Consider the following 56916-nt stretch of genomic DNA (forward strand, 5'->3'; position numbering starts at 1 on the left):
CGTTCTGTTTCTCCCATATTATCAAACAGAATTTTGCTGTCCGCTACAAAGAGCTGAAGCGGCTTGCCAATTTGCGGTGCAGCCAGTCCACAGCCCTGTGCGTTTTCCATCGTTTCCCACATATCGGCAATGAGCGTATCCAGTCCGGGAAAATCCTGCTCCACCTTATCTGCTGTCATTTTCAGCACATTATTCCCATATCCGTAAACCGGTAACTTCATCTCAAGCACATTTATTAAAAATCTTCATCGAGCGAAAAGCTGTTTTGTTCTTTTGTATTCTGTACCACACCCGATTTTTGGTATTCGCCTACACGACGTTCAAAAAAGTTGGTTTTTCCTTGCAGTGAAATCAGCTCCATAAAGTCAAACGGGTTGGTAGCATTCCAAATCTTTTTACAGCCTAATGCCACAAGCAACCGGTCAGCTACAAACTCAATGTACTGGCACATCAGTTCGGCATTCATCCCGATAAGCCTAACGGGTAAAGCATCTGTTACAAATTCTTTTTCAACGTCAACCGCATCGGCTATTATTTTTTGCACGGTTGCTTCGGGCAATTTGTTGACCAGGTGATTGACATACAGCAAACAGGCAAAATCGCAGTGCAGACCTTCGTCACGGCTGATGAGTTCATTGGAAAACGTCAGACCGGGCATCAGTCCCCGTTTTTTCAGCCAGAAAATGGAACAAAAGCTGCCTGAAAAGAAAATCCCTTCGACAGCCGCAAATGCAATCAGCCTTTCGGCGAAATTGTCGCTTTCAATCCAGCGTAAAGCCCAATCGGCTTTTTTGCCCACACAGGGGATGGTGTCAATAGCTCGTAACAGGTAATCCTTTTCTACAGCGTCTTTTACATAGGTATCAATCAGCAGGGAGTACATTTCCGAATGGATATTCTCAATCATAATCTGGAACCCGTAGAAGCAACGTGCTTCGGGATATTGCACTTCCTGTACAAAGTTTATGGCAAGGTTTTCATTTACGATACCGTCACTCGCCGCAAAAAATGCCAGTACGTGCGATATGAAATAGCGTTCGTCATTGTTCAGCTTGTTGTGCCAGTCGTTCATATCGGGCGACAAGTCCACTTCTTCGGCTGTCCAAAAACTCGCTTCTGCTTTTTTGTAGAATTGCCAGATGTCATCGTGCTGAATGGGAAAGATGACAAACCGGTCTTTGTTATCCTGTAAAATCGGCTCAATCATCTTTGCACTTTCTTTTTACAAATTCATATAATAACCGTACAGGTACAGCCGTAGCTCCGCTCTGCCTGTATCCTTTGGCTTCTTTGACGAATGCTGCTCCTGCAATGTCAAGGTGTAACCAGGGATAGTCCGTAAAGTGTTCCAAGAATATGGAAGAGGTGCTGACACCGCCTACCGGACCGCCCAGATTGCTCATATCGGCAACCGAAGATTTCAGCAAATCTTTGTATTCTTTCCAAAGGGGTAGTTGCAATAACCTTTCGTAAACCTGCTCGCCAATGCCTTTGAGCTCATCAATCTGTTCCTGAGCATTTCCCAACACGGCTATTCCTAACGAACCTGTAATGGCAGCCGAAGCTCCCGTTAAGGTTGCCATATCAATGACCAGTTCAGGCTCAAACCGTTTGGCGTATGTCAAGGCATCAGCCAATACCAAACGCCCTTCAGCATCGGTATTCTGTACCTCTATGGTAGTGCCGTCCATCATTGTGATGACATCATCAACGACCAAAGCATTAGCCGAAATCTTATTGTCCGTAGCGGGAACCAATCCGATTACATAATAGGGCAGTTTGTTTCCTGCAATAGCAGCAACCGTTCCCAATACTGCCGCACCTCCTGCCATATCGCATTTCATCGTGAGCATATTACCGCCTGTCTTCAGCGAGTAACCACCCGTATCGAACATCACGCCTTTGCCCACCAGCACCAGCGGCTTTTCATTGACCGCATTTTCGGGCTTGTAATGGAAAATATTGAAGGTTGGCGGTGTTTCCGAACCTTTGTTTACCGCAAGCAAACCACCCATTTTCAATTCCTCTATCTGTGCTTTGTGCAGGATTTCGGTTTCAAAACCAAACTGTTTTCCAGCTTCTGTTGCCACTTCGGAAAACCGCAGGGCATCCATATAATTGACAGGCTCGTTTACTAATGTTTTCGTCAGTGAAACGGCTTCTACAAGCCGTTTCAGCTCTTCAATCTTGTCTTTCGGAAAAGAGCGGTTACGGATATGCACATCAACGGGATGCTGTTTCTTTTTTGCTTTGTATTTATTAAAATCATAGCTACTCAACAGCATTCCCTCTAAAAACGCATAGCGTTCTGCTTCCGTAAGTTCATCCAGCCCCCGTAGTCGTGCAGTTTGGGTTTGCTGTTTCTGCAAGGCAGCATACAGCGATGCTCCTGCCAACCTTAATGCCTCGGTTTCCGTATTGGGCGTGATGACAATAAAGTTCTGTTTATCGCCCAATGTGGTAATCACTTCCGTTTGATTTTCAGAAAATGCCTTGTCAATGTTTTGTACCAATGATTTCTGAAAGGCATAGCGTTCTGCCTGCTCTTTGGTGGCAATGAGTATGATGTTTGCAGCACTATCTGCAACGTCTTCTTTTTTTGTATAGGGTATGAAATTTAAGTTCAAGTAATTATCCTGCATTTTGCTCTTTTAGTTTTGCTGTTACCGTTTGTTGTCCTGGTGTCCATCCGCAACCTGTCAATTCTTCTGTTTGCAGTGCATCCAGTACCCTAAGCACTTCGTTTACATTTCTGCCTACGTTCATCGGATACACGCTTACCCATTGTATTTTGCCATTGGGGTCGATGATGAAGGTGGCACGGTAGGCAACTTTTTCTTCACTGTCGAGTATGCCCATTTCTTCAGCTAAAGATTTTGAGGTATCAGCAAGCATCGGAATAGTCAGTTTTGCCAATTCCGGATGGTTTTGCCTCCATCCAAGATGCACGAACTCTGTATCGGTAGAAGCTCCGATAACCTGTGCGTTACGTTCTACAAATGCGGTATTGTTATTGTCAAATTCGATGATTTCGGTAGGACATACAAACGTGAAATCTTTCGGCCACCAGAACAGCACTGTCCATTTGCCTTGCTCTGAAAGATAACGGTTGTCGATGTCCGTAATTTCTATGCCGTTTTCTGTGGTTACAACAGCTTTCTTGAAAAATTCGGGCAGTTTATCCCCGATACTTAAAGGTCCTTTTTGTACCAGTTGCATTTGCTGCTGGCTCATTAGTTTTTTTACTGAATTGCACATAATCTCTAATCTATTTTTATTAAATTGTTTTCTACTAATTGTTCTTTCAGGGTTCTGAAAAGCTGTTCCTGCTTTTCCTTTCCTGTATTATTTTTCTCTGCAAAACGGACATAAGCCAATGTGGCTCTTTTCAGTTCCGATTGTATCTCGTCAGGATTGAGGGCTTTATTGGCTGAAAGATGCAGGAGGTAATACACCGTACGTTTGAGCATATTTTCCGCTTCTTCCAGATTGCCAAGCTCTTCGTAGGTGTTCGCCAGGTTATTGCAGGAAATGATATATACCTGTATGAACGGTATTTTCAGACGGATGCAATCCGGGATGTTATTGTTCAGTACTTCCGCTCTGTACAGTGCGTCTTTATATCCTGACAGTGCTTTTTCAAAATTGCCTTTATTGAAATGCTCGTTATTCGATACAGTTAATGACTGCCAATATTTTTCTATATGGTCCATACAGGTATCACTCATTTTATTTTAAATTGTTGTTCGCAAAATCCCAGTTGACGATTTCCCAAAAGCCTTCCACAAATTTTGGACGGGCATTGCGGTAGTCGATGTAGTAGGCGTGTTCCCATACGTCCAGCGTGAGGATTGGGGTTTTATTTTCAGTCAATGGAGTATGGGCATCTTTCATCGGCACGATTTCCAGTTTTTGGTTTTCGTCCTGTGCGAGCCACGCCCATCCGCATCCAAATAGCTTTACTGCCGTAGTAGAAAACAGTTCCTTGAAGTTTTCAAAACTGCCGAAATCACGATTGATAAGTTCGGCTATCCTGCCTTGTGGAGTTTTACCGCCATTTGGCGAAAGGCAATGCCAGAAAAAGCTGTGGTTCCAATGCTGTGCAGCATTATTGAACAGTCCGGCATTGTTTTCTGCAAATCCCTTTCGTATGATTTCCTCGACGGTAGCGTTTTCTAAGGGGGTGTCTTTTACCAACCCTGCAAGGTTGTTGACATACGTAGCGTGATGCTTACCGTAATGATAATCGAAGGTTTCCTCCGTGATTATCGGATTAAGGGCATTTCTGTCGTACGGAAGCTCCGGTAATACTTGTGTAATTCTCATCTCTTATTGTTCTTTAGTTTTAAAATTTTAATCGCTCTTTTTAATTGACTGACCTGCCCTAATTGCTCTGTGGCTTTCTTCATATTGTTCTGCATCAGGTTATTATCCCGAATATTTCTTTCGAGGTATTTCTTGTTTTCTTCCAATAATTCTATTACATACTCCATATCACTAATCTTGTTTTTGATTAAAATTAGATTAGCAAAAATAATAAGTTAGAATGTACTAACAAAATAATTAGATGAATTATTTTGAATTTACCAAATCGCCTGTAAAAGCTATATTGCTAAAATAAAAAGCCAGAGTCCTATTAGAACTCCGGCTTTTACGAACTAAATTCAAAAAAATAATTATGAGAAAATTATTAGTCTTTTATCAATTTGATGGAATTGATTGTATATCATTTCAAAAATAAAATGTAACCAAAAAGATTGATTTACTTCTTCAACTGACTCGGTAAAATTCCAAATTTTCGTTTGAAAGCTGCCGAAAAATGGCGTTGGTTTTTGTAACCGATTAATTGTGAAACTTCGCCCACATTCATATCTTCTTCAGTCAGCAATTGTTTTGCCTGGTTCATTTTGGCATCGCTCCAAAATCCGAAAACCGTGGTGCCGAACAGCTCTTTAAATCCTTTTTTCAGAATAAAGTCATTCGTACCAACAAGATGAGCCAAATCGATAAGTGTACACGCTGCATCCAGATGTTGCAGGATAAATTCTCTTACCGCATATATTTTATCTACATCCGATTTTTTGAGTGTAGAATGAGAAAAAGTATCATTTGAAAACTGTTCTAGCTGAAGCAACAAAAGTTCAATGACCTTGGCTTCCAGAAACATCCGTTTAAAAATTCCCTGACGTTGGCAATTCATAATTTCGTCAACTATCTGGTACATTTTATGACTAACAGGGTGATGGTTTTGTGTCAGTAATGCTGATTTCCCTTTCTCCATAGCATTACGGAACGCATCAAAAAGGTGGTGATTTTGTGGTAGGAATTTTTTAAAAAAATCAGGAGAAAGATTGATTTCACAAAGTTGAAACTCTTCGCTTTCCCATTGCATTTTACCGCATATTTCATTTGCATAGATAATGTTGTGTTGGTGAGAGACGAAACCTATTGATTTATCTAAGCCCCCTGTACTAACTGTACTTTTCCCTTTTAGGGCAAAATGCATCTCAATCGTTTCAAAATCACTTTCAAAATCAAGGCGTATGGTATTGCGTAAAAAAGTATTACCAAAGCCGATATGAACTCCTTCAAATAAAATTTCTTTATAAAAACCTTTACCAAAATAGTGTTCTATAAAGGTTGTGTTTTCAATAATATCTTTGTCCGTAGATATATTCCAGTCCGGATATTCCTTTTCTATGAGTGTAATGTTTTCCTCATTGTCATACAACCGTAAATTCATTTGTATTTATATTAATTAATCCGTACTACGGACATTTTAATCCCTCTTACATACCTGTTAGAATAATCTAACTTTTTATATTTGCACAAAGTTATAAATTATTTAGAACCATTCTTAATAGAAAGTAATATTTTACCAATGAATGAAAAAAAACGAAAAAAAACCGGAATAGCACGGCTGTTGGAAATTGCCGGAAGACGGAGAGGATTACTATTTGTATCGGGATTTCTGGCGGTGGTTCACGCTGTGTTGAGCTTGGTTCCTTACATCCTGATGTTTTATATCATCAGGGAACTGACGAAGGAAACGGTAGATTTTACGCTTACAAGAACATATATTGTATATGCAGTGATTGCAGCTATTATCAGTATGGCTTTGTTGTTTCTGTCTGGAATTTTATCGCATATTGCGGCTTTCAATATTCTGTACGAACTTCGGAAATTCATTGCAGAAAAAGTAGGGAAAATGCCGATGGGCTACCTGAACAACCATAATTCGGGAGCATTGAAAAAAATCCTATCGGACGATGTGGAACGGATTGAAAGTTTCATTGCCCACCAGATTCCCGATTTCGTGAAAGGAATTGCGTTGCCCATCATTACCATTGTTTATTTGTTTTCACAAGATTGGCGTTTGGCAGCCATTAGTTTTGTACCGTTGCTGGTATTGGCGATTATGCTTCCCAAAATGTATGGTGGACGGAACAAGCAACTCATCAAAGACTATCATCAATCCTTGGAAGATATGAATGCAGGCATTGTGGAATACGTTCGGGCAATGCCGGTGATGAAAATCTTCGGACAATCGGCAGAAACATTTGACAAATACGGTAACACGGTCAAATGTTTCAATAATTTCGTTGCTGAATGGGTCAAAAGCAGTACTCCTGGTTTTGCCGTATTTATGAGTTTTACAAGCAATGCAATGCTCCCCGTATTGGCTCTTGGTCTGTATCTGTACTTCCAAAATGGTGTTACGCTGGCTACATTGTTGCTCTTCTTGATTTTGGGAACGGGTTATATCAAACCCCTCTTTGTGCTGAGTAATATGGGAATGCAGCTTTCCATCATCAACCGTGGTGTGGAGCAAATTGATGAACTGTTAGGACAAAATGATTTAGAAGAAAATACAGTAATTCAAAAACCTGAAAACTATAACATCGAATTTCAGGATGTTTCTTTTGCTTATCAGGATAAAAATTGGGTGTTAAACAATATCAATTTTGAAATCAAAGAGAAGACCATAACTGCATTAGTCGGACCTTCGGGAGCAGGAAAAAGTACGGTCGGTCAGTTGTTATCAAGATTCTGGGATGTGAATAATGGCGGAATTTATATTGGAGGAAAGGACATCAGGGAATATCCTACGGAACAATTAATGCAGATGGTATCGTTTGTTTTTCAGGACAGTTTTATGTTTCAGCAGAGTATGTATGATAATATAAAGATGGGAATGAATAAAACCCGTGAAGAGGTAGAAAAAGCAGCTAAGGCGGCACAAATCCACGATTTGATTTTGAGTCTGCCCAATGGTTACGATACCTTATTCGGGCAATCGGGTGTACATCTGAGTGGTGGCGAACAGCAACGTTTTCAATTGGCAAGAGCCATTCTGAAAGATGCACCGATATTGATTCTGGACGAAGCCACAGCCTTTGCCGACCCCGAGAATGAATATAAGATACAACAAGCATTCAGAGAATTGATAAAAGATAAAACAGTATTAATCATTGCACATAGATTGAGTACGATTACCGATGCCGACCAGATTTTGTTATTTGATAAAGGAAAATTATCTGCAAAAGGAAAACACAATGAACTGTTGGTGCAAAGTGAATTGTATCAACGGATGTGGAATGCCCATATCAGAGCCAAAGAATTTGTAATTTAATTGAAGAATATAAAAATGAAAAATTTCAACCCCATACAAGCAGAACTCAACGTAAGTCGAAAAGAATACCTCACACCCCATTACATCCGTATCTATCTGACTGGTGAAAAAGTACCGTTGTTTGACAACACGACCGTTGGAGTGAACAACAAAATTCTGATTCCGCCAAAAGGGGTACACAAAATCTACTTCCCTGAATTTGACTACGAAAAGAGACAATGGCTGCCAATGCCCGAAGATGTTCGCCCCGTTGTACGTACTTATACCCATAGAGGAATTGATTTGAAAACCAATGAAATCTGGATAGATTTTGTAGCTCACGGGGACGAAGGTCCCGCCTCTGCGTGGGCCATTGGGGCTAAAGAAGGCGATGTATTAGGCGTATTGATGAAAGACGGCAAAACAGAGCTGTATGCCAAAGCTGAAAATTATTTGTTGGTAGCCGATCCCACGGGAATTCCTGTTGTGGCAGCCATATTGGAAGACCTGCCCGAAACGGCAAAAGGCACTTGCATCATCGAAGTACACGGAAAAGAAGACGAGCAGGATTTGCAAACAGTAGCAAACATTGATTTTATCTGGGTACATAATGAGCATCCTCAAAACGGAAGCCAATTGGCAGAAACGTTAAAACAACAAACTCTGCCCGAAGTTTCAAGGTCGGGATACATAGCTGCTGAATTTTCAACAGTAAAAGAAATACGTCAGTATCTACGGAAAGAAAAAGGTTGGAAACAGGAAGAACTGTATGCGTATTCGTATTGGAAAGCTGGCGTGTCCGAGGACAAATCAACTGATGATCGGCATAAGGAGAAAGAAGAACATTAATTCGTGTAAAAATGAAAATACTCAATTTGAACTTTAAGTTTGGAATGTTTTTGCTGCTTGTATTCAGTACAATTATTTTCTTCGGAAATAATGTTTTTGGACAGCAAGTCAGTAAATCGAATGAAATACTTCAAACATCTTTTCAGAATGAAAATCCGCTTTATTTGGTAAATATTGGGAGTGGAGATTTAGCGGTTCGCTATAAAAAGGGTAAAGGTACACCACTCGTTTTTGTACACGGTTCCTGGGATGACCACCATTCCTGGATGCCTGTAGCGGTACAATTGACCAGAGAATTAAATAATCCTATTATCATTTATGACAGAAGAGGGCATGGTGCTTCTTCTCCAGATACACAACAAGGAACAATTTCTCAGGATGTAAATGATGTTTTGTTACTCATAACAAAATTAGGATTTGAAAAAGCTCATTTTATTGGTCATTCTTATGGAGCTAATATTGTTGTGCAATTGGCTTCCCTTTATCCTGAAAAAGCGGAAAGCATTGTGTTGTATGAACCGCCAATATTTGGGTTATTGAAAGATAAACCCGAATACAAAACAGAGATGCAAGCGGTCAAAAAAGCAATGACAACAGCAAAAACTTTATTAGAAAACGGGAGCGTTGAAGAGGGAACCATTCATTTCGTAGAAAAGGTTGCATTTGGAGAAAACAGTTGGCAAGACATCTTTGATGAACGTGCAAGAAGTACAATGACAGCCGATTTCAGAACCTGGTTAGACCAATCAAACGACCCCGAAAGACTTAACATCCAACCTGAAAACCTGAATAATTTCAAAGGAAATATTACGGTCATTTCAGGAACGGCTTCTATTCCAGTTTATCCAGCTGTGGTGGAGGAATTAAAAAGAAAAGTGAGTAAAATACGCACAAAAACCATTCCTGATGCAGCTCACGGTGGGTTAGTTTCTCATCCTACCGAAACCAGTAATGTTATATTAGAACATATAAAAAAATCTGAAAAATGAACTATCAAACAAAAATAAAATGGGCATTTGCATCGGCAATAGTCGCCTCTATATGCTGGATTATCGGCGATATCTTTGTTGCCGGTTTTGAAGTTAATCCGACAGATTACCCCTTATTTTCAAAAGATTATGCCGATAAAGTAGATGTCGGTCTCGCTACTTTGATGTTGGAAGGATCGACTAATCGATTGATATTCGGAGCTTTGATTGCTTCTATGACTGCTATACTGTTCTTACCCGGCGTTTGGCTGGCTTATCAATTTATAAAGGATAAATCCAAATGGTACGCTTGTGGAACTTATTGTCTTTTGGTGCTGAGTGTATTGCTGATGCCACTGGGGCACGCTGTTTTTTTCTTTACAGGGGAAATTCACAAAGCCATCTATCATACCGATAAAATTGCTCATCCATATCTGTTGGAAACGGCATCCGGATTTATGAAAGTGCATTACATTACGTGGGGAACTGCGATTATCGTATTGCTGTTAAGCTGGCTTATTTTTTCAGTATTGGTATTCTCCGGAAAAACAATTTTACCCAAATGGGCTGGGCTAATCAGTCTGGTATTTATTACTATTTATCAGATACCTTTCAATCTTTTGCTGCCTCCTTCGGATATCAAAGGATATCTCGGTTCAGCTGGTTTCAATATAGCGTATCTGATTTTCTTTGTTTTGTTGCTAATATTATTCAGACAAAAATTAATCACTTTCAATTCTCAAATTTCAACTAAACAAGATGATTAAAAACTTAAAATACGTTACTTCATTCAACAAAAAAGAAACCTGGCAGGTAGCTTTTTGGGAAATCATACACAGCATTTTTGTGGCTGCTCCATCAGGAATTTTGTTGGTTATTATATGGGAATTGTTCTCAGAACATCCGAATATCCGGAAGATATGGACAGTCGTAGGCTTAATGGCAGTGATGCTCCTCATACAGTTTTTCATCGCTTCCAGATCAATGGTTAAATCCAATGTCTGGGTGTATGATTTATCTACCAAACTCCGAATTCATTTAGGCAATTGCATACAGAAATTCTCATTGGGATTTTTTAAGAAAAAAGATCCGGGCGAAATTGCCTCCATTGTATTACAGGATGTAGCCAATTTTGAAGGAATATTTGGGCATAGTGTAGGCAATCTGGCATCGGCAGCTTTTGGAACAGTAGTACTTTCAGTATTCCTGTTTATATACGATTGGAGGCTGGCTCTCTGTCTGCTGGCAGCCTTGCCCTTGATCTTTCCGTTTTTGCAATTAGCAAATTATTTCGTGAGCAAATTAGGTAAAAAACAAATTGCCGCACGCAACACAATGGGTGCAAAATTTCTCGAATACGTACAAGGCATCCGTCATTTGAAATCCTACGGACAAACGGGCGAAAGGCATAAAGGATTAGAAAATGCTTTTGAAGATTTACGCAAAAAAAGCATCAAAATGGAAGCTATTCCGGGACCGTTTGTCATCACGGCAGGTGTGGTTTTTGAAATTGGTTTTCTGGCGATGGTGGCTTTGGGGCTGTATTATTTGAGCGGAAATTCCATTACTGTTCCCGTATTGATTACATTTTTAATAATGGGTTACAATCTATATAATCCACTCAAAGTGGTAATGGTGGATTATTTGGTTTTACGTTATATGAATGAAAGTCTGAACCGTGTAATCAACGTTTTGGAAGAACCGACAATGGAAACCGACAAAAACGAAATTCCTACACGTTTTGATATTGCTTTTGAAAATGTGCGTTTTGGTTATCTGGATAAAACAACTGTTCAGGATTTGAACTTTATCGTGCCCGAGAAGTCAATGACCGCTTTGGTCGGGCATTCCGGTTCGGGTAAAACAACCATTGCCTCACTCGTAGCCCGTTTCTGGGATGTCAATTCCGGCAGTATAAAAATCGGAGGTGTGGATATCAGGAACATCAATCAGGATAAATTCTACGGATTAATCAGTGAAGTATTTCAGGAAGTGTATCTGTTTGACGACACCATTTACAACAACATCAAAATCGGTAAGCCCAATGCTACAAAGGAAGAAATCATTGAAGCAGCCGACAAAGCACAGGTATTGAGCTTTGCCTGGGAATTTCCTGAAGGAATGGACACGATGGTCGGCGAAGGGGGCAGCAAACTTTCGGGCGGACAAAAGCAACGTATCAGTATTGCACGGGCTTTACTGAAAGATGCACCTATTGTTCTATTAGACGAGGCTACTGCTTCACTCGATCCCGAAAACGAAATTTATATCCAAAAAGCTATTCAGGAATTGGTGAAATCTAAAACAGTATTGGTTATCGCTCACAAGCTGGCTACTATTCAAAAAGCCAATCAAATCATCGTTCTGAAAGAAGGAAGAATTGCCGAAAAGGGAGAACATTCAGCATTACTATCCCAAGGAGGTATCTATCAAAAAATGTGGGATATACAGCAAAAAACAGGGGGTTGGAAAGTGAAGAAAATTGATTCATAAATGTGACTTTGGTTACATTAAATCAATATTGTCATTCTTAAATTTACATAATAGTAATTGTTTAACTTTAATAAATAGTAAATATGGGAAAATTAGCAGATAAAGTAACCATTATTACCGGAGGTTCCGGAGCAATTGGTTCAACAACAGCAAAGTTGTTTTTAAATGAAGGAGCAAAAGTGGTATTGGTAGATATCAATGAGGAAGCATTAAGTAAAGTAGCTTCAGAATTAAATAGTCCGAATGTAAGCTTTGTTGCCGCCGATGTTACAAAATCAGATGACGTACAGAAATACGTAAAACATACTGTGGACACTTTTGGGAAAATAGACATATTCTTCAACAATGCGGGTATCGAAGGAGTTGTTAAACCAATCACAGAATATCCTGAAGAAGTTTTTGACAAACTTATTGCCGTTAATGTAAAAGGCGTATGGTTGGGTATTAAATATGTATTACCACAGATGAATGATGGCGGAAGTATCATTAATACTTCTTCGGTTGCTGGGCTGGTAGGTTCACCAAATGTATCAGCTTATGTAACCAGTAAGCACGCTGTCATCGGGATTACCCGTACCGTTGCAAATGAAGCTGCATCAAGAAATATACGTGTTAATTCTATTCATCCTTCACCTGTTGATAATCGCATGATGCGTTCTTTGGAAGAGGGTTATGCACCAGGGGAAGCTGAAGCAGCAAAAAAAGGTTTTGAAGCTACTATTCCTTTAAAGAGATATGCTACTAATGAAGACATTGCAAATGGAGTTTTGTTTCTCGCTTCTGATGACAGTAAATTTATTACCGGAATGAAATTGGTCATCGATGGCGGTATGACAATGGCTTAGTACTATAAAACTATAAATAAATCTTAGTAAAATGACGGTTAAAATTAACCGTCATTTTTTAGATTGAATTTACCAAATGCTGTAAGTTCGGGTCATTTTTAATCCGCTCCATTTCGCTATCCACAATATGTAGAATATCTGATTTTATCTGCCTGTAATTGGCTTCAATTTCCTGTTTCATATTGTCTTCTCCGTGTTCATCAACAAAGGATAAAATTTCGGGTATCTTCTGATAGGCTTTGGTTTCGGCAGTTACCTTTTCGTTATCTACCACGATTTCGGCGTGAAATGTCTTTTGCTCGATACGCTCGTCAAAGTTATCAGATACCGAACCAACAAACATACCCTGTGTAAGCGTACTGATTTTTGAGGCTGGGATAAGGCTGTCTAATTGGGTTGAAATGGAAGTAGATTTGTCATTTCGGTTAATGGTCATACTTTGGCGTTTCTGTAATACCTTTCCGAAACGCTCCGAAAGACTTTTTGCCGTTTCGCCAACCACCTGACCACTGAAAATATTACCTACTGTATTCTGTATTACTTTGGCTTCCTTATCTCCATAATCACGGATTAACTGCGAAAAGTCCTGAAAGCCCAGGCAAACCGCTACCTTATTACTTCTCGCTGTTGCTATAAGATTATCCAAGCCCCGAAAATAAATTGTTGGCAACTCGTCTATGATAACTGAACTCTTTAATTGCCCTTTCTTATTAATGAGTTTAACAATTCGGGAATTGTAAAGCCCCAAAGCTGCGGAGTAAATATTTTGACGGTCGGGATTATTACCGACACACAAAATTTTCGGCTCTTTAGGATTGTTGATGTCCAGCGAAAAATCATCACCTGTCATTACCCAATAAAGACTTGGAGAAATCATTCTTGACAAAGGAATTTTCGCTGATGCAATCTGCCCCTGTAACTGGTCTTGTGCTCCCCCTTGCCAGGCATCCATAAAGGGTGATAAATAATTTTCCAAATCGGGATAGGAAGTTAAAATCGTGAATACATCCGAATATTTTTTGTTCAGCAATTCAATGGCGTGTGGGAAAGTGCAATATTTACCATCCTCGTAGATTTTCAGATACCAAATAATGGCTGCCAATAATATAATTGGGCTTTCCACGAAAAAATCTCCTTGTTTCTGTATCCACGACCTATTAAGATTTAGCATTATCGTATAAGCCGCTTCGTAAGCATCGGAAATATCCGTCATAAAGTCGGGATTAAGCGGATTACAACGGTGGCTCTTGCGTGGGTCGTCAAAGTTAATCACGTAGAATTTCGGTTGAACTTTATATTTATCCCTGTTCTTCAGCAAGTGGTTGTAGGCAATAGTAGATAGGTCGTCAAACTTAAAATCGTAGATATACATCGAAAAACCTTTCTCAATCTGCTGTTTGATATAATTGTTTACAATGGCATAAGATTTACCGGAACCGGGAGTTCCCAACACAATCGTTGCCCTGAAAGGATTTACAATGTTTATCCAACCGTTGTTCCATTTGCCTTTGTAGTAGAATTTGGTGGGTAGGTTGACAGAATATTCATTTTCCATCAGGTTAGTTTCCTGTTGGAAGCTCTCGTTTTCGTTATTGAAAACATCGTCCATCAGGTTGGTACGCAGCAATCGGCTCATCCATACGCCTGCCATCAGCAAGGCGATATAGCCTAACGAGATAGTAAGGATATACAGGAAAGTGCCTGTTACCGGAGATAGCTTTAACAATGGTGTATTTAGGAAGAACAGCACAAAGCCAATGCCCAAAGCCACGTAAATTTTAGACCAGGTTATTTTTTCATTCTTTACGCCCTTAGTACCCAAACAGCTTAAAGCCAACAAAACCAAAGCAAATACTTTGGTATATAGAGTATGCGAAAACAAACCCGCTGTTCTATCGAAATTGCCTAAAATTTTGTTGATGACTTCCAATGTCCAGCCACGTTCTAAAAAGAAACCGTAGCAGAACCAATAAAGGTGCATCAGCACCAATAGAATACTGACTGCCCGCATAAAAGCCATTATCTTGGCAAGCCCTCTTAAATCGTCTTCTCCCTGCATTTTATAATTTTTTAAATGTTCGGGCGTGAATTTAGAGGCTCTGAAGAGTGGCTATAAGAATGTGGCAGTCATTGGCAGTGTGTGGCTGTGTTTGGCTGAATACTACTGCTGACCTCTTTTGCGTTTCCGCTTCTTCTTCATCTTATTTGCAAAGTCTTGTTCTTCGTAATCTTCTCCCTGTGTTTCGGGAATGAGTAAACCACCAAAGGCTTCTATTAAACCGTCGTCTTTCTTATTGGTATTATCAAATTCAAACATAGGGTGCGGTTGCTCGGCTGGCAAATCTTCCTTGTCTTGTGAACGGGATATTTTTTCTTTTGGCTCGTCAGGCTCTTTAATGTCGGGTTTGACGTTATTATTCCAATAATCATTAAAGGTATTGGCAGAAAGTTCCTTGCTTAAACGTGAACCATTCCAGATTGTTTTGGAATTGTGGTCTATGAACGTCATACCGTAGATACGTCCGGTGTCGTTTCTGCGAACTACCACATTAATACCTTGCTCTCCCAACTGCTTCTTAAAGCTCAATTCATTATCCGTAGATTGCAGGGCAATGGTTACGGTAGCTTTTAAAGTATTCCTGGTTGGGTGGTCTTTCAAAGACGTTTTGCATTTCGCAAAATGCAATTCCAATGCTGGTAGCCCTGCATTCTTTCCGAATAAGGAAGCCTTAAACGGATGTCCTGCTTTTTCGCCTTTTTCATTCAACGGAATATATAGCAAACCTTGCTGTGGTTTACCCTGCAATTCGCCCTCTATCTTTTCGGTGGTAATATTGAACAGGGAAAGCAAAGCATTGTATTCGCCCAAAGTCTGATATTGATAATAGTTCGGCAGGTGTCGTACTACTGAAGCAATCTGACTTTTCACATCTCCTTTACGGTAATCCACAGGGTGGAAAATTTTATCGTTCTGGCTACGCTCTTTATCTGTTGCAGGTATCAATCCGTGTTGTTTTTCCAGTTCACGGCAGATGTTCATAGACCGCATTTTCTCGAATTTGTCCGAAATCTTTTTTCCGTTTTCGTCCACACAAACCGATACGATATGGATATGGGTACGGTCAATATCGGTATGTTTGAATACCACAAAAGGCTGTTCGCCATATCCCAACTCCCTCATATACTGCTGTGCCATTTCCCGAAACTTATCATCGCTAACGGTATCTTTCGGGTCGGGATTGAGCGAAATATGCAGGGTATGTTTCTCTGTATTTTGATTAGCCAACAGATATGGAACAAAAGATTGTGCCAATTGTGCCACGGAATACTGCCCGTTGGACGTTTCAATTATCTTATTTGCAAACAGGATTTGTCCGTTTTCTTTCTCAACTTTCAGATTATTATACGCCAATGCTCCGTATAAATTTGCACTTCTTCCGATTTTCGCTATCATTTTTCATTGATTTTTTTATTTTCTTGATGGTAATGAAGCTTGGATGAGCTATTGATTTTACCTTTTAATGGATAGCTCAACCAGGTCTAAGGCTGTTTTTTGAGGTATTTTTTATTAAATTCCTCGGTTATCTCCACAACTTTTTTGAACAATTCGACCATTTCTGCCGTCTGTTTTTCCAACTTGTACAGGTAAGCCGATGCCTTTTTCTCGGAAAAACTCTTGTACAATAGCTTTACAATCTGATTATAATTGACACCAATAGAGCGGAATTGACTGTGAAACGAAGTCAGTCGCATATAGAAATCAACCGTTCCTTTGTCGATATGCAGCGATTTTATCGTCTTATTGAAGATACAAGACGTTATAAAATGTGCCTTTACCTGCATACCCGATTTATCAAAGAGGGCAAGAAAACGGGCGTGTTCCTCCTCGTTAAAGGAAATCGTGTAGCGTATTTTCGCAGGGTCGTTTTTAAGCGGTCGCCCCGTCTTTTTCAACTGTTTTTTGTTGTTCTCATTCATCACTAATCCATTTTTAATTCACACAAAAACGCCGACTTCGGAGGACGTTTTCTGCCCCCTGCAAGGGCAAGTTGTTTTGAGCATCCGAAAAGTTTTCGAGATGCTCAAAACACAACTTGCCGTGTTCCGGTGAACACAAAAATCCACCCTGCGGGACGGATTGATTTTAACAGGGAAAAACGGCTCGATGCTGTTGCTGTTAAAGTCCGTTTTGTCCATTCGATTTTGCATAAATCCATTAATAAAATTCATTTTACAAAGTAAACCCCTCTTTCTGAAAGCATTGCAGTGTAACAGAGTGCCAAACACTGCCTTTGAACGCCAAACACTGCCACCTGTGTACAACAAGGAAAATAACATTGGTTCTTTGTGTCAGATTTCAGGCAGGAACGCTATCAGACCATCATTCAGAGCGGATAGACAGCATTCAGAAATGCAGACTATTCTGCAAGCCGGATTGCAAGACTGCAAGATTGCAAGAAAGCAAACGTGATAGACTGACGGCAGGCAATCACACAAGACAGACTTCCTGAACGTATGCAGGTTTGCAGGAATGACGGCTCTCCTGAATGATAGCAAACAGGAACGGGTGCTGTCCTGCCGTATTGCAGAGAGGCAGACAGTCATAAGTTCAGTCAAGCAAGATGGCTGGCTATCCTGCAAGGAAGCCGGAATGAAATCAGGAATGATAGACAAACAGTCCGCAGGATGGAATGCCTGCAAGAAAGTAGAAACTTTAAATTTTTAAGATATGGAAACAAAAAAGAAACCACTGTTCATTGCCTTTTCTTCGCAAAAAGGCGGTGTTGGCAAAAGCACATTTACTGCACTTGTAGCCAGCCTGCTCCATTACCGGATGGGCTACAATGTAGCCGTGTTGGATTGCGATTATCCGCAGTACAGTTTATTAAAAATGCGTGAAAGGGATTTGAAAGCCGTAAGGGAAAACGAACACTTTAAGCGGATTGCCCACAGGCAGTTTATGACCATTAATAAGAAAGCCTACACGATAGAGCAATGCAAAGCGGAAACAGCTTTGAGTGAAGCCGATAATTTACTCCGTTCCTCAACAATTCCGTTTGATGTAGTTTTCTTCGACCTGCCCGGAACGGTCAATTCTGCCGGAATACTTCATACCCTTATGGGAATGGATTACATTTTTTCGCCTATCACGGCTGACAGGGTTGTCGTGGAAAGTACACTGAGCTTTACACAGGCTCTTACTGATATTATAATGAAAAACGGGGGAAGCACCATTAAAGACATCCACCTGTTTTGGAACCAGGTGGACAGACGTGAAAAATCGGAACTCTATGATTTGTACGGCAAATTCATAGCGGATTTGGGTTTCTCCCTGATGAAGATTTATGTAACGGACAGCAAGCGTTTCAGGAAAGAAAGCGAAGCAATGGAAAAAACGCCTTTCCGTTCTTCGTTGCTGCCGCCCGACCAAAGGCTGATGACTGCCTGCCAGTTGGATTTATTTATCCAGGAATTTTTAAGAACCATTGAACTGTAACGATTATGGAAAAAGGAAATAAAAAAAGAAACAGCCCTGAAATTGACGAGGAATATGTAATGTCATTAATGGCTGGAGGTGTCCGCAAAGAGGGAATGAAACAGCCTCCTGCCGAAACGCCTGAAGAACCTCCCAAAGAGGAAATTAAAGAAGAAATCGTCAAAGAAGAAGTTAAGGAACCAGTACAGGATAAACCCGTACAAAGAGAACGGACAAGAGCCAGGAAAAATACCGACAGCACTTATGGCGAACGCTTCCTCAATACGCACTCTATGGAAAAGCGAGGCGACAAGAGCATCTATATCCGGCAGGAATACCACGAACGTCTGTCCCGTATCGTACAGGTTATCGGGAAAGATAAGATACCGCTGTATGCTTACCTCGACAATATTCTCGAACATCATTTTGAACTGTTTGAGAAAGCAATTACCGATGATTTCAATGAGAAGTTTAAACCCATTTTTTAAAGCAACAGATTATGAAAAATACAAACAAAAAAACAGACAAAGCCTTACGCACGGCTCAATACAAATCCACATTCCTTACACCTACGGAATTTATGGCAAGGAAAGGGAAAACGGTATATATCAGCAAAGAGTTTCATCAGAAACTGAACCTGCTTGTATTTATGCTCGGTGGTGGCAAGCTGACCCTTGCCGATTATTTGCAGAATTTGCTTCAGCATCATTTTGATGATTTCGGAACGGAAATGAAAGAGCTTTATGGTAAAGCAGATAAACCAACTTTTTAAAAATTATAGCGATGAACAGCAATAGAAAAAATCAGAAAAATAAAGAGCGGAAAAACCCTTATCCCTCTATATTCCTCATCAACCGGTTTCCGTCAGGACGACACGGAAAAGTAGTGTATATACGTCCCGAATACCACGAACGGTTGCTTCGTATTGTACAGGTATCAAGAGAGGACAAAGCCACGCTTTACTCTTTAATAGACAACATTCTTGAACATCACTTCAAAGAATTTGGCGAAGACATCATTGATTATTACAACAAACAGAACAAACCAATTTTTTAGCGATGGAAATAGTAATTGTAATATGCCTGCTGATAGTCATTGCCCTGTTTTTACAGGACAAGATTGTTATTAAACGGAAGTCGGAACAAAAACCGAAACAGGAAAAAGTTAACCCAAATCTGCCCGATATTATGGGGCAACCAAAGCCCGTAAGAAGCCAATCCCTGCCAAATCCTGCCAATCAACGCCAGATAGCGGAACCGGAGGTAGATATTGATAATTTAGATATCGAATACGACGCAAATGAAAACGTAGGTATTCAACAAATTCCGCAGGAAGAATTGGACGAGGTCTTCAGTAATAATGTACCCGATTTAGCAGAGGAAGAAGAAGATTTGAACAGGTACAGAACATCCGGTAGCGATGACGGTTTTGCCCAGGGGGTTACCTTTGAAGAACTAAACAGCGTGGGGGTGTTGCTCCAAAAAGAAACATTGGAACCAGCCCAAAAGGAAACAGCGATTGATATAGTTCAAAGATTACAGGGAACCGAATTATTTGCTCTACTCGAAAGTTCAATGCAAGGTGCTTCCAAAAAGATTGCCGAGCTTTTGGACAGCACACTTTCATCATCTGATACCGAAGCCGGTTCTTCCAATTTGCGGAAAAATGGTTTTGAGGATTTTGACATTGGGGAGTTTGTGTGAGCGAATTCCTCAATATTTATAAATTTAAAAATATCTATAATAATATTAAGTTAATTTCATCATATTCAATTGCTTCCTTGTCTAATTTTTGTTTCAACTTTTGTAAATTGATTTCAACCAACTTGTCACCTTCAATTTTTAAGCAATCTTTGAAATTTTTATAAAGATAATCAGCCGAATGTCGGGATAAACCATAATTCTGCAACGCAATTACAATAGAATTTTGAGTTCCATATTCAAGAAAAGTAGCCCAATTTACACCTGCATTTTCTTCGCCTAAAATTTCAACCAACATTGCATAATAGTTGTTGAAATACTTTTCTAAAAGAAAACGTAAAACATATTCAATATCATCAATAATACTTCCAATAAGAATATTGATATGTTGCTTGCTTCCATTAAAGTGTTCAAGTTTTATTCCACTTTCGTCATAGCCTGCCCGTATTTTTCCTTTTGAGGTTGAATAAAAGGCAATAGATTGCGTAATGATTTGATTTAATGAAACGCCATTTATCCATTGATTCATCAACATAGCATAATAATCAAGCTGAGCTTTTGATTTAAACTGCTTTTCTTCTGTTTGCCATTTGAATAAATCATAAAGTTTATGCAGCCATTCTTTGCAAACGTCATAATCAACTTTTGCAGGTAATTTTATAGTTGTTGGATTGTCTTTTTGCTTTTGTAATGCTATAAATACTTCATTTTGTATTTTTAGTTTAATTGAATTGTTTGTACTAAGCACCGATGATGGGACTTCAATTTTTCCATTTTTCTTTTTTGCTAAATCAATTATTTCTTGTTTATTCTCTTGAATTAACTTTTTGATAATTTCACTTTGATAATTTGACCTTTCAATTTCAAGCGTGTCAATGCTGATAATATTAGCAATATATTTTAAAATCTCCTTAATGGTTTCGCTCTCATTCTTTATGTCGGGATTTTCATTTAATAGTTCTTCTATTTTTTTTAATTTCTTGTCAATGTAATTCTCAACAGTAGGATTAAGTAAAATCTCTGTTTTATTTTCTAAAAGGCTTTCGGGCTTTTTCCAAGCCTTTTCATTCTCTTTTAAACAAATTATATTGCCTGACAATTCATATCTCAATCGACCTGCCCGACCTGCAAGATTCCAAAAGTCAATAGGTTGAAAATTATTCCGACCATTTTTATTATTGAGAATGAAAACATTTTTTGCAGGCATATTTACACCCTCTAAAAGAGTGGAAGTGCAAAATACATATCCGATTTCTCTACCTTTAAACAGTGCTTCAACCTTATTTCTAATAATTTGAGGAAGATTACCAAAGTGATAAGCTATACCTTTGTTTAGAAAATCAGCCAAATAATAATCCTTATGAATATAACCTTTAATTTGTCTGATTACCTTTTTGACATTATTGGATTTTGTTGGCTCATGCTGGTTAAAAAAGCTAAACATTTTTTCGGCTTTATCAACAGCCTCAAACTTTGAGCTACAATACACAATATTGTTTGTGTTTTTTCCTAATGCAGAAAGAACATTATAAATATTGTCTGCATTTTGGATAATATCGGGTTCAAACTGATATTGTTCTGTTTCTAAATAATGAACAACTTTATTTTCTGTTAAATCGACAAAAAACAAGTTTTGTGATACAGGAGTTTCTTTGGTTTTGTAGTTAAGCGTTTCATCTTTTTTAAATAGTTTTAAAAAGACTTCTGGATTAGAAACATTTGGGGAGGCAAAATATAGATTGAGATTTTTGTTTTGCTTCAATGATTTTGAAATGGCCGAATATGCAGTAACCGCTCTTGTATCTTTTTCGGCTGCTAATTTGTGAGCTTCATCAACAAACAAATAGGCAAAAGACGGATTACCTTTTTGCGATAAATAACTCAATAACCTTTCTGGTGTTAATACAAAAATATATCGTTGTTGGCTTTCAGACGGCAATTCAGAAACACTACTATTTGTTACAACTTTGTAATTGTAATGTTCCAAAATTACTTTCAACTCTTTGTTTAAGTCAATAGAAAACTGATTTATCAAGGCTCTTGTCGGAACCATTATCACAATATTTTCAGGCGGTTTATTACCTACAACCTTTCTGATAAAAGATTTGATAATAAATGATTTTCCCATTGAAGTTGGTCCCGAAAAGCTAAAATGTTTTGAATTACTGATTTTAGTATAAAGTTCAAATTGAGAATCTGTAAAAATTAAATCTTCGGTATCAGGAACTGCCTGAATAAACTCTTTGACTTTCTTTTCAACATCTCTTTCAAACGGCAATTCAGAGATATTTTCATCTTCATTTTTCAGGTATTCAATCGCTGGAAAGTTCCCCAATTTGGCTAAAACTGAATGTGAAAAAGTTTTATAGTAAGGATTGGACTTGTGTTTTGGATTTAATAATGTGATTATGTGATAAGCCTTATTTCTTGACGCAGGATTTTTTGAGTTGGATAAAATATCAGCAAATCGAAGCAAGTCGCTTAACTCTTTTTCGTTAAATTCATCTGATTCGGCTTCTGAAAAGAGTTTATTAGCAAACAGTTTCGCAGCTTTATTGTATAAAGCCGTGAAATATGTATCTTGTAAAACATCTGTTGCTAAACTTTCAATCATTATTCTGCCAATGTAATTTTCTTGATAATATCTTTTCTTGTTTCATCCAACCTCATAAATGGAAAAACATACACGTAAAAAGTATAACCGTGTAAGTTATATTCTTCAATTTTCTTTTTGATATGCTCCATTTTCCCTCTCACTTCTTCCTTTATCTGCTCTTTTATTGTTTTTAGAAAATCAGAATTGCTTAATCTTTTTTCCTCGTCTGTTGGATTGATTTCAAATCCTGCAAAAATTGCAAAAGCATTATTCTTAGTGATTGGTTGTTCCGAATTCGCTTTCGGCATTATAACAGATTTCAAAAACTGATAAAGGTCTTCATCAAATGCTTCTTTACATAGTTGTGAACTCAAAAGACCAATTTCATCATTGATATTGCTTTTGTCTCTTGTTGTAAAATCGTGAATTGATTTAAAAGCGTTTGAAATTGAAGTTGTGAGTTTTTGTTCTAATTTAGATTCACCGAAAATCAAATGATAGTCGTTGTTAGTAACTTTTAATAAATGAACTCCATCAGAAACTTTTGCATAGTCTTTTGATGAAAGTTTTATTTCTAACTTCGTTAGTATTTTGGGAGCTTTTAAGTGAGATTCCAAAAAACAATAAAGCAGCAATTCCCCTGCTTCTCCATCATTTACATTATAATCTCGAAATTTTGAGGCAGCTTTTGTATAAAGCTCCCCATATCTTCTGTCTTTCTCAAAATCTTGTATTTCTTTTCTTGAAAGTGAAAAGGAAATAAAATGATTTCTTAAATGATTAACCAATTCGGGATAACAAAATTGATTGTTTTCAATTTTCAGAATATGCAAATTGAGCTTTGAGTGAGTATCTGGAATATCACATTCAATTTCGTTAGAAAAGAGTTCTAAAAAAGTTTCGTTTAAAGTAGATTTTAGTTCCAAAATTCAGTCAGCTAATCAATTTGAGCTAAAGTAGTACTATTTTTTTGATATTAAAAGCCACTCAACGCCAAATCATTCCTTTGACTGCCACTTTGTTATACCCCTTTGATTTCCGAAACACCTTTGTCCCGAAAGTCCGCAAGGTGCGGGATAACAATAACAAATTAATGTGTTTCAATTATGGAAAAACAGAGAAAAAAAGTTTTGCTGGCAGCCGTGGCAATGCTGTCAGGAATTGGTGCGTTCGCACAGGGAAACGGTTCGGCTGGTATCAACGAGGCTACCCAAATGGTAACGTCTTATTTCGACCCCGCAACCCAATTAATCTACGCCATCGGTGCGGTAGTTGGGCTCATCGGAGGCGTTAAGGTGTACAACAAATTCAGTTCGGGCGACCCCGACACGAGCAAGACTGCGGCAAGTTGGTTTGGTGCGTGTATTTTCTTAATCGTGGCGGCTACCATACTGCGTTCATTCTTCCTTTAATCCTTTGCTTTATGAACAGTTACAACATAAACAAAGGCATTGGCAGGACAGTGGAATTTAAGGGGCTGAAAGCACAATACCTGTTCATCTTCGCAGGCGGACTGCTCGGTACGCTCATCCTTGTGATGATACTGTATATGGCAGGCGTAAACTCTTACATCTGCCTGTTCCTCGGAGCAGGCGGTGCTTCGCTCATTGTGTGGCAGACCTTTTCACTGAACAAAAAGTATGGCGAACACGGACTAATGAAAATCGGGGCAAATAAAAGACATCCCCGATACATCATCTGCCGCAAGCCTGTACACCGCTATTTAAAATTCACTCCTAAATCGAATGCCCTATGAGAAACGTTGTAAAGACAACAACGCTGGAAAACAAATTTCCTTTGCTGGCAGTAGAGAACAACTGCATCCTTTCCAAAGATGCGGACATTACCGCCTGCTTTGAGGTTCGTTTGCCGGAGCTGTTTACGGTAGCATCGGCAGAATACGAAGCCATTCATTCCGCTTGGCACAAGGCAATCAAAACCTTGCCCGATTTTACGGTAATCCATAAGCAGGATTGGTACATCAAAGAAAACTATGCTCCCGATTTAGCACAGGAAGACCAAAGTTTCCTGTCTAAAAGCTATCAAAGTCATTTCAACGAGCGACCATTCCTGAGCCACTATTGCTACCTGTTCCTGACCAAGACCACTAAGGAAAGAATGCGTATGCAAAGCAACTTCAGTTCGCTTTGCAAAGGTACGCTGATACCAAAGGAAATCAGGAACAAGGAAACGATACACCGCTTTATGGAAGCGGTGGCACAGTTTGAGCGTATCGTGAACGATAGCGGTTTCATAATCCTGCAACGCCTTACCGAAGATGACATTATCGGCACTGATGAAAAGCAGGGATTGTTAGAACAATACCTTACGCTGTCAAGAGAAGCCGGAACCCCAATGCAGGACATCGCATTGGGGGCTGAAGAAGTCCGTATCGGAAATAAAAGGTTATCGCTGCATACCTTGTCCGATACGGACGACCTGCCCGGAACGGTATCGGCTGATACCCGTTTTGAAAAATTGTCCACCGACCGGAGCGACTGCCGTTTATCGTTCGCTGCTCCTGTGGGATTACTCCTTAGCTGTAACCATATCTACAACCAATATTTGTTTTTGGATAACAGCGAAGACAACCTGCAAAAGTTTGAGAAGTCCGCAAGGAATATGCACTCACTGGCTCGGTACAGCCGTGCCAACCAAATCAACAAAGAGTGGATAGAAAAATACTTGAACGAAGCACATTCCTTCGGGCTATCTTCTATCAGGGCACACTTCAACATAATGGCGTGGTCTGATAACCCGTCAGAACTCAAACAATTGAAAAACGATTGTGGTAGTGCTTTGGCTTTAATGGAATGTAAGCCACGCCATAATACAACGGACGTAGCAACACTGTATTGGGCAGGGATGCCCGGAAATGCAGGCGACTTTCCGGCAGAGGAAAGTTTTTACACTTTTATCGAGCCAGCTCTATGCTTCTTTACAGAAGAAACCAACTACCACAATTCCCCCTCTCCGTTCGGTATCAAAATGGCGGACAGGCTGACCGGGAAGCCTATTCATTTGGATATTTCTGACTTGCCAATGAAGAAAGGAATTATCACAAATCGAAATAAATTTATACTTGGTCCGTCAGGTTCGGGTAAATCTTTTTTTACCAATCATATGGTTCGCCAATATTTTGAACAGGGTGCTCACGTTCTGCTGGTAGATACGGGTAACTCTTATCAGGGATTGTGTGAACTGATTAAAGGAAAAACAAAAGGCGAAGACGGTGTATATTTTACATACACAGAGGACAATCCCATTGCCTTTAACCCTTTCTATACGGATGATGGCGTTTTCGACATCGAAAAGCGTGAAAGTATCAAGACATTGATACTCACACTTTGGAAACGTGATGATGAACCGCCAACCCGTTCTGAAGAAGTGGCATTATCTAATGCTGTAAGCGGTTATATAGAACGTATCAAACAGGACGATGTTTATCCGTCATTCAACGGCTTCTATGAGTATGTGCAAGGCGACTACCGCAAGGTATTGGAAGAAAAACAGGTCAGGGAAAAAGACTTTGACATCGCCAATTTCCTGAACGTTCTCGAACCCTACTACAAAGGTGGCGAGTACGATTATCTGTTGAACTCCGATAAGCAGTTAGACCTGCTTTCCAAACGCTTTATCGTGTTTGAAATTGATGCGATAAAAGACCACAAAATCCTCTTTCCCATAGTAACCATCATCATTATGGAAGTCTTTATCAACAAGATGCGGAGGCTGAAAGGTATTCGCAAACTCATCTTAATTGAAGAGGCTTGGAAAGCGATTGCCAAAGAGGGAATGGCAGAATACATCAAGTATCTGTTTAAGACCGTCAGAAAATTTTTCGGAGAAGCGATTGTCGTAACGCAGGAGGTCGATGATATTATTCAGTCGCCCATCGTCAAAGAAAGTATCATCAATAATTCCGATTGCAAAATCCTCTTAGACCAACGCAAGTATATGAACAAGTTTGATGACATACAGGCGATGTTGGGGCTGACCGATAAGGAAAAAGGACAGGTACTTTCCATCAATATGAACAACGATGCAAGCCGACTGTACAAAGAGGTTTGGATTGGCTTAGGTGGTACACACTCGGCAGTCTATGCCACCGAAGTTAGTTTGGAGGAATATCTCGCATACACCACCGAAGAAACCGAAAAAATGGAAGTGATGCAGCTCGCATCGGAACTCGACGGTAACGTCGAACTCGCCATCAAGCATATCGCTATGCAACGGCGTGAACAGGTAAATCAATAATTATTAACAATCAAAAATTTCAAGACAATGAAAAAAATATTTTTAATGGCGTTTACGGCACTAATGCTTGCCGTTGCCCCAAGTGCGAAAGCTCAATTTGTAGTAACCGACCCTGCAAATCTGGCTTCAGGTATTCTCAACTCTGCGAACGAAATCGTACAGACTTCTTCCACCGTGAGCAATGTGGTCAAGAACTTCAACGAAGTGAAGAAAGTATATGAGCAGGGCAAAGAGTATTACGACAAGCTAAAAGCAATCAATAACCTTGTGAAAGATGCCCGTAAGGTGCAGCAAACTGTTTTGCTGGTAGGCGATGTGTCTGAAATGTATGTGCAGAATTTCGGCAAGATGATGAACGACCCCAATTTTTCGCCACAGGAATTGGTAGCCATAGGTAACGGTTATTCGGCATTGCTGAATGAAAGTACCGAACTGCTGAAAGAACTCAAACAGATTATAACAGCATCAAGCCTTTCACTGAACGACAAGGAGCGTATGGATATTATTGACCGTGTGTACAAAGAAGTTAAGGACTACCACAGCCTTGTTCGCTACTACACCAATAAGAACATTTCTGTAAGCTACCTGAGAGCGAAAAAGAAAAACGATGCCAAAAGAGTGCTTGAACTCTATGGAACTGCTAACCAAAAATACTGGTAAAAATGGAATGGGATAATCTTCACGAACTCCTGCGTTCGCTTTACGACGATATGATGCCTCTTGCAGGCGATATGGCGGCAGTAGCTAAAGGATTGGCGGGATTAGGGGCTTTGTTCTATGTAGCATTAAAGGTTTGGCAGGCATTAAGCCGTGCCGAACCTATTGATATGTTCCCATTGTTGCGTCCGTTCGCTTTGGGGCTTTGTATTATGTTTTTTCCTACTATCGTATTGGGAACCATCAATGCGGTACTAAGCCCGGTGGTTACAGGGACCCATCAGATACTCGAAGACCAGGTGCTCGACCTGAACCAGTTGCAGCAACAGAAAAACCAATTGGAATACGAGGCAATGGTCAGAAATCCCGAAACCGCCTATATGGTATCAGACGAAGAGTTTGATAAAAAGCTGGACGAATTGGGCTGGTCGCCCTTCGACATTGGCACAATGGCGGGAATGTATATGGACAGGCAAGCCTACAAGATTGAAAAAGCTATAAAGGATTGGTTCCGCAATCTACTGGAGATACTTTTTCAGGCGGCGGCTTTGGTTATTGATACCATACGAACATTTTTCCTGATAGTCCTCTCTATACTCGGACCGATAGCCTTTGCTATTTCCGTGTGGGACGGCTTTCAGTCCACGCTTACGCAATGGCTCACGAGGTACGTCAGTGTTTACCTGTGGCTTCCTGTTTCAGATTTGTTCAGCTCTATGCTGGCAAGAATACAATCCCTCATATTGGAAAGAGATATAGCAATGCTTGCAGATCCTACCTACATCCCCGATACCAGTAATACGGTGTATATCATCTTTATGATTATTGGCATCATCGGGTACTTCACGATACCGACCGTAACAGGATGGGTAATCCAAGCCGGAGGTGCAGGAAACTTTACCCGCAACGTAAACCAAGCTGCAATGAAAACCGGAAACATTGCCGGAGCTGGTGCAGGCTCGGCGGCAGGTAATATCGGTGGGAAATTAATGGGAAAATAAAAACAATCAAATCATTTAAAAATGGAATTTAAAACGCTAAGAAATATAGAAAACAGCTTTAGGCAGATACGTTTGTATGCCATTGTGTTTGCCATTCTCTGCATTGGCGTGGTAGGATATGCCCTATGGCAGTCCTACCGCTTTGCAGACGAGCAACGTCAGAAAATCTATGTACTGGATAATGGCAAATCACTGATGCTTGCCTTATCACAGGATGCAAGTATCAACCGACCTGTGGAAGCAAGGGAACACGTCAGACGTTTTCACGAACTCTTTTTTACGCTTGCTCCCGACAAGAACGCTATCGAAAGCAATATGAGCAGGGCATTCAACCTTGCCGATAAATCGGCTTTCGATTATTACAAAGACTTATCGGAAAAGGGCTATTACAGCCGGATTATTTCGGGAAACGTACAGCAACGCATAGAAGTAGATAGTGTCGTGTGCAACTTCGATACCTATCCGTATGCGGTGCGAACCTATGCCAAACAGTTCATTATCCGTTCGAGCAACGTAACCAGACGCAACCTGATTACTTCCTGCTATCTCGTAAACTCCGTTCGCTCCGACAACAATCCCCAGGGCTTTAACATCGAAAAATTTTCGGTGGTAGAAAACCGGGATATAGAAGTCATCGAACGCTAAAAAATAAGGGATATGAAACAATCACTTGATTTAGACACATTCGCAAAAACCCTGACTGATAAAGGGTACGATGGTTATTTCCAAACGGAGGCAGCCTATGCCGACAAAATCAAAGACAGCATCAGCATGTTTTTGGAGGCTTGTAAAAACGGAATAGATAGACCGATGTTGCCCAATATCCTGATGCTGAAAACTTACCTGCAATGGAATGGTGACGATAAGCCAAAGGTTGAATGCAATATGTGGGTAAAGTATGAAAACGGTCTTTTTGATGTACAGAAAATGAATATTGAAAGAACAGACCGGTACGGGCAATTACTGAAGCAATCGAAATTGACAGACCTCTCAACAAGTTCGCTTCCGACAAGGAAAGAAGCCATTGCCCAGGTAAGCGAAAAGCCTAAAGAACAGCTTGCTTCCCGTAAAAGAGGGTTCAGAATGTAATAACCTCAAACAGTAATAGTATGAAAAAATTAAGGGAAAATATGGACAGGTATTTTGACCAATTGGATGACCGTTGGCGGGCATTGCCCATAAGGAAACAGCACCAATACACGCTGTACTTTTTTGTGGGCTATCTGCTGCTTACCGCAGGGGTTGTTCTCAAAGTATGGTATGATGCCGGAAAGTCCGATGATATAGTCATTGAGCATATCGAAAACCCTGTCCTCAAAAAACGTGAAAGTCCGGCAGCCTTGCGGGACACAGTATCAACAATTTTTAAAAATCAGATTTATGAAAGAAAATGAGAACAAAAAGTCGGTTGTTCGGGTAACGGAAGGTAGCCCGAACGAAACCGCCGATGTGCTGCAAGACGGCACACAGAACAAAGCCGAAAAACTCAAAAAGCCGCTCATATTTGGCTTGATGGGAATTGTCTTCGTTGGTTGTATGTATTTAATTTTCAAACCGTCCGCAGACAAAAAGGAAATCGAGAACATCGGATTGAACGATGCCGTACCACAAGCTACCGGAGCAGGAATGCCTGCTGACAAAGGCAAGGCTTACGAGTTGGAAATGCTCGAACGCAAAGAGCAGGAAAAACGCAATGCACTTGCAACACTTTCGGACTATTGGAATACCGAAGACAAAGATGAACCCATAGATGAGCTTCCCGAAGAAGACGAAAGCAATAGCTATGTTGGTAGCAGAGGTTCGGGAAGAAACGGCAATCCTGCATTGAGCAGTTACCGCAATATGCAAAGCACCTTGGGCAATTTCTACCAGGACGACAATTCGGAAACAATGGAACTCCGCAGACAGTTGGACGAACTTAAAGAGCAATTGGCTGAACGGGATATACCTAAGCCTACAACCGTTGATGACCAGCTTGCACTAATGGAAAAATCCTACCAGATGGCGGCAAAGTATCTTCCACAAGGCACTACGAACACCGCAGAAGCCACTCCTGCCAATAGCAGCACAGCTTCAGGAACTTCGGGTGCTAATCAAAAAGAGCATTTTGTGGCGTTTACGCCTACAAGGAAAAGCACTGTATCAGCCTTGTACCGTGAGCCAAGTGATAGTGCTTTTTTAGCCGATTGGAGTGAAACCCGAAACAGAGGTTTTTATACCGCAGGTGCTGCCGAGCAAGTGGTGCAACCGAAAAACAGTATCAAAGCCTGTGTACACGATGTACAGACCGTAGTTGGCGAAACGGGCGTAAGATTACGACTGTTAGAACCTGCAAAAACGCCAATCCGTACAATCCCACAGGGAACGATTGTAACGGCTAATGCCAAATTTCAGGGCGGACGTTTGCAACTCAAAATTACCAATATCGAATTGGAGGGTAATATTATCCCTGTGGATATTACCATTTACGATTTGGACGGACAGCAAGGCTTGTACGTTCCGTATTCGCCCGAAATGAATGCTCTTACCGAAATGGCAGGCAATATGAGCCAGACAGGAGGAACCAGTGTAATGCTCACGCAAAATGCCGGACAACAGGTCGCTGCTGATTTAAGCCGTGGCGTGGTGCAGGGTATTTCGGGCTATTTCGCCAAAAAGGTAAGAACACCCAAAGTTACCCTAAAGGCAGGTCATCAGGTCTTCCTCGTTTCCAAAAAATAATGTTGAACTCAAATAAATAAAACAATGAAACCTGTCCTGTGCAACAGGACAAGCTTCATCACCATTAAAATTAAATATTATAGACGATGAAAAATCTTTTTAAAACCTTTTGGGCGATTGCCCTTACTATCGGCTTTGCCGTAACCTCCTTTGCACAGGATAGTGCAAATGCAAAAACACCGCTTGCATTGGGCAAGATAGAACCATACAAAATGGAAGTAACCTACGACAAGACTTCGCATTTGATTTTCCCTACCGCTATAAGGTACGTGGATTTGGGAAGTGAATACCTGATTGCCGGAAAAGCGGAAGATGCAGAAAACGTATTGCGTGTAAAGGCAACCGTTAGGGATTTTGAACCCGAAACAAACTTTTCCGTTATCACCAATGACGGACGTTTTTACAGCTTCAATGTATATTACAGTTCCTACCCGGAAGCATTGAGCTATGACCTGCTGACAATGCAAAAAGCAGTGGATAAAGCCAATGGAAACGATGTACTTTTTGAAGAACTGGGCAACAATTCTCCGTCATTATCAGGCTTGCTTTTGGAAACCATTTACAAGAAAGATAAGCGTATTGTAAAGCATATTGGGGCTAAGAGTTTCGGAATACAGTTCATTCTGAAAGGCATTTACATCCACAACGGTAAATACTATTTCCATACGGAAGTAAGAAACCGTACCAACGTGCCTTTCCAAATTGATTTTGTGAATTTCAAAGTGGTAGACAAGAAAGTAGCCAAACGCACCGTAGTACAGGAACGCCCAATGATACCGCTACGCACTTACAAACCATTGGACGGCATTAGCGGAAAAACAACCGAACAAAATGTGTTCCTGCTTGACCAATTTACCATTGCCGATGACAAGGTATTGCTGATTGAGATTTTTGAGAAGAATGGCGGCAGGCATCAAACACTCCAGATAGAAAACTCCGACTTAATCAAAGCCCGTTTGATTAACGATATGCACTTGAAATTTTAATAACCCTTTAAAGCAATAATATGAAAAAGTATATCTATACCGTGATGCTCATCTTTATGGCCATCACGGTTACACAGGCACAAAGAATGTTGCCAAAGCAAAAAGGATTGGAAGTTAGTACAGGTATTTTGTCCGATGACAAAATCGGCAATGACTATTATATCAATATCGGAATGACCGTGAACGGCAGAAACGGGAATTATCAGCTTTGGGCGTTGGAGTACACGCACCAATACCACGATTATAAAGACCAACGAATACCACAGGAAACTTATACCGCAGAGGGCGGTTACAGTTTCTTCCTGCTGGGCGACAGCCGTAAGAATATCACCCTGAATGCAGGAATAACTGGTGTAGTTGGTTACGAAAGCATCAACCGTGGCGAAGCGATGTTGTATGACGGGGCGAAAATATTGAACGATGACAATTTCGTTTATGGTGCTGGTGGTCGGCTGACCTTTGAAACATATCTGTCAGACCGATTTGTGTTAGTCCTGCAAGGACGAACAAAAGTCCTTTGGGGTACAGACCTAGAGCAATTTCGACCATCCGCAGGAGTAGGATTAAGGTTTAACTTTTAAAACGTAGAATGATGATAGCAATATTCAAAAAATTTAGAATGGGGTTACTGCCTGTATATGTACTCTTGGCAATCCTCACAGCTTCGGTTTCGCTGGTATCTTGTAGCAAAGATGATGAACTCGAAATACAAAACGATTTTCCTTTTGAGGTAAAAGTGATGCCTGTTCCCAAAGATGTTGCCAATGGGCAAACCGTTGAGATACGCATTACCATACAGCGTACAGGCAATTACAGCAACACGCAGTATTTCCTCCGTTACTTCCAGTTTGACGGGCAAGGCACTTTGCGGTATTACGATGAACCGCCGTACCTGCCCAATGACCTGTACCAATTGCCAACGGAGCAATTCAGGTTGTATTATACATCAACTTCTGCCGTATCGCAATCTTTTGATGTTTGGATTTCGGACAGCTTTGGGAACGAAAAGCAGCTCAATTTTCAGTTTAACAGTAGTGATTAGGTCAATGTGTGTAATCAGAGCGAACGGCTTATTGTCTTTTCGATAAGCCGTTTTGGTTTTCAGTGTATTCGCATAGGAATAATTTTAGTGGTTCATCAATATTTTTTAAATTTATCATCGGTAAAAATTAAAAGTTAGGGCTATGGTGGCATCGTTAGTTATAGGAATAATATTCTTGGTTTTGGGGTTGGGTCTTCGCTATTGGATTAACCGCCGGAAGTTTTACAGGCGAAGCCCTATGGGAGCAGAGGGCTTTTCGTCTTACGAAAAGTCGGTTTTCATTAAATTTATAGAACGTGTAGGCAAATGGATAGCGTACGCGCTGATTATATTCGGACTATTGTCGTTGTGGGTGTATTCCCGTGAGAAAAAGGAAAAACAACAGCAGGAAGTGAATACAGAACAACCTGCCCAACGCTGATACATATTATTCTGACAAGATTTAAAACAAAATCGGATAGCCCAAAAGGCTATCCGATTTGTTGTTTATGGCAATAGTAAACTGCCAAATACTGCCTTTCAAAGCCACAGGGTGCAACCTTTCCCAACCCTGCAAAAAGCCTTTATAAATTCGACTTCCACAGAAAAATAATGCAAGCTATGGAAGTTATCGCAATACAAAAATCCGCTTTTGACGGAATGAAAAATGAGCTAAAAGCACTTTTGGAACTGACCGAAAATGCCACGCAGAAATACACGCCCATTTTTAAAGAAGAGCAATGGCTCGATAACCAGGAAGTGTGCCTGATGATGAACATTACCAAACGGACTTTACAGACCTATAAAGACAAAGGTTTGCTACCATACTCCAAACTGAACCGCAAGAATTATTACAAACGCTCGGATGTGAAGGCTTTGCTACAAGCCGGACAACCGTACAATACAAATGACAATGGATTTACTGACGAATGAAGCCGAAGAAATCATCGCTCATCAGGAGATGATATTACAGTTAAGAAACCGTATTGAAAGTATATTGAAAAACTACCGTCCTGTAATGAACGGAGAAATCTACTTGTCGGGCGAAGATGTGTGCGAATTGTTGCATATCAGCAAACGGACTTTACAGCAATACCGTGATGATAATATTCTGCCGTACATACAGATAGGAGGCAAGATTATCTATAAGGAAAGCGACATTCTGACCATCTTGGAAAAGAATTATATATCCAACAACAAACATTGTCTGTAATAAATTTTGTGTTACTATCTTCCTATCGAAATGAGTTTAGTATCTTTGTATTTGAAAATATAGAAAATACTTAAAGTGTTTTTGCTTTAGGTCTTGGTACTAAAAACTGGTAATTTTTGTAACCCCGAGGCAATAAGTAAGAACGCTCACGTTATGGCGTGGGCGCTCGCTTATTCGGGGTTTGGGCGTACCAGTGCCTTAGTATCGGTAAGTGTGGTTGCCTACGCCTCTTTTTTTAGCAGGGTTCCACTTACTAAACATTAAAAATTGGTATTATGAACACTGTAAACAACCCTGAACAAATCAACATTGCCTTTATCAATGATAAAAGCCCGATTATAGATGTAATCTGCAACGACCTTGTTGCTTCAGGAGTTAATGTTTTATTCCGTTCGGAGAATATCGAGGACGGATTATCGCAACTATCAGTGTTACAGCAACTCCCTAAAGCCTGTATTATTGACCTTGATTTTCACGACAGAAATGTGCTGGCACAGCTTCAGGAATTAAGGACAAAATATCCAAATATCAAACTCATTGCCCATAGCGATATTGATACCGAAAAAGCTGTAATACCGCTTTTAGAAATTGGCTTTGATAGTTATTTGCTTATCGGTAGCGATGCTGACGATTTTAAAAAAGCCATCGAGGGAGTGTGCAATGGCAAAAGATATTTTAGTGTTGGAGTATCGAAAATTGCCCACGAATATTCCAGCAATAAATAACCGTCCAACTTCAACAGTATTAAAATATCTGTCCTAATTGAGCGACGTTCTTTTGCTTCTTTTCTTTGGTTGCTTATGTGGAAAGAAAAGAAGTTATCATAAACTAATCGAGGTTAATAAAATTTTAGAATGGCATTCAATAAAATTGTAAGTAATAAACAGAACCCAATTATCACTATATTCATTGTTGCCCTATAAAGCCATTTCTTTCTTGATAAGTCATAGTTAATGTATTTTGTAACTACAACGGCAATTCCCATAAAGAAAAACCACACAGAAAAGAGCAAGGATAACTTACCCCTGAGTAATGTTGTTACTAAATCGTGCACCATTCCGCAAAAAATAAATGTCAGAATTAAAGAGATGGCAATCGGAAAAATTCTTTTCAGAGGTTTGAATACTTTAGTTCCAAGGTAATATCCGAAAATCGGGTTCCAAAAATTCCAAAAGGCAGAAAAGTTTTTGGCTCCAAGTGACCTTTGCAAATTATATTGCAGTGACTTTGAATGCCCGATAGGAACTCCGTTTCTCTTTTTTACATACTCGGATAATTTCATTTAGTCTTGTATTCAATTAGTAAAGATTACAAATTTATTGAATTATCAAAAGCTATAACAATTAAAAGTCCGCCAAAAACAATAAATGGGATAACGAATATCCCACGCAAATAATGTCGCAACCTGTTCGGTAAAATGTGAAGTGAGGGCGGTGCGAAGTCCTGCATTTTGGCAAAGGGGTTGCACCTTTTAAAATGCAAAAAGACTGCCCGACCATCGGGAGGTGTGTCTTTTTGCCGCCCCATTTTCGGGCTTTAACCAACCTTTATCGGTTGGGTGCGGTAGTCTTTCAGATTGTGGAAAAATCCCCTGTATTCGGTCATTCCATAACGAAACAAATCCCAAAGCAACCCACAACCCATTTGAGCCAATGAGCCATTGATAAATAAATCCTGCTTTTGCAAGGCTTCGGCAAGTGAGCAACTTGGTGTGTCGTCCTGTTCTTCGGACTGCTTCAGCAAATCTCCAAATTCTTCGGTAACAAATGGCAGGCTTGCCACCGTTTGGTACTTTTCTGAGTTGGGTTGTTTAATTTCCCCGATTGTAGATAACAGCACTTGCCCTGTATGTTGGCTGTTCCCAAAATCCAACCAATATTTTGGGGTATCTCTGTAATTTTTACGGTTGCTAAATACGCTCAATATTTCAGCAACACCAAACCTTGCCTGTACATTATCTACGCAAGTAATGGTAATGGTAGCGTGTGCTACTTCGGGTATTTGTCCGAAATTATCCTTTTCAAATTTTCGGTTCTCGGCTTTCCAATTTGTACCGATACAACGGTTTACACGATTGATTAAAGCAACGGATTTATACAATCCTGTTTCGCTTTCAAAAAAACGCTGTCTGCCTAAATTGGCAGTCGTGATAATATCATCATCCCACAACCTTACGGATAATCCTGCGTGTCCCAAAGCCGTCAGACTTTCGTTAATCTCTAACAAGGCGGTCAATACTTTTGAGCCTGTGCCACCTGCTCCGATAAGGTTTACCGTAATCGGGTTGGTTGGGTTTAACAGATAGTTATCTGTGAAATGTATTTTTGTTTTCTCGGTATTCATCACAATAGATTTTTAAGGGTTTTGCTGTTCTTTTTTAATGCTTCTTTCGGAAAGGGTTTGTTTGTATTAACAAGGTCTATCCAAAGGCTTACAATGTTCTTTTTGGTCAGATTACTGCACAATGAATGGCTGAAATAGGAATTGAAAAAATAATGTTCCCAAGCCTGTATAAATTCTTCAACCGAAGCCGAATTTTTAATATCAATGCTTACCGTTCCCATACATACATTGCCCTTTTCGTAGATGTTGAAAAACGGGGCGTAATGCAAAGGTGTTTTCTCGGTGGGTCTTCTGTCGTTTGCCAAAGCAAATACAGTCAGACTGCTTTTACTCGCTAACCAAAGCATTGCAGGTACTTGTGCCATTCCGTTGGGAATGCCCAGACAGTCCACAAAATACAGTTGCCTTTGCTGTGCTTTGGTGTACCATAGCACAGTGCCTTTATCAAGGCTCGGATTGATATGCAGAACATTGTTAGGCAAAATTCCTTTTGGCTTTAAAAAAGCGGTGTTCTTTTCTTCATCGGTCTGTAAACACTTTGCCAAAACATTGGCTTCTTTTACGGTCAATGGGTGGGCGTTGATAGGGTTGCCGTCCTTGTCCATATCGAAATGCTCTACATAGGTTTCTTTGTTCGTGCTGTTGGTTTCGTAAAAAACCAATGCGGATTTAGGAAAATAAAGCGTTCCGAAATTTGCTGTTATGTCGGTTACGTTGTTCATTTTTCAGTGGTTTTATAGTTATACAATAGGTAAGATAGGTCGTCCAATAACTCAAACAGGCGGTTCTCAAAATCAAGGTTTCCAACCGATATTTTACTTCCGTCAAAGACTTTGTTAATGGTCGGTTCTTCCATTACTCCGTATTGGTTAAACTCGTTGTTGATACTGTCTTTTATATTTTCGTATAACCAACCTTTGGTGTCTGCGATAAAAGAAATATACTTTTCCATTCCGATAACCTCGTTTTCGCAATCATCGTTATAGGGGTCTTGTTCGGACATTGGGGCATTTCTGAAAATACTTGCTGTCGGGTATTCCGTATAAAGGGCAAAGGCATTACAAGCCACGTTCCAACATTCTTTGTCGAATGTATCACGGCTTTTAAAACGGCTTAAACGCTGTTCAAATACCGTTAGATTGATACGGTTGTATAACTTCTGCTCAATCCTGTCGCCTACGATTTCCGCTTTTCTCAATGCACTTTTATAACTTTCGGTATCTTCTGTTTCATCGTCATATTCTACCCAATCTTTGTGCGTTTCATACAGCCAATACAAATAGCTGTCTTCCTGTCTGTAATATGGTATTCGGGCAATATGGTACAGATAACTGCAAAACGAAATGAGTAAATGTGCGGTGTGCTTCCGCTGTTTGTCGTGCAACATTTCAAAGAGTGGAACAATGGGAATGTAAAACAGCGTTGTACCTGTGTTGTATCTTTCCTCACTCGTTAAAAAGGTTTTCTTACTGTCCTGTATCAATTTAAAACCATCCCAATTTCTATGGCTTCGTTTCATTTTAGTATCCATATCCCACATAGCCAATACCATATTGTAGGGATAGCCGTAATCCTGTCGGGTTGGTATTGGTTCAATGCTGTAATGCTCGGTAAGATTGGAAAGGGAATTATAAAAATCCCTTTCCGTTTTCTGACAAGCCTGTACAGATTGTGCGGTTTTCAGTTTAGGCAGAAACGTACATTTTAAAAATCCATTGGTAGCATTGCTATCGGTACGGATTTCCGTTTGTCTTTCTGTACTTGGTCTGCGTCTTTTGGTCTTTGCATCCATTGTGCGAACTCGCCCAACTGTCGGTGCAACTTCTGTTGCCTTTGCTGTTCGGGTATTTGGATTGTTCCCGATATTTTGTTGCGTTGCATAGTTCATTGCTTTACGGTTTTAAATTATCCTTTTGTTCCCATTACACTCTCGAATTTGTATTCGACTGCATCGTCCTTAATCTGCGGTGCAGATACTTTTGCCGCTGTCAGTATCGGGTACATATTGGCGTAAAAATTCATTACTGCTTCCACACTCCAACGTGGTTCGGGGTCGGTCAGCCTTATATCCTGTCCTTTATCTTTGAGTATAAAAACTCGTTGTAATTGCGTTGCTAATAACATAATGTTTCGTTTTAATGGTTAATACTCTGCTTCTTCCTCGTCTTCGTCAGTTTCATCAATGGGATAATCGGCAGTAACTTCCGCTACCTGTGGCGGTTTAGGTGTCGCTTCTTCCATTGCACCGAAAAGGCTCGGTGTGGCAAACTTGTCCGACAATGATGTCTTACGTTTGCGTATCTCGTCCGCTTTTCGGGGAACTCGGTTATATCGGGAACTTTAATCCACGCTTCACGGAATTTGCCCTCTTTTTCGAGTTCGTCCACTTTTGCCATACCGTCTTTGTATTTCTTGTCTTTGGCTTCTTTTTCCTTTTTGGCTTTCTCGGCTTTCTGCTTCTCCATTTCGGATTGCATTTTGACAACTTCCATTTGCTTCATAAAGGCTTCCATATCCACCATTAATCCCGAAACGGTTTGTATAGGTGCGGTTATCTGCTGAAAAAATCCCTCGTCAAACTCTTGGGGCGTGGCGTTAAATGTCAATGGGGGAATGCCATTTTTGGCACTATCTCCGCATTGCTCGTTATTGAGCAATACCGATACAATAAGGTTATTTTCTGCTCCTTTGGAAATGTTCAGTTGCAATACTCCTGTAAAGTCCAACTTCTGTATTTGATTGAAAAAACTTGTGTTCATCGTTCTAAAATTTTAATTGTTGTTACTTATTTTTTGATTGCTGTTAGTTTCTCGTATATATCCGTCCAATAGGCTTTTTGCCGTTTGTCGAACTCGGAAAAACTTTTGTCTTCGTGGCTATATCCTGTATTCCGCTTAGCTATTTTGATAGCCTCTTTAAGGTCGGTGATTTCAATTTCACAACCGTTTAAGTCTGTTATATACATTTCTGTTAAGATTTTGATTTTTAAGCCGTGTAAACTCCATTTACATAGTAGCCGAATGACTTTTCCCAAAGGCGTATTAAGCCGTCCGTATCTACATAGAAATACTCTGTCCGATTGCAGTAAATAATGAATATGCTCTCGTCCTTGTGCTTCTTTTCAAGGCTCTTGGCTCTCGCCAGACTTTTTGCTTCCTCGATTGTTGTCGCTTTCATATCTCTTGTTTTTAGTAGGCTACCACCGATTAAGGCGGTAGCCTGTGGTTATTTAATTAAGGTTTAGGATTTCCGCACCGTCCAAAGCAAAGGCGGTACACAATTCAAATGCTTTTTGCGATTTGAGTTGGGCAGTTCCACCCAATACAATACTCTGTAACTTGGCTTCATCGTCTTTGTAGTTCCTTACATTCTGATAGTAGCCTGTAACCGCATTGTAAGCACCGAACAAAGTGCCTTTTGTCGTGTCCATTTTCTGCGTGTCGCTTATCATCGCATAGGTAAAAGCGTTATCAACCACGTTTTTAAACACGGTGGAAATTTCATCTTCCGCACCTTTTTTGATAAGGTCAAGCGTTTCCTTGTTCGGGCAAAGTGCCAATTGGATTAACTTTCTAACCTCACGGTCTGTTACCTTGACTTTCGTCCACTCGTTGAAAATGCCCTCTAATTGGTTGCTCAAAGTGTTGGCAAGCCCCATAATCTTGTGGGCGTTCTCGATACGCTGTTTTGCTCCCGAAGTGTGTTTGATACGAACTACATTGGTCATATTCCGCAATGAAGCGTTTAAGGTGTTTTGGCAAACGATACGGATAGGTGTAAACGCTGCGGTAATACTTCCGCTACCATCGTGCGAAGTGGTAAGGAAAATGTATTTTTCCGTTACATCATCGCCATTGCCTACACGGATATAGTCGGGCAATTTTGCTGTGATAAAAATGCGTTCTCCGTTGCCCAATGCCCCTGCGGTTTCGTATAGAATACCCTCGCCACCGCCTACGATAGCATCAAAGAAATTAAAGGCTTCACGGTTTTGTACGATATGGTAATCTTTACCGACTACGCCCAATATTGCATTGTTATCGGTGCGTATGTTGGCGAAATAGTTAGGTACTTCCAATTCGTTACTGCCTATCTCTATGCCGTTGGCTGTTTCGATAATGCCCGAACCTTTGGTAAACAATGGGGATTTCACGACCTCGTAATCTAACCCTGCGTGTTTTATAGCTTCCTCGCTTGTCGGGTATTGCTCTACGATTTGCCCCAAACCGTGCCACGCTTTTTGCTGTACTGAAAAGAAACTGTGCTTTCCTGTTTTCTCGTTGAAATTGATATTATGTGCCATTTTGATAAAATTTTGATGTTAAAAAATTGATTGAATTGTTGTTTTAGAATGGTAGGTCGTCCTCTGTTCCCTCTGCTGTAAATCCTTTGCTTTCAGATTGTGCAGTAGCCTGTACGGTTTCGGCTCTGTTGCCACCTCCGTGCAGTTTGATATTCGAGGTATGAAAATTTAAACCTGCCCTTGCTTCTCCGTCCTTGTTTACCCACGCTCTCGGACTTACACGCCCTGTGAGTTCTACCAAAGTGCCTTTTGTCAGTAGCCTTGCCACGTTTGCACTTATCCAATAGGCACAATCGAAGTAGGTGGTTTGCTCTACTCGTTCGCCCTGCTTGTTCCGATAGCTGTCGTTTACCGCTACTGAAAAGTTTACTACCTGTTTTTCGTTCGACAATGTGCGTACTTCCGCATTTCTTGTCAGTCTTCCTGTGATGTTCATCTTCTTTGATTTTTAGTTATTGATTTCGATTTGATTTTTTTTGATTTATTTGGCAATGAGAGGAGGTGCTGTTTCGTTTCATTACCATTTTCAATGCTTTTAATCTTCGTATCTGACATTTTTTTTATTCGTCTAAAGAGCCGGAGTATGCTATGTTTCGTTTCACGAGCATAAAAGGTTCGTGTTTAGCCGACACAAGGTTTTGGAAAACAAATACTACCCAACGGGTGGAGATTTTTTTCCAAACTTGCGTGACCTTTTGGCGGCGTTAAGAACACGGAAATACCTTTGCTCTTGAAATGGGACTAAAAAGCATACGGCACTTTGGATAAAAACTATTGTGGAAGCCTAAGAAGATGGCATTTGAAAATGGTTCGTAGTGATTTGAAATAACACTTCCAATTAGCTGAATTGATAAATGTTTTTTTTAGTTTGTGTGGCTCTCAAAGCCACATTGCCAGGAATTTTAAAAATGCTGTAAATGGTAGTAGCGTAGGTAGGGCATTTTTCAAATGGCTGTTTCAGAAGTAGCCGAAAAAGCTCTTTTACAGTGAGGGAATAGGAAAGCGGTAAATGTTCTTTGGCTATCAAAAAGTTTGGGCAAAAAAAACAGAGCCGTCAAGCTCTGTTCTATAAGTTCTGTTGGATTTAATTAAATAGCTACCGTTAAAAATGCTTCTTCCATTGCCTTGAATTTCGGTGTTACCAAATCCATATCCTTGCTGATTTTCTGGCTGGTAATTTTTGCATAAATCTGTGTAGTGGAAATGTTTTTATGCCCCATCATTTTACTTAAACTTTCAAGCGGTACACCCTCGGTCAAAAACATTGTTCCGAAAGTATGCCTTGCCGTGTGGAAAGTTACTTTTTGTTCCGTAATAATTTTTGCTTTCTCAATCAATTTACCTACGTGAGTATTGCAGGTCGCATTGGTCGGAACAGGAAAGATAAATTCATTTCGGGTAGTACCCTGATATTTCTCAATGATGCGTTTCGGGATTTCCATTAACCGAACATTGGAAGCAACATCTGATTTCTTTCTCCTGCTGATAATCCACTGATGACCGTCAAAGAAAGATTGAATATTGTTCCTTGTCAGTTTTTTAATATCCGCATAAGCAAGCCCGGTGAAACAACTGAAAATAAACAGGTCTTTTACAAGTTCGTACCGTGGGTGTGACGGCATACACATCATCAATTTTTCTACGTCTTCTTTTAGAATATAACCCCTGTCGGTTTCTTCCATACTAATTTCGTAATCCTGAAACGGATTATCACGTATCAAGCCTTTCTTAATAGCTAACTCCACCAGACTTAATACAGGCATTGTGTAAACCCAAACCGTATTATGTGCACACTGTAAATCGTACCGGAGGTAAAAATCAAACTCACGGATAAAATCGGCAGTCAATTCTCGAAAAGCCATATCATCACGATGATAGCGTTCTTTTATAAACGTGCTAAGATGGTTGTAAACTGTGATGTACTTATTATAGGTGCTTCCAGACCGTTCTTCTTTTTCGACCAATTTTTTAAAATCTTCATTTTGGTCGTTGAAGACTTTCAATATGGCATCATCCATTACACCCACACCCAAAAACGAAAGTTTTACTTTCTGTGCGGTTGCAAAACCCTCGTGCTTCAGCATATCTTCGTATATCTTGTCGATACGCCCACGTATGTTGTCCAGCTTTTTGTTAATGCTCAAAGCTGTGGCACTCTTGCCCTCAACTCGTCCATATTTTAAATCCCAATTGTTAGGGTCAATTTCTAACTTTGTTCCCAAAGTTTTAGCTGTTCCATCAATGGTAATACGTGCCATAATCGGGGCGTTACCATTCTTTTTCAGTTCTTTCTTTTTCAAATAGAAAAGCAGTTTGAACGTCGATTTTTTTGTCTGCTCCATAACTCAAATGTTTAATGTTTAAAATTAAATTACATTGAGTTACAAGGGAATATAAAAAAGGGTGCAAAATACTGAAATATAATCAGTTAAGATATGCTGTTACCTTTGTCAATCGGTAACGAATTAGTAACCTAACCTTGTCGTTTTAAGCCCAAAACCTATCAGACACCGAGTTCCAAACCAAGACTACTATTTTATAAAGCATTGTATAGCAACGGTTCTAACCGTTTTGCTTACTTTTGCTTTTTACTAATCTTTTTATTAAAAAATATACAGCATCGTTGTGAAAATATTCTAAAAGGCTAATTTTCAATCGATGAGGGTTTTAAAGTGATAAGGCGCATCGTTTTTTTGGTTTAGTATCGCGTCAGTTTATCATCGCTTTACAACATTCAGCATCAAACTACTTAAAAATTTTCGGATGAAAAGCTAAGGTAGAAAAAATCCGACTCAGCCGAATCGGATTTTTTTGATTATGGATTTTCGGGTTTCAAATACAAATCGAAATAATCGGTGATTTTTTGCATCAAATGTACTCGTTCTACACCGCGAACATTATGCTCGTGATTTGGATAAACATAATAAACAATTTGCTTTTCATTTTTTACCGATTCTCGTAACAAATCCATCGAATGTTGCCAAACCACAACTGGATCCAAAGCACCGTGAATGATTAATAATTTCCCCTGCAAGTTGTTGGTTTTCGTAAGCAAACTGTTGTCCTCATAACCCTTGAGGTTTTCTTGTGGCGAACCCATATAACGTTCGGTGTACATGATTTCGTATTGTCGCCAATCGATGACTGGACCGCCCGCAACCCCAACTTTGAAAACATCGGGTTTGCGCAACATGAAAGAAGTGGTCATAAATCCTCCATAGCTCCAACCATGGATTCCCATGCGCTCTGCATCGACATAAGGTAAAGATTTCAGATACTCAACTCCTTTCATTTGATCGTTCATTTCTACCGTTGCCAATCGACCGTGAATGGCTTGTTCGAATTTCAGTCCTCGGTTTGCAGAACCTCTGCCGTCCATACTGAAAACGATGTATCCTTTAGCCGTCAGTACATCGTACCATAGATTTCCACTCGCCGGAAAACGATTGGTAATGAGTTGAGCGTGAGGACCATTGTATAAATACACAATCACGGGATATTTTTTTGACGAATCAAAATTTTTTGGATACATGATTTTACCGTACAAATCGGTTCCGTCATCAGCTTTTAGGGTTATATTTTCCACCTTTGCCAATGCGTAGTCTGCCAACGGATTTTGAGCCGTAAGCAGGCTGGTTGATTTGTTTTTGGCAACGTCTAGCAAGTCGATTTTGCGCGGAGTGGTTTCATTCGACCAATTGTCCAAAATATAGTTTCCGCTCGTAGAGGCTTGCACCGAATGCATTCCAGAATCAGTGGTTAATTTTCGCATTTTTCCATTTTCCCAATTCACGGCATACGCATGAATTTCTTTTGGCGATTCTTTGGTTGCGGTAATGAGCAATTCTTTTTGTTTATCGTTTTTACCAACGATATCCGTTACAATCCAATTGCCTTTGGTGATTTGGTTCAACAATTTTCCGTTTTGGTTGTAGCGGTAAAGATGCATAAATCCATCGCGTTGCGACCACCAAACAAATTCGTTTTTGTTGCCCGGCAAGAAATACAATTCGTGTTGTGGTTCTACATATTTCTCGTCTTTTTCATCGAACAAAGTTTTCACCAATCGACCCGTTGACGCATCGTACAGATTGAGTTGTAGGTGTCGTTGATTGCGACTCAAAATTCCGATATAGATATAACGCTCATCTGGCGACCAAGTTACCGAGGTCAAGTACTGATCTTTTTCGGGTTCTGTTGCCAAGAAATGCGTTTGTTTGGTTTTGGGATTGTACACGCCCAATGTTACCGTGTGGTTTTTGGTTCCTGCAAACGGATATTTGATATTTTTATTCACGGCTGGTTGCACCGACCAATCGATGATTGGATAATCGGTTACCACGGTTTGATCCATTCTATAAAAAGCCACGAAATTGCCTTTGGGCGAAATGAAAATTCCTTTATGAATTCCAAACTCTTGCTGATGCACCGATTTACCGTTTACTATTTCATAGCTGCCATCGTTGGTGATGCGATGCTGTGTACCTTGCGAATCGATGAAATACAAATCGTTGTCGATGGTGAAAGCTACCTGATTGTTTTTTGCGTCCCACTCGTGGTTTTCGGCGTTTTTCGGTACAGCAACCCAAGGCTGAAACTGTCCGTTGAGCGAAATAGTATTGAATTTTCCGTTTTGCACGAAAAACGCTTTTTGGTGATCGATCCAAGTGAGATTAGGAATTCTATCGTCTCCAAATTGAGTCGAACGGTAAAGCGTGTCAACCTTCAGATTAGGTGCAGATTTCTTGATTAGAGCTTCTCCGTAGTTGGTTTTTACTTTTTGCGTAAATGCTTCTTCGTTTGGTATCCACTGCAACTGACTCAAGTTTTCGACTCTCAGGTTGGTGCTCAAACCCAAAACAGCGTCTTTCATGCTGAGTTGTTTTTGTTGGGCTTGTGTCAAGCTACTCATCAAAATAGCGGATAATAGTATGGTATTTCTCATTATTTGTTGTTTAAATGATTTGCTAATGCTACTAAATTTTTCTTTTCACTTCCGATAAAAATCATTTTTCCATCGAGGATTACAGGTCGTTTTAGAAAGGTATAATCGTCCAAAATATAGTGTTTGATTTGTTCTTCGGATAGGGTTTGATTTTTCAAACCTAATTGTTTATACTTCTTCGCTCGTCTCGAAAAAAGCGCTTCGTACGAGCCCGCAAGTTTTTTCATTTCCTCGAGCTGATTTGCTGTAATCGGCTCCGATTTGATGTCTTGCAACTCAAAATCAGAAAAATCATGAACGCTCAAAATGCGTTTGCAAGTGTCGCAGGTTTTCAGATAAAATATTTTTTTCATGTATGCTTTTCTAAATAGGGTAAAGATAATGAGGTTTCGGCTAATTTTTAGTTAGACCGCTAAATTCCGAAAATAAATTCAAAAAAATTATCTTTGTTAAATGGAAGAAAACAATAAAATCCGATTGAATAAATTCATTAGCGATAGTGGATTTTGTTCGCGAAGAGAAGCCGATCAATACATCGAAAATCGCCAAGTTTTTGTAAACGGACGAGTAGCAAAGGTTGGCGAATTGGTCAGTATTCGCGATCAGGTTGTGGTGAATGATATCGAAATCGAACCCAAAGACAAAGCCATGGCAGCCTACATAATGCTCAACAAACCCGTTGGCATTACGTGTACTACAGACACTTCCGATCCCGATAATATCATCGATTTTCTTGCTTTTGGGCAGCGCGTTTTTCCCGTAGGTCGCTTGGATAAAGATTCGCAAGGTCTCATTTTGCTCACCAGCGATGGTGATATTGTGAACAAAATTTTGCGCGCAGGAAACCATCACGAAAAAGAATACATCGTAACTGTAGACAAACCCATAACAGAAGATTTTTGCACCCGTATGCAAAATGGTGTGCCGATTCTTGGGGTAAATACCAAAAAATGCAAAGTAGAGAAAATCAGTTCTCATGTTTTCCGCATTATTTTGGTGCAAGGTCTCAATCGGCAAATTCGTCGCATGTGCGACTATTTCGGTTATACCGTGAAAAAATTAGAACGTGTACGAATCATGAATCTGAGTTTGAATATTCCAGTAGGACAATATCGCGACCTGACGCCCGAAGAGTTGAGCGAACTGAAACGTTTGACAGCCAATTCTGAAAAGAACTTGAAGACAACGCAAGTTAAAAAACCAAAATCTAAAAAGCCTAAAAAAGAGGCAGTAAAGGAAATTGGCATAAAAAAAATATATAAAAAGCCTGCCTCAAAACCGAGGATAGGAAAATCGAATCCGAACAAAAAACAAGGCGGAAAGAGGAGAAGGTAAAGACAATAATTTTTTAGGATTAATTTTCTTCATCGGAAGATGATTCGAAAATTACTGGGTTTAATGAGCGTAAAATCTTAGAAAAAAATTAACAAATCTGCTCGCTTCATTCGCTCAAAAGCTTCAAATATTTTAAAATAATTATCTTTAGGCAAATTAAAAAAAGAGTATGAAGCGGATTTTATTATCATTGTTGATCGTTGGTTTGAGTTTTCAGACCATCCAAGCACAAGAAAACTTAGGCTATCAATTACCACATGAGGCAATTCTAAATATGGCAGACGCCAATTTGCCGCCAAGTGTTGTGGTGGATAAAAAAGGAGAAAATGCCTTCTTTTTTTACCGAAGCCGATACAAATCAATAGCCGAGTTATCTGAAACCGAAATGCGTTTGGGCGGATTGCGAATCAATCCGATTACTAATATCAATAGCCGACAGGCGTATGCCGAAAAAGTTACGTTTTTCGACCTGAAAAAAGGAAAAGAACGTGAAATTTCAAATCTTCCAGCACAAGGAAAGTTTGCCAATGCCGTTTGGAATCGATCGCAAACCAAAATGGCATTTACCAATACCACGACCAAAGGCGTAGAATTGTGGGTGGTAGATGTGAAAACTGCCACAGCCAAAAAAATAACAGAAGATCACCTCAACGCCAATTTGGGACAACCGTTTACTTGGTTGGGAGATGGCGAACAATTGTTGGTGAATGTCTTGCCAAAGGATAAGAAAGCTTTGATCGATGTCAAAGAAGCCGTTCCGTCTGGTCCTACCGTTTCGGTAAGCGATGGGAAAGAAGCACAAAACAGAACTTATCAAGATTTATTACAAAACACCAATGATGAGTTCAATTTCGAGCAGTTGACCCGATCAGAATTATACCTTGTACAATTAGACGGGACGGCTACCAAATGGAAAGAGGCTGGAATGTACACCAATATAAGCGTTTCGCCAGATGGTCGTTATGTGAGTGTAAATCAGATGAAAAAACCATTTTCTTACATCGTACCGTACAGCCGTTTTCCGAATACCACAACCGTTTACAATATAGCTGGTAAAGCAATAAAGCAAATCGCCGATCGACCATTGGAAGAAGACCGTCCTAAAGGATTTATGTCTACCGCTAAAGGCATAAGAAATGTTTCTTGGCGTGCAGATAAACCCGCAACTTTGGTTTGGGTAGAAGCTTTGGATGAAGGAAATGCAGAAATGAAAGTTGATTTTCGTGATGCGGTATACGAATTGAAAGCACCATTTGATGGAGAAAAACACCTGTTGCTGAAAACAGTCGATCGATTCTCTGGCATCACTTGGGGTAATGATGAGGTTGCCATTGCCTACGATAATTGGTGGAACGATCGAAATACGAGTAATTACCTCTTCAATCCGTCGGATGCGACGCAAGAGCCAAAAAGATTTTTCAGTCGCAATTACCAAGATGCCTACAACGATCCTGGAAGTTTTGTAACCACCGATAACGAGTACGGTCGATCTGTTTTGTACCTTGCCAATGGCAAAATGATGTTGGAAGGTGACGGTATTTCTGCCGAAGGAATTATGCCTTTTGTAGATGAGTTGGATATCAAAACACTCCAAACAAAAAGAGTTTGGCGAGCAGCAAAAAGCGATAATTTAGAAACCATCATCAATGTATTAGATCCAAAAAAAGGACTTGTTTTAGAACGTATCGAATCCAAAACTTCGTATCCTAATTTATACGTTCGCAATATCTTCAAACCAAAAGAAAAACCAAAGCAAGTCACTTTTCATCAAAATCCGTTCGAGGCGATGAAAGGCGTTTCTAAAGAAGTGATAACCTACAAGCGCGCCGATGGCGTAGAACTCTCGGCAACGCTCTATTTACCACCACATTACGATAAGAAGAAAAAAGAAAAATTACCTATGCTGATGTGGGCCTATCCAAGAGAGTACAAAGACCCTACAACGGCTGGGCAAGTGACGACTTCGCCAAACCAATTCATTTATCCGTCTTATGGTACACCAATCTTTTGGGCCTTACGAGGCTATGTAGTGTTGGACGATGCAGCATTCCCAATCATTGGCGAGGGCGAAGCAGAACCAAATGATACTTTTATAGAACAATTGGTAGCAAGTGCCAAAGCTGGAATAGATGCGGTGGATGCTTTAGGCTATGTAGACCGAAGCAGGGTTGCGGTTGGAGGACATTCTTACGGAGCCTTCATGACGGCTAATCTATTGACCCATTCCGATTTATTTGCCGCAGGAATTGCCCGCTCTGGTGCTTACAACAGAACATTGACGCCATTTGGTTTTCAGTCGGAAGAGCGAAATTACTGGGAAGCTCCAGAGGTGTACAATGCGATGTCGCCTTTTCAAAATGCAGATAAGATGAAAACGCCTTTGTTGTTGATTCACGGTGAAGCAGACAACAATTCGGGAACATTCCCGATGCAATCTGAGCGCTACTTCAATGCGTTGAAAGGTTTAGGAGCAATTGCTCGATACGTTGTTTTACCAAAAGAATCGCATGGGTATAGTGCAAGAGAATCGGTGTTGCATATGTTGTGGGAGCAAGATCAATGGCTCGAGCAATATGTGAAAAATAAAGGCAAAGAAACTAAGTCAAATCAATAAAGTTGAAAAGCTACTTCGGTCCGAAGTAGCTTTTTAAATTTTTTTATCCTTTAAACCTTGAAAAACTTTCTCGTTCTAGCATTTCTCGGTCGTCTGGATGGGCAATCTCGATAAGCGCGTGTGCGCGCTGACGAAGATTTTTACCGTACAAATACGCTACCCCATATTCGCTTACCACATAATGAATATGTCCACGCGTGGTCACCACTCCGGCGCCCTGATTGAGGTAGGGCACTATACGTGGCACCCCTTTTTTGGTACGAGACGTAATCGCTATGATGGGTTTTCCGCCCTCGCTCAATGCCGCACCACGCATGAAGTCCATCTGTCCACCAATACCCGAAAATTGATAACGACCAATAGAATCGGCACAAACTTGTCCTGTGATATCGATTTCGATTGCCGAGTTGATGGCGGTCATTTTTTTATTTTTCATAATGTTGATCGGGTAATTTACGTGTTCTACATTCATAAAAGCGATAGACGGATTGTCGTCTACAAAATCATACAATCGTCTGGTACCGAAGCAAAAACTCGTAATGGTTTTGTTGGTATGCGTGCCTTTGTATTTGTTGTTGATCACCCCTTTTTGGATGAGGTCGATCACGCCATCGCTCAGCATTTCGGTGTGGATACCCAAATCTTTATGGTGGTGTAGGCTTTGGAGTACGGCATCGGGTATGGTGCCAATGCCCATTTGTATCGTAGCACGATCCTCGATGAGGTTGGCAACATGTTCGCCAATCATCAATTCTTCTTGCGCAACTTTTGCACCGTAATCTATCGTAGGCAATTCGGTTTCGTGGTAAACCATCTTGTCGAATTGCGAGATATGCACCATGGCATCGCCAAGAGTTCTCGGCATTCTAGGGTTTACCTGGGCTACGATTTTCTTTGCCGTATCGACCGCACTGCGAGCAATATCGACCGATGTGCCCAACGAACAGAATCCGTGGGCATCGGGTGGCGAAACCGATACCAGAGCTACGTCTAATGGTAAAATGTCTTTTTTGAACAAGGTGGGAATTTCACTCAAAAATATGGGAACAAAATCGCCACGATCACTATTTACAGCCTCGCGAACAGGCGTAGAAACAAACAGCGAATTGATGAAGAAACTATCTTTGTACTCGGGTTGAGCAATTTTTACATCACCTTGCAAGGTGATGGATACGATTTCGCAATCGCGTAACCGATGCGATTGATTTGCCATTTCGTCGAGCAGATAATTTGGTGTACAAGCACTACCGTGAACAAAGATTCGATCATCGCTTTCTATGATACTTATCGCCTCTTCTACGCTTACATAGTCTCTCATTTTTTCTAATTTCTTTATGTTATTTGATTGACGTAAAGATACAAAAATCAGCAATTTATAAGATGTAGATTATCCTTGGCTATCGTTTTTATCATTAAAATAATGTTGAAAAATAAGATTTTGAACATAACGCATACCGATTGTAAAATCTTGTTTTGGAGATATTGATTGATTTTCATGGTGATATAAATTGAGATATTTTTTTTGAAAAGAAGAAAATGAGGTGTGTTGCAGGCTGATAGAAAGTTGATAAAAGTTTGAAACTAATCGTATATAGAATAGAGTATTATAAATTTAAGCCAAAAAAGAATGAGAATTACCAAATCTAACTGCCTTACGTTTTTTTTCTAGCATAGTGGTGCTATACCATTTAGCTGAATTTGCCAAAAAACAGAGGTTTCTTTTCATGCCAATCAGAAAAATCTTCTAAACAGCGCATCATCAAAAAATTCGCTTAACTTTACAAGAAATATTCAACTCATGAAATTCAATACAAAAGCAATACACGGTGGTCAGCAACACGATCCATCTACTGGCGCAGTGAATCCACCGATCTATCAAACCTCAACCTTTGCCCAACAAAGCCCAGGTAAGCACCAAGGCTACGAATATGCACGCGGCGAAAATCCAACGCGATCGGCATTAGAAAACGCATTGGCATCCATCGAAAGCGGTGTCGCTGGCTTTGCCTTTTGCTCTGGTTTGGCAGCGATTGATGGCATTTTGAAACTCTTCAAACCTGGTGATGAAATCATTGCCATGGACGATTTGTATGGCGGTTCTTATCGCTTGTTTACGCGTGTTTATAGCAATTACGGACTGAAATTTCATTTCGTAGACATGACCAAAGTAGACGATGTTGTAGCTTTGATGAACGACAAAACCCAGATGATTTGGATCGAAACGCCTACCAATCCGCTGATGAAGGTGGTCGACATCGAAGCCGTTACAAAGGCGACAAAAGCTAAAAATTCAGACGTTCTAGTGGCAGTCGACAACACTTTTGCCTCGCCTTATTTGCAGCGTCCGATAGAGTTGGGGGCAGATATCGTGATGCATTCGGCAACCAAATATTTAGGCGGACACTCAGATTTGGTAGCGGGTGCGGTAATTGTAAACTCCGAAGAATTGGCCGAGAAAGTCCATTTCAATCTTTTTGCCACTGGTGGAATCCTTGGACCACAAGATTCGTATTTGGTATTACGAGGCATCAAAACCTTGGCTGTTCGTATGGATCGCCACTGCGAAAACGGCATGAAAGTAGCGACCTTCTTAGCCAATCATCCGAAAATCGAGCAGGTTTATTACCCAGGTTTGACCAATCATCCTCAACATGAAATTGCCAAAAAACAAATGAAAGCTTTTGGTGGAATGGTGTCCTTTACCTTGAAATCGGGTTCTAAAGAAGATGCTTTCAAAATATTAGAAAACCTGAAAGTCTTTACCTTGGCAGAATCTTTAGGTGGCGTAGAATCGTTGGCGAATCACCCAACAACCATGACCCACGCATCGATACCAGCCGAAAAACGCGCAGAAATCGGTATCACCGACGACCTTATTCGGTTGAGTGTTGGGATAGAAGACATCGACGATTTGCTCGATGATTTGAATCAAGTTTTAGATTTGATTTAAAACAAAGTTTATGAATACTAATCCCTTTCAGATTTTTTTGAAAGGGATTTTTTTACAGATTATCGCCTCGGCTTGCCGATCACTATTTCCATTCTTTGGGAATCTCACACATCGGGATCGGAACCATTTTGTGTTGATTGATGCGGTTGAGTCTGATGTAAATTTGCAACACCTCTTTTTCTCTACCGTCGAAGTCGTCAACGGTTTTGCCTTCTTCTACTTTGTTCATCGCCCATTCCAGTTCATCGTACGAGGCTCCCAATTGGTCTTCATCAGAGCGATTGTCACCAAATAAACCATCGGTAGGTTTGGCTTTTTGTATATCATGGTCGATGCCCAAATAGGCTGCAATTTCGTAAACTTCTGATTTCATAAGATCGGCGATCGGACTTATATCAACGCCACCATCGCCATATTTGGTAAAAAATCCTACACCAAAATCTTCTATTCTGTTTCCCGTGCCTGCCACCAAATAATTGTGCAAACCAGCAAAATAATACAAAGTCGTCATGCGCAATCTCGCTCTGGTGTTTGCCAATGCCAGATTTACCTTGTCTGGATCATCGATTTTTGGAACAACAGCTTCAAAAGAATCAAATGTTTGACTCAAATCGACCTCCAACGAATCGATAAGATCGAATTTAGCTTTCAACCATTCGATATGCTTTCGAGCTCTTTCGGCTTGTTTTTTTTCTTGATGAATCGGCATCTCGAGATTCAATAACGGATAGCCCGTCATGGCACAAAGCGTTGAGGTTACCGCAGAATCTATTCCTCCCGAAATTCCAATAACAAATCCTTTCTGATGCGCGTTTTCTAAATACGTTTTCAGCCAATTTACGATATGTTCTACTACTTTTTGCGTTTGCATAATTCGAATATTTATCCAAATATAAGAAAAGAGCCAAGGGCGAAATAACTTACACAATTGATTATTTGAAAAAATAGGCGTATATTCAGCAAAATATAATGACGAAAATGAAAATTTATAAAAGTTTATTGCTTGCCTGCATCGTTGGACTTTTCTTTGCTTGCGATTCAAAAAAAGAAAGTTCGAATGCTGTTGATCTCACCGAAAGCCAAGCTTCTGCAGTAGAAACCGTAGAATCGCCTCAGGAAGATGCTGTCTCACAAGAAAAATCTACCGCCGAAACAGTAGCGTTGAATCCAGAACATGGGAAGCCAGGACATCGTTGCGATATTCCGGTAGGAGCACCTTTAGATTCGCCACCATCTACTGGTCAGGTTCAACCACAAGCGGTGCCACAACAAAGCAATCCTTTTATGCAATATGGCGGTGAAAATGCTGCAAATGTAAATCCGCCTCATGGCGAACCAGGACATCGTTGCGATATTCCAGTGGGAGCACCTTTACCCTAAAAAAAGTAGAACTTGAACCACGATTCAAGTTATTTTTGCTCGTTTTCGAATGAGTAAATTATGTATTTTTGTACTTTAAAATTCATTGATGAAAACGAATTTATTGTTAAGTGTTTTGGTCGTGTTCTTGTTGTGGTCATGTAAAAAGGAACGCAACTGGAATTCAGAAAACTTCGATACGGTAGATCTTGTTGTGCATGATATCAGCAAAAATTTTTTCAGCGATTCGATTCCCTTATCAAAACTCAAAACCGATTATCCTTTCTTTTTCGACGAAAATTCTGATTCAATTTGGGAATCGCAACGAAAAGATGAAAAGGAAATAAAAATTTACCAGGAAGGAAAACGTGCAATGGGCGATTTGGTGAAGCTCAAAACCGAATTAGAACCAATTTTTTCTCGTTACAAACATTATTTCCCAACTTTCGAGACTCCTACTGTTTTTGTTTATTCTTCGGGTTTGCAAAATATAGAAGACCCGGTGTTGTATAGCGCGCGAGATAAAATGATGTTTATCGCTTTGGATGGTTTTTTGGGACAACAACATCCGTTGTACGACAGTGTAAAAGTTTACAGCTACCTGCGAACGTCGATGAATCGCGATCACTTGAAAGCTCAAATTGTAAAAGCAATAGCCCACGATATCGTACCCTTTAACCCAAAAGGACAAGCGTTTTTGGATCTCATGTTGTACGAAGGGAAAAAGTTGATCTTGGCCGATGCTTTAATTCCGAACAATCCAGACGAATTCAAAATTGGGTATACACCCGAGCAATTGGAATGGGCAATACAAAACGAAGGAAATATTTGGAATTTTTTTGTAGAACAAAATTATATTTTCAAAGCCGACCGCAGTTTACCCGAACGTTTTTTGCAAGTGGGACCATTCTCTAAATTCAACAACGAAATAGAACAAGACTCGCCCGGCAGAATTGGCGCTTGGATTGGTTGGCAGATTGCCAGAGAATACCTCAAACACCATCCAGAAGTGTCGCTTTCCGATTTTATAAACGATTTGGATAGTCAGAAAATATTCAAAGAATCGAAGTATAAACCCTCGAAAAGTTCGGTTACAAAATATAGAACAGCAAAACGTGAAGGAGTCGACGAACTCTATCATTATGCAGAATAAATAAAAGATTATGAGAAAGACAAACATTAGCATTGATATTGAATTGGATGAGAATCACATTCCAGAAAAGTTGAATTGGAGCGCGCCCGACGGAGGAATCTCTAACGAGGAAACCAAAGCCGTTTTGCTTTCGGTTTGGGACGATAAGGCAAAAGAAGCCTTGCGTATCGATTTGTGGTCCAAAGACATGACACAAGATGATATGAAGCGATTTTTTCATCAAATTTTCATCTCGATGGCGAGTTCTTACGAACGGGCTACAAGTGACCAAGAGGTGTCAAATGCCATCGTCGAATTTGCTGAAAATTTTGCTCATTTATCAAAAATTAAAGGCTAATTGCGATTGTATACCCGATAATCATTAGAACTTTTAAGGGATTTGACTGTGAGTCTTACCTCTTTTTGTTGCCTAAAAAAAATGGATAAAACCGTATATTTGTAGCATGTCATTAATTTTACATCTCGAGACATCGACCAAGAATTGTTCGGTTTCTGTTGCCGAAAATGGCGAACTGTTAGCACTGACAGAAGAATATGAAGATGGTTATGCCCACGGCGAAAAATTGCATCAGTTTGTACAATGGGCAATGGAAGGAGCCAACAAAAACCTGCAAGAACTCGATGCGGTTTGCGTTTCCAAAGGACCAGGTTCTTATACTGGTTTGCGAATTGGCGTTTCGGCAGCCAAAGGCTTTGCCTACGCTTTGGGAATCCCGATGACGGCGATCAATTCTTTAGAAGTAATTGCAGCCAAACATGCTCATTCGAACTACGATTACATCATTCCCATGATCGACGCTCGAAGAATGGAAGTGTATACTGCCGTGTTCGACAATCAACTGAATTGGATTTCAGACACAACGGCAAAAGTGATCGATGAAAATTCGTATGCAGATTATGCTGGTAAAAAGCTACTATTTGTAGGAGATGGAGCGATGAAGACGCAAGAATTTTTAGCTCATTTAGACGCAGATTTTTTGGCACAATTTCCTTCGGCGGAAGAGATGTGTAAATTGGCTCACGAACGATTTGTAGCCAAAGATTTTGTAGATGTGGCTTATTTCGAGCCTTTCTACCTCAAAGATTTTGTTGCAGGCAAAAAGAAAACAGAAAAATAAATAAGATGAAACAGGTTGTTTTGATAATGGCGTCTTTTTATGGATTGACGTCGGTAATATTAGGAGCTTTTGGAGCACACGCCTTCAAGAAATTATTAGCTGCCGATAAACTTACAAGTTTCGAAGTAGGAGTAAAATACCAAATGTATCATGCTTTGGCATTGTTGGCTGTGGGCTTATACATGCAGTTCAACTCTGGAATAGAAAAAGCTATTGGTTGGAGTTGGATCATCGGAACATTTCTTTTTTCTGTGAGCATCTATTTCCTGTCGTTTACTGACTATTGGGGCGTAAACCTAAAATGGTTAGGCCCAATTACGCCACTGGGTGGTTTGTTTATGATCGTTGGATGGGCTGCTTTGATGTGGTATTTCATCAAACTGAAATATTAATAAAAAAAC

The 56916-nt window shown here is 40.1% G+C and carries 61 protein-coding genes (1 of these 61 only partly in view); 35 read left to right on the forward strand and 26 right to left on the reverse strand.

The features are described from left to right. From def to BN8061_RS05465, 7 genes are all read right to left on the reverse strand, one after another. Positions 1–221, reverse strand: the 5' portion of a protein-coding gene (def, locus tag BN8061_RS05435; RefSeq protein WP_068597168.1) for a peptide deformylase. It extends 364 nt beyond the left edge of the window; only the first 221 of its 585 coding nucleotides appear in the window; it begins with the start codon at positions 219–221; its stop codon lies off the left edge, out of view. Between the two features lie 14 nt (positions 222–235). Then, positions 236–1207, reverse strand: a complete 972-nt coding sequence (locus tag BN8061_RS05440; protein WP_068597170.1) for a ribonucleoside-diphosphate reductase small subunit — start codon at positions 1205–1207, stop codon at positions 236–238. Next, positions 1200–2642, reverse strand: a complete 1443-nt coding sequence (locus BN8061_RS05445) for a leucyl aminopeptidase family protein (protein WP_068597171.1) — start codon at positions 2640–2642, stop codon at positions 1200–1202. The genes BN8061_RS05440 and BN8061_RS05445 overlap by 8 nt, the downstream gene beginning before the upstream one ends. Next, positions 2632–3234, reverse strand: coding sequence for a peroxiredoxin (locus BN8061_RS05450; RefSeq protein WP_235802691.1), 603 nt, complete (start codon positions 3232–3234; stop codon positions 2632–2634). The genes BN8061_RS05445 and BN8061_RS05450 overlap by 11 nt, the downstream gene beginning before the upstream one ends. Before the next feature lie 29 nt (positions 3235–3263). Then, entirely contained in the window at positions 3264–3728 is a 465-nt protein-coding gene (locus BN8061_RS05455; protein WP_068597173.1) for a tetratricopeptide repeat protein, read from the reverse strand. A gap of 1 nt (position 3729) precedes the next feature. Then, positions 3730–4326 carry a superoxide dismutase gene (locus tag BN8061_RS05460; RefSeq protein ID WP_068597175.1) on the reverse strand — a complete coding sequence of 199 codons (597 nt, stop codon included), beginning with the start codon at positions 4324–4326 and terminating at the stop codon, positions 3730–3732. A gap of 436 nt (positions 4327–4762) precedes the next feature. After that, on the reverse strand, positions 4763–5743 hold the full coding sequence (locus tag BN8061_RS05465; RefSeq protein WP_068597176.1) for a helix-turn-helix transcriptional regulator: 981 nt from the start codon (positions 5741–5743) through the stop codon (positions 4763–4765). A 138-nt stretch (positions 5744–5881) separates the two neighbouring features. Between BN8061_RS05465 and BN8061_RS05470 the strand changes: the two genes are divergently transcribed. The 6 genes from BN8061_RS05470 to BN8061_RS05495 all read left to right on the forward strand — a co-directional run bounded on the left by BN8061_RS05470 (position 5882) and on the right by BN8061_RS05495 (position 12767). Further along, positions 5882–7633 (forward strand): ABC transporter ATP-binding protein, encoded by a 1752-nt coding sequence (locus BN8061_RS05470; RefSeq protein WP_235802692.1) that lies wholly within the window; start codon positions 5882–5884, stop codon positions 7631–7633. 15 nt (positions 7634–7648) lie between these two features. Next, complete coding sequence (locus tag BN8061_RS05475) at positions 7649–8461, forward strand: siderophore-interacting protein (RefSeq protein ID WP_068597178.1); 813 nt, start codon at positions 7649–7651, stop codon at positions 8459–8461. A gap of 11 nt (positions 8462–8472) precedes the next feature. Continuing rightward, a complete protein-coding gene (locus BN8061_RS05480) occupies positions 8473–9450 on the forward strand; it encodes an alpha/beta fold hydrolase (RefSeq protein ID WP_068597180.1) in 978 nt (325 codons plus the stop codon). Then, positions 9447–10196 carry a DUF6796 family protein gene (locus BN8061_RS05485; RefSeq protein WP_068597181.1) on the forward strand — a complete coding sequence of 250 codons (750 nt, stop codon included), beginning with the start codon at positions 9447–9449 and terminating at the stop codon, positions 10194–10196. The genes BN8061_RS05480 and BN8061_RS05485 overlap by 4 nt, the downstream gene beginning before the upstream one ends. Next, a complete protein-coding gene (locus BN8061_RS05490) occupies positions 10189–11922 on the forward strand; it encodes an ABC transporter ATP-binding protein (protein WP_068597183.1) in 1734 nt (577 codons plus the stop codon). Before BN8061_RS05485 ends, BN8061_RS05490 begins: the two co-directional genes overlap by 8 nt. Positions 11923–12005: 83 nt before the next feature. Then, positions 12006–12767 (forward strand): SDR family NAD(P)-dependent oxidoreductase, encoded by a 762-nt coding sequence (locus BN8061_RS05495; RefSeq protein ID WP_068597184.1) that lies wholly within the window; start codon positions 12006–12008, stop codon positions 12765–12767. Between the two features lie 58 nt (positions 12768–12825). Here BN8061_RS05495 and mobC read toward each other — a convergent pair whose 3' ends face one another. The 3 genes from mobC to mobA all read right to left on the reverse strand — a co-directional run bounded on the left by mobC (position 12826) and on the right by mobA (position 16745). Further along, on the reverse strand, positions 12826–14826 hold the full coding sequence (mobC, locus tag BN8061_RS05500; protein ID WP_068597185.1) for a conjugal transfer protein MobC: 2001 nt from the start codon (positions 14824–14826) through the stop codon (positions 12826–12828). A 102-nt stretch (positions 14827–14928) separates the two neighbouring features. Next, positions 14929–16221, reverse strand: coding sequence for a conjugal transfer protein MobB (gene mobB, locus BN8061_RS05505; RefSeq protein ID WP_068597186.1), 1293 nt, complete (start codon positions 16219–16221; stop codon positions 14929–14931). Between the two features lie 86 nt (positions 16222–16307). Continuing rightward, complete coding sequence (gene mobA / locus BN8061_RS05510; protein WP_068597188.1) at positions 16308–16745, reverse strand: conjugal transfer protein MobA; 438 nt, start codon at positions 16743–16745, stop codon at positions 16308–16310. Between the two features lie 751 nt (positions 16746–17496). Here mobA and BN8061_RS05520 point away from each other — a divergent pair. Genes BN8061_RS05520 through BN8061_RS05540 form a run of 5 tightly spaced genes read left to right on the forward strand, consistent with a single transcriptional unit; the run spans position 17497 to position 19946 of the window. Then, positions 17497–18264 carry a ParA family protein gene (locus BN8061_RS05520; protein ID WP_068597191.1) on the forward strand — a complete coding sequence of 256 codons (768 nt, stop codon included), beginning with the start codon at positions 17497–17499 and terminating at the stop codon, positions 18262–18264. A 5-nt stretch (positions 18265–18269) separates the two neighbouring features. Beyond that, entirely contained in the window at positions 18270–18731 is a 462-nt protein-coding gene (locus tag BN8061_RS05525) for a DUF3408 domain-containing protein (protein ID WP_068597193.1), read from the forward strand. Positions 18732–18742: 11 nt separating this feature from the next. Further along, a complete protein-coding gene (locus BN8061_RS05530) occupies positions 18743–19015 on the forward strand; it encodes a DUF3408 domain-containing protein (RefSeq protein WP_068597194.1) in 273 nt (90 codons plus the stop codon). 11 nt (positions 19016–19026) lie between these two features. Next, entirely contained in the window at positions 19027–19299 is a 273-nt protein-coding gene (locus tag BN8061_RS05535) for a DUF3408 domain-containing protein (RefSeq protein WP_078690887.1), read from the forward strand. A 2-nt stretch (positions 19300–19301) separates the two neighbouring features. Beyond that, the gene (locus tag BN8061_RS05540) at positions 19302–19946 is read left to right on the forward strand and encodes a conjugal transfer protein TraD (RefSeq protein WP_068597198.1); all 645 of its coding nucleotides are present in this window, start codon (positions 19302–19304) and stop codon (positions 19944–19946) included. 34 nt (positions 19947–19980) lie between these two features. Here the strand turns inward: BN8061_RS05540 and BN8061_RS05545 are convergent, their stop codons facing one another. Then, positions 19981–22557, reverse strand: coding sequence for a DEAD/DEAH box helicase (locus BN8061_RS05545; RefSeq protein ID WP_068597200.1), 2577 nt, complete (start codon positions 22555–22557; stop codon positions 19981–19983). After that, complete coding sequence (locus BN8061_RS05550; RefSeq protein ID WP_068597202.1) at positions 22557–23465, reverse strand: HamA C-terminal domain-containing protein; 909 nt, start codon at positions 23463–23465, stop codon at positions 22557–22559. Before BN8061_RS05550 ends, BN8061_RS05545 begins: the two co-directional genes overlap by 1 nt. A gap of 180 nt (positions 23466–23645) precedes the next feature. Here BN8061_RS05550 and BN8061_RS05555 point away from each other — a divergent pair, with 180 nt between their 5' ends. The 16 genes from BN8061_RS05555 to BN8061_RS05630 all read left to right on the forward strand — a co-directional run bounded on the left by BN8061_RS05555 (position 23646) and on the right by BN8061_RS05630 (position 35120). After that, positions 23646–23951 carry a DUF4134 domain-containing protein gene (locus BN8061_RS05555; protein WP_002979435.1) on the forward strand — a complete coding sequence of 102 codons (306 nt, stop codon included), beginning with the start codon at positions 23646–23648 and terminating at the stop codon, positions 23949–23951. Positions 23952–23962: 11 nt separating this feature from the next. After that, on the forward strand, positions 23963–24295 hold the full coding sequence (locus BN8061_RS05560; protein WP_068597204.1) for a DUF4133 domain-containing protein: 333 nt from the start codon (positions 23963–23965) through the stop codon (positions 24293–24295). Then, on the forward strand, positions 24292–26796 hold the full coding sequence (locus BN8061_RS05565; RefSeq protein WP_068597206.1) for a TraG family conjugative transposon ATPase: 2505 nt from the start codon (positions 24292–24294) through the stop codon (positions 26794–26796). The genes BN8061_RS05560 and BN8061_RS05565 overlap by 4 nt, the downstream gene beginning before the upstream one ends. A 27-nt stretch (positions 26797–26823) precedes the next feature. Next, positions 26824–27456: a DUF4141 domain-containing protein gene (locus BN8061_RS05570; RefSeq protein WP_068597207.1), complete on the forward strand. Its 633-nt coding sequence runs from the start codon at positions 26824–26826 to the stop codon at positions 27454–27456. 2 nt (positions 27457–27458) lie between these two features. Continuing rightward, the gene (traJ, locus tag BN8061_RS05575) at positions 27459–28454 is read left to right on the forward strand and encodes a conjugative transposon protein TraJ (RefSeq protein WP_068597212.1); all 996 of its coding nucleotides are present in this window, start codon (positions 27459–27461) and stop codon (positions 28452–28454) included. A gap of 21 nt (positions 28455–28475) precedes the next feature. Further along, on the forward strand, positions 28476–29099 hold the full coding sequence (gene traK, locus BN8061_RS05580) for a conjugative transposon protein TraK (protein WP_068597214.1): 624 nt from the start codon (positions 28476–28478) through the stop codon (positions 29097–29099). A 12-nt stretch (positions 29100–29111) separates the two neighbouring features. After that, positions 29112–29543, forward strand: coding sequence for a hypothetical protein (locus BN8061_RS05585; RefSeq protein WP_068597216.1), 432 nt, complete (start codon positions 29112–29114; stop codon positions 29541–29543). 20 nt (positions 29544–29563) lie between these two features. Continuing rightward, positions 29564–29848, forward strand: coding sequence for a nitrogen regulatory IIA protein (locus tag BN8061_RS05590; protein ID WP_068597222.1), 285 nt, complete (start codon positions 29564–29566; stop codon positions 29846–29848). Next, complete coding sequence (traM, locus tag BN8061_RS05595) at positions 29835–31175, forward strand: conjugative transposon protein TraM (RefSeq protein WP_068597224.1); 1341 nt, start codon at positions 29835–29837, stop codon at positions 31173–31175. The genes BN8061_RS05590 and traM overlap by 14 nt, the downstream gene beginning before the upstream one ends. Positions 31176–31261: 86 nt before the next feature. Beyond that, on the forward strand, positions 31262–32161 hold the full coding sequence (gene traN / locus BN8061_RS05600) for a conjugative transposon protein TraN (protein WP_068597226.1): 900 nt from the start codon (positions 31262–31264) through the stop codon (positions 32159–32161). A gap of 20 nt (positions 32162–32181) precedes the next feature. After that, a complete protein-coding gene (locus tag BN8061_RS05605; RefSeq protein ID WP_068597228.1) occupies positions 32182–32742 on the forward strand; it encodes a conjugal transfer protein TraO in 561 nt (186 codons plus the stop codon). 11 nt (positions 32743–32753) lie between these two features. Beyond that, positions 32754–33203: a DUF3872 domain-containing protein gene (locus tag BN8061_RS05610; protein ID WP_068597230.1), complete on the forward strand. Its 450-nt coding sequence runs from the start codon at positions 32754–32756 to the stop codon at positions 33201–33203. Positions 33204–33345: 142 nt separating this feature from the next. Then, a complete protein-coding gene (locus BN8061_RS05615; RefSeq protein WP_068597232.1) occupies positions 33346–33624 on the forward strand; it encodes a molybdenum ABC transporter permease in 279 nt (92 codons plus the stop codon). Between the two features lie 179 nt (positions 33625–33803). Beyond that, on the forward strand, positions 33804–34115 hold the full coding sequence (locus BN8061_RS05620; RefSeq protein ID WP_068597967.1) for a helix-turn-helix domain-containing protein: 312 nt from the start codon (positions 33804–33806) through the stop codon (positions 34113–34115). After that, on the forward strand, positions 34096–34395 hold the full coding sequence (locus BN8061_RS05625) for a helix-turn-helix domain-containing protein (RefSeq protein WP_068597235.1): 300 nt from the start codon (positions 34096–34098) through the stop codon (positions 34393–34395). The genes BN8061_RS05620 and BN8061_RS05625 overlap by 20 nt, the downstream gene beginning before the upstream one ends. Before the next feature lie 275 nt (positions 34396–34670). Continuing rightward, positions 34671–35120, forward strand: coding sequence for a DNA-binding transcriptional response regulator (locus BN8061_RS05630; protein ID WP_068597237.1), 450 nt, complete (start codon positions 34671–34673; stop codon positions 35118–35120). A 113-nt stretch (positions 35121–35233) separates the two neighbouring features. On the opposite strand, the gene BN8061_RS05635 is transcribed toward BN8061_RS05630, so the two are convergent. From BN8061_RS05635 to BN8061_RS05690, 12 genes are all read right to left on the reverse strand, one after another. After that, positions 35234–35677 carry an acyltransferase gene (locus BN8061_RS05635; protein ID WP_068597240.1) on the reverse strand — a complete coding sequence of 148 codons (444 nt, stop codon included), beginning with the start codon at positions 35675–35677 and terminating at the stop codon, positions 35234–35236. Positions 35678–35931: 254 nt separating this feature from the next. After that, a complete protein-coding gene (locus BN8061_RS05640) occupies positions 35932–36738 on the reverse strand; it encodes a PRTRC system ThiF family protein (protein ID WP_068597241.1) in 807 nt (268 codons plus the stop codon). Further along, positions 36738–37460, reverse strand: coding sequence for a PRTRC system protein B (locus BN8061_RS05645; protein ID WP_068597242.1), 723 nt, complete (start codon positions 37458–37460; stop codon positions 36738–36740). The genes BN8061_RS05640 and BN8061_RS05645 overlap by 1 nt, the downstream gene beginning before the upstream one ends. Next, complete coding sequence (locus tag BN8061_RS05650; RefSeq protein WP_068597243.1) at positions 37457–38626, reverse strand: hypothetical protein; 1170 nt, start codon at positions 38624–38626, stop codon at positions 37457–37459. The genes BN8061_RS05645 and BN8061_RS05650 overlap by 4 nt, the downstream gene beginning before the upstream one ends. A 17-nt stretch (positions 38627–38643) precedes the next feature. Next, positions 38644–38862, reverse strand: coding sequence for a PRTRC system protein C (locus BN8061_RS05655; protein ID WP_068597244.1), 219 nt, complete (start codon positions 38860–38862; stop codon positions 38644–38646). Positions 38863–38945: 83 nt separating this feature from the next. Next, on the reverse strand, positions 38946–39497 hold the full coding sequence (locus BN8061_RS05660; RefSeq protein WP_449671420.1) for a PRTRC system protein E: 552 nt from the start codon (positions 39495–39497) through the stop codon (positions 38946–38948). A gap of 26 nt (positions 39498–39523) precedes the next feature. Beyond that, positions 39524–39703: a hypothetical protein gene (locus tag BN8061_RS05665; RefSeq protein WP_068597969.1), complete on the reverse strand. Its 180-nt coding sequence runs from the start codon at positions 39701–39703 to the stop codon at positions 39524–39526. 264 nt (positions 39704–39967) lie between these two features. Continuing rightward, positions 39968–41041 carry a DUF932 domain-containing protein gene (locus BN8061_RS05670; RefSeq protein WP_068597246.1) on the reverse strand — a complete coding sequence of 358 codons (1074 nt, stop codon included), beginning with the start codon at positions 41039–41041 and terminating at the stop codon, positions 39968–39970. Positions 41042–41084: 43 nt separating this feature from the next. Beyond that, positions 41085–41477, reverse strand: a complete 393-nt coding sequence (locus tag BN8061_RS05675; RefSeq protein ID WP_068597248.1) for a single-stranded DNA-binding protein — start codon at positions 41475–41477, stop codon at positions 41085–41087. 652 nt (positions 41478–42129) lie between these two features. Then, positions 42130–43383 (reverse strand): site-specific integrase, encoded by a 1254-nt coding sequence (locus BN8061_RS05680; protein WP_068597250.1) that lies wholly within the window; start codon positions 43381–43383, stop codon positions 42130–42132. A gap of 473 nt (positions 43384–43856) precedes the next feature. Continuing rightward, entirely contained in the window at positions 43857–45986 is a 2130-nt protein-coding gene (locus tag BN8061_RS05685; protein ID WP_068597253.1) for a S9 family peptidase, read from the reverse strand. Further along, the gene (locus tag BN8061_RS05690; RefSeq protein WP_068597255.1) at positions 45986–46339 is read right to left on the reverse strand and encodes an arsenate reductase family protein; all 354 of its coding nucleotides are present in this window, start codon (positions 46337–46339) and stop codon (positions 45986–45988) included. The genes BN8061_RS05685 and BN8061_RS05690 overlap by 1 nt, the downstream gene beginning before the upstream one ends. 100 nt (positions 46340–46439) lie before the next feature. On the opposite strand from BN8061_RS05690, the gene rluF reads away from it, so the two are divergent. Beyond that, positions 46440–47321: a 23S rRNA pseudouridine(2604) synthase RluF gene (rluF, locus tag BN8061_RS05695; protein ID WP_068597257.1), complete on the forward strand. Its 882-nt coding sequence runs from the start codon at positions 46440–46442 to the stop codon at positions 47319–47321. Positions 47322–47490: 169 nt separating this feature from the next. Next, positions 47491–49935 (forward strand): alpha/beta hydrolase family protein, encoded by a 2445-nt coding sequence (locus BN8061_RS05700; protein ID WP_068597259.1) that lies wholly within the window; start codon positions 47491–47493, stop codon positions 49933–49935. A 43-nt stretch (positions 49936–49978) separates the two neighbouring features. On the opposite strand, the gene BN8061_RS05705 is transcribed toward BN8061_RS05700, so the two are convergent. After that, the gene (locus BN8061_RS05705; RefSeq protein WP_262509375.1) at positions 49979–51271 is read right to left on the reverse strand and encodes an acetyl-CoA hydrolase/transferase family protein; all 1293 of its coding nucleotides are present in this window, start codon (positions 51269–51271) and stop codon (positions 49979–49981) included. Between the two features lie 453 nt (positions 51272–51724). On the opposite strand from BN8061_RS05705, the gene BN8061_RS05710 reads away from it, so the two are divergent. Continuing rightward, positions 51725–52885 (forward strand): cystathionine gamma-synthase, encoded by a 1161-nt coding sequence (locus tag BN8061_RS05710; RefSeq protein ID WP_262509376.1) that lies wholly within the window; start codon positions 51725–51727, stop codon positions 52883–52885. A gap of 82 nt (positions 52886–52967) precedes the next feature. Here BN8061_RS05710 and nadE read toward each other — a convergent pair whose 3' ends face one another. After that, positions 52968–53756, reverse strand: coding sequence for an NAD(+) synthase (nadE, locus tag BN8061_RS05715; RefSeq protein WP_068597266.1), 789 nt, complete (start codon positions 53754–53756; stop codon positions 52968–52970). Positions 53757–53863: 107 nt separating this feature from the next. Between nadE and BN8061_RS05720 the strand changes: the two genes are divergently transcribed. The 5 genes from BN8061_RS05720 (at position 53864) to BN8061_RS05740 (ending at position 56907) form a co-directional block, all read left to right on the forward strand. Beyond that, positions 53864–54265: a hypothetical protein gene (locus tag BN8061_RS05720; protein WP_154662265.1), complete on the forward strand. Its 402-nt coding sequence runs from the start codon at positions 53864–53866 to the stop codon at positions 54263–54265. An 88-nt stretch (positions 54266–54353) separates the two neighbouring features. Beyond that, the gene (gene gldB / locus BN8061_RS05725) at positions 54354–55397 is read left to right on the forward strand and encodes a gliding motility lipoprotein GldB (RefSeq protein WP_068597270.1); all 1044 of its coding nucleotides are present in this window, start codon (positions 54354–54356) and stop codon (positions 55395–55397) included. 10 nt (positions 55398–55407) lie between these two features. Next, a complete protein-coding gene (gene gldC, locus BN8061_RS05730) occupies positions 55408–55734 on the forward strand; it encodes a gliding motility protein GldC (protein ID WP_068597275.1) in 327 nt (108 codons plus the stop codon). Positions 55735–55840: 106 nt separating this feature from the next. After that, positions 55841–56515, forward strand: a complete 675-nt coding sequence (gene tsaB / locus BN8061_RS05735) for a tRNA (adenosine(37)-N6)-threonylcarbamoyltransferase complex dimerization subunit type 1 TsaB (RefSeq protein ID WP_068597277.1) — start codon at positions 55841–55843, stop codon at positions 56513–56515. Positions 56516–56520: 5 nt separating this feature from the next. Next, positions 56521–56907: a DUF423 domain-containing protein gene (locus BN8061_RS05740; protein WP_068597279.1), complete on the forward strand. Its 387-nt coding sequence runs from the start codon at positions 56521–56523 to the stop codon at positions 56905–56907. The last annotated feature ends 9 nt before the right edge of the window (positions 56908–56916 follow it).

It is taken from the genome of Vaginella massiliensis (genome assembly GCF_900089075.1).
GTDB lineage: Bacteria > Bacteroidota > Bacteroidia > Flavobacteriales > Weeksellaceae > Weeksella > Weeksella massiliensis_A.

What these genes read in the sequence shown, in the direction of transcription:
- BN8061_RS05585 (WP_068597216.1), top strand. Translation starts at nt 29,112, where the DNA reads ATGAAACAATCACTTGATTTAGACACATTCGCAAAAACCCTGACTGAT.
- mobC (WP_068597185.1), bottom strand. Translation starts at nt 14,826, where the DNA reads ATGCAGGGAGAAGACGATTTAAGAGGGCTTGCCAAGATAATGGCTTTT.
- BN8061_RS05590 (WP_068597222.1), top strand. Translation starts at nt 29,564, where the DNA reads ATGAAAAAATTAAGGGAAAATATGGACAGGTATTTTGACCAATTGGAT.
- gldB (WP_068597270.1), top strand. Translation starts at nt 54,354, where the DNA reads ATGAAAACGAATTTATTGTTAAGTGTTTTGGTCGTGTTCTTGTTGTGG.
- BN8061_RS05490 (WP_068597183.1), top strand. Translation starts at nt 10,189, where the DNA reads ATGATTAAAAACTTAAAATACGTTACTTCATTCAACAAAAAAGAAACC.
- gldC (WP_068597275.1), top strand. Translation starts at nt 55,408, where the DNA reads ATGAGAAAGACAAACATTAGCATTGATATTGAATTGGATGAGAATCAC.
- BN8061_RS05605 (WP_068597228.1), top strand. Translation starts at nt 32,182, where the DNA reads ATGAAAAAGTATATCTATACCGTGATGCTCATCTTTATGGCCATCACG.
- BN8061_RS05700 (WP_068597259.1), top strand. Translation starts at nt 47,491, where the DNA reads ATGAAGCGGATTTTATTATCATTGTTGATCGTTGGTTTGAGTTTTCAG.
- BN8061_RS05560 (WP_068597204.1), top strand. Translation starts at nt 23,963, where the DNA reads ATGAACAGTTACAACATAAACAAAGGCATTGGCAGGACAGTGGAATTT.
- BN8061_RS05680 (WP_068597250.1), bottom strand. Translation starts at nt 43,383, where the DNA reads ATGGAGCAGACAAAAAAATCGACGTTCAAACTGCTTTTCTATTTGAAA.
- nadE (WP_068597266.1), bottom strand. Translation starts at nt 53,756, where the DNA reads ATGCAAACGCAAAAAGTAGTAGAACATATCGTAAATTGGCTGAAAACG.
- BN8061_RS05570 (WP_068597207.1), top strand. Translation starts at nt 26,824, where the DNA reads ATGAAAAAAATATTTTTAATGGCGTTTACGGCACTAATGCTTGCCGTT.
- BN8061_RS05740 (WP_068597279.1), top strand. Translation starts at nt 56,521, where the DNA reads ATGAAACAGGTTGTTTTGATAATGGCGTCTTTTTATGGATTGACGTCG.
- BN8061_RS05465 (WP_068597176.1), bottom strand. Translation starts at nt 5,743, where the DNA reads ATGAATTTACGGTTGTATGACAATGAGGAAAACATTACACTCATAGAA.
- BN8061_RS05625 (WP_068597235.1), top strand. Translation starts at nt 34,096, where the DNA reads ATGGATTTACTGACGAATGAAGCCGAAGAAATCATCGCTCATCAGGAG.
- BN8061_RS05670 (WP_068597246.1), bottom strand. Translation starts at nt 41,041, where the DNA reads ATGGCACATAATATCAATTTCAACGAGAAAACAGGAAAGCACAGTTTC.
- BN8061_RS05480 (WP_068597180.1), top strand. Translation starts at nt 8,473, where the DNA reads ATGAAAATACTCAATTTGAACTTTAAGTTTGGAATGTTTTTGCTGCTT.
- BN8061_RS05630 (WP_068597237.1), top strand. Translation starts at nt 34,671, where the DNA reads ATGAACACTGTAAACAACCCTGAACAAATCAACATTGCCTTTATCAAT.
- traK (WP_068597214.1), top strand. Translation starts at nt 28,476, where the DNA reads ATGGAATTTAAAACGCTAAGAAATATAGAAAACAGCTTTAGGCAGATA.
- traM (WP_068597224.1), top strand. Translation starts at nt 29,835, where the DNA reads ATGAAAGAAAATGAGAACAAAAAGTCGGTTGTTCGGGTAACGGAAGGT.
- BN8061_RS05540 (WP_068597198.1), top strand. Translation starts at nt 19,302, where the DNA reads ATGGAAATAGTAATTGTAATATGCCTGCTGATAGTCATTGCCCTGTTT.
- BN8061_RS05640 (WP_068597241.1), bottom strand. Translation starts at nt 36,738, where the DNA reads ATGAATACCGAGAAAACAAAAATACATTTCACAGATAACTATCTGTTA.
- BN8061_RS05555 (WP_002979435.1), top strand. Translation starts at nt 23,646, where the DNA reads ATGGAAAAACAGAGAAAAAAAGTTTTGCTGGCAGCCGTGGCAATGCTG.
- BN8061_RS05655 (WP_068597244.1), bottom strand. Translation starts at nt 38,862, where the DNA reads ATGTTATTAGCAACGCAATTACAACGAGTTTTTATACTCAAAGATAAA.
- BN8061_RS05495 (WP_068597184.1), top strand. Translation starts at nt 12,006, where the DNA reads ATGGGAAAATTAGCAGATAAAGTAACCATTATTACCGGAGGTTCCGGA.
- BN8061_RS05455 (WP_068597173.1), bottom strand. Translation starts at nt 3,728, where the DNA reads ATGAGTGATACCTGTATGGACCATATAGAAAAATATTGGCAGTCATTA.
- BN8061_RS05535 (WP_078690887.1), top strand. Translation starts at nt 19,027, where the DNA reads ATGAACAGCAATAGAAAAAATCAGAAAAATAAAGAGCGGAAAAACCCT.
- BN8061_RS05545 (WP_068597200.1), bottom strand. Translation starts at nt 22,557, where the DNA reads ATGATTGAAAGTTTAGCAACAGATGTTTTACAAGATACATATTTCACG.
- BN8061_RS05565 (WP_068597206.1), top strand. Translation starts at nt 24,292, where the DNA reads ATGAGAAACGTTGTAAAGACAACAACGCTGGAAAACAAATTTCCTTTG.
- BN8061_RS05610 (WP_068597230.1), top strand. Translation starts at nt 32,754, where the DNA reads ATGATAGCAATATTCAAAAAATTTAGAATGGGGTTACTGCCTGTATAT.
- BN8061_RS05620 (WP_068597967.1), top strand. Translation starts at nt 33,804, where the DNA reads ATGGAAGTTATCGCAATACAAAAATCCGCTTTTGACGGAATGAAAAAT.
- BN8061_RS05520 (WP_068597191.1), top strand. Translation starts at nt 17,497, where the DNA reads ATGGAAACAAAAAAGAAACCACTGTTCATTGCCTTTTCTTCGCAAAAA.
- traJ (WP_068597212.1), top strand. Translation starts at nt 27,459, where the DNA reads ATGGAATGGGATAATCTTCACGAACTCCTGCGTTCGCTTTACGACGAT.
- BN8061_RS05445 (WP_068597171.1), bottom strand. Translation starts at nt 2,642, where the DNA reads ATGCAGGATAATTACTTGAACTTAAATTTCATACCCTATACAAAAAAA.
- BN8061_RS05690 (WP_068597255.1), bottom strand. Translation starts at nt 46,339, where the DNA reads ATGAAAAAAATATTTTATCTGAAAACCTGCGACACTTGCAAACGCATT.
- BN8061_RS05660 (WP_449671420.1), bottom strand. Translation starts at nt 39,497, where the DNA reads ATGAACACAAGTTTTTTCAATCAAATACAGAAGTTGGACTTTACAGGA.
- BN8061_RS05675 (WP_068597248.1), bottom strand. Translation starts at nt 41,477, where the DNA reads ATGAACATCACAGGAAGACTGACAAGAAATGCGGAAGTACGCACATTG.
- BN8061_RS05615 (WP_068597232.1), top strand. Translation starts at nt 33,346, where the DNA reads ATGGTGGCATCGTTAGTTATAGGAATAATATTCTTGGTTTTGGGGTTG.
- BN8061_RS05720 (WP_154662265.1), top strand. Translation starts at nt 53,864, where the DNA reads ATGAAAATTTATAAAAGTTTATTGCTTGCCTGCATCGTTGGACTTTTC.
- BN8061_RS05450 (WP_235802691.1), bottom strand. Translation starts at nt 3,234, where the DNA reads ATGAGCCAGCAGCAAATGCAACTGGTACAAAAAGGACCTTTAAGTATC.
- BN8061_RS05485 (WP_068597181.1), top strand. Translation starts at nt 9,447, where the DNA reads ATGAACTATCAAACAAAAATAAAATGGGCATTTGCATCGGCAATAGTC.
- mobB (WP_068597186.1), bottom strand. Translation starts at nt 16,221, where the DNA reads ATGATAGCGAAAATCGGAAGAAGTGCAAATTTATACGGAGCATTGGCG.
- BN8061_RS05470 (WP_235802692.1), top strand. Translation starts at nt 5,882, where the DNA reads ATGAATGAAAAAAAACGAAAAAAAACCGGAATAGCACGGCTGTTGGAA.
- BN8061_RS05440 (WP_068597170.1), bottom strand. Translation starts at nt 1,207, where the DNA reads ATGATTGAGCCGATTTTACAGGATAACAAAGACCGGTTTGTCATCTTT.
- BN8061_RS05525 (WP_068597193.1), top strand. Translation starts at nt 18,270, where the DNA reads ATGGAAAAAGGAAATAAAAAAAGAAACAGCCCTGAAATTGACGAGGAA.
- traN (WP_068597226.1), top strand. Translation starts at nt 31,262, where the DNA reads ATGAAAAATCTTTTTAAAACCTTTTGGGCGATTGCCCTTACTATCGGC.
- rluF (WP_068597257.1), top strand. Translation starts at nt 46,440, where the DNA reads ATGGAAGAAAACAATAAAATCCGATTGAATAAATTCATTAGCGATAGT.
- BN8061_RS05645 (WP_068597242.1), bottom strand. Translation starts at nt 37,460, where the DNA reads ATGAACAACGTAACCGACATAACAGCAAATTTCGGAACGCTTTATTTT.
- BN8061_RS05635 (WP_068597240.1), bottom strand. Translation starts at nt 35,677, where the DNA reads ATGAAATTATCCGAGTATGTAAAAAAGAGAAACGGAGTTCCTATCGGG.
- BN8061_RS05665 (WP_068597969.1), bottom strand. Translation starts at nt 39,703, where the DNA reads ATGTATATAACAGACTTAAACGGTTGTGAAATTGAAATCACCGACCTT.
- BN8061_RS05685 (WP_068597253.1), bottom strand. Translation starts at nt 45,986, where the DNA reads ATGAGAAATACCATACTATTATCCGCTATTTTGATGAGTAGCTTGACA.
- mobA (WP_068597188.1), bottom strand. Translation starts at nt 16,745, where the DNA reads ATGAATGAGAACAACAAAAAACAGTTGAAAAAGACGGGGCGACCGCTT.
- tsaB (WP_068597277.1), top strand. Translation starts at nt 55,841, where the DNA reads ATGTCATTAATTTTACATCTCGAGACATCGACCAAGAATTGTTCGGTT.
- BN8061_RS05530 (WP_068597194.1), top strand. Translation starts at nt 18,743, where the DNA reads ATGAAAAATACAAACAAAAAAACAGACAAAGCCTTACGCACGGCTCAA.
- BN8061_RS05460 (WP_068597175.1), bottom strand. Translation starts at nt 4,326, where the DNA reads ATGAGAATTACACAAGTATTACCGGAGCTTCCGTACGACAGAAATGCC.
- BN8061_RS05650 (WP_068597243.1), bottom strand. Translation starts at nt 38,626, where the DNA reads ATGAACTATGCAACGCAACAAAATATCGGGAACAATCCAAATACCCGA.
- BN8061_RS05475 (WP_068597178.1), top strand. Translation starts at nt 7,649, where the DNA reads ATGAAAAATTTCAACCCCATACAAGCAGAACTCAACGTAAGTCGAAAA.